The 57,671-nt window shown below is 58.8% G+C and carries 49 protein-coding genes and 1 pseudogene (1 of these 50 running past the window's edge); 20 read left to right on the top strand and 30 right to left on the bottom strand.

The annotated features are described in order from the left end of the window. Window positions 1-253: the final stretch of a heavy metal translocating P-type ATPase gene (locus JJB09_RS13895; protein ID WP_201659078.1), read on the top strand. The gene continues 2,108 nt to the left of window position 1, outside the view; 253 of the gene's 2,361 nt are visible here — the last part of the coding sequence; its start codon lies off the left edge, out of view; its stop codon occupies window positions 251-253. Between the two features lie 116 nt (window positions 254-369). Then, on the top strand, window positions 370-3,396 hold the full coding sequence (locus tag JJB09_RS13890) for an EAL domain-containing protein (RefSeq protein ID WP_201659075.1): 3,027 nt from the start codon (window positions 370-372) through the stop codon (window positions 3,394-3,396). 4 nt (window positions 3,397-3,400) lie between these two features. On the opposite strand, the gene JJB09_RS13885 is transcribed toward JJB09_RS13890, so the two are convergent. Further along, complete coding sequence (locus tag JJB09_RS13885; protein ID WP_201659071.1) at window positions 3,401-3,928, bottom strand: gamma carbonic anhydrase family protein; 528 nt, start codon at window positions 3,926-3,928, stop codon at window positions 3,401-3,403. Window positions 3,929-4,123: 195 nt separating this feature from the next. Between JJB09_RS13885 and JJB09_RS13880 the strand changes: the two genes are divergently transcribed. Together JJB09_RS13880 and dusA are read left to right on the top strand one after the other, a co-directional pair. Next, window positions 4,124-4,816 (top strand): YjbE family putative metal transport protein, encoded by a 693-nt coding sequence (locus tag JJB09_RS13880; RefSeq protein ID WP_201659068.1) that lies wholly within the window; start codon window positions 4,124-4,126, stop codon window positions 4,814-4,816. A 205-nt stretch (window positions 4,817-5,021) separates the two neighbouring features. Beyond that, window positions 5,022-6,062, top strand: a complete 1,041-nt coding sequence (gene dusA, locus JJB09_RS13875) for a tRNA dihydrouridine(20/20a) synthase DusA (RefSeq protein ID WP_201659065.1) — start codon at window positions 5,022-5,024, stop codon at window positions 6,060-6,062. A gap of 4 nt (window positions 6,063-6,066) precedes the next feature. Here dusA and JJB09_RS13870 read toward each other — a convergent pair whose 3' ends face one another. From JJB09_RS13870 to JJB09_RS13860, 3 genes are all read right to left on the bottom strand, one after another. After that, complete coding sequence (locus tag JJB09_RS13870) at window positions 6,067-7,503, bottom strand: FAD-binding oxidoreductase (protein ID WP_201659062.1); 1,437 nt, start codon at window positions 7,501-7,503, stop codon at window positions 6,067-6,069. Window positions 7,504-7,635: 132 nt separating this feature from the next. Next, a complete protein-coding gene (locus JJB09_RS13865; RefSeq protein WP_201659059.1) occupies window positions 7,636-8,517 on the bottom strand; it encodes an adenylate/guanylate cyclase domain-containing protein in 882 nt (293 codons plus the stop codon). Window positions 8,518-8,587: 70 nt separating this feature from the next. Next, window positions 8,588-8,998: a hypothetical protein gene (locus tag JJB09_RS13860; RefSeq protein WP_201659056.1), complete on the bottom strand. Its 411-nt coding sequence runs from the start codon at window positions 8,996-8,998 to the stop codon at window positions 8,588-8,590. A gap of 555 nt (window positions 8,999-9,553) precedes the next feature. On the opposite strand from JJB09_RS13860, the gene JJB09_RS13855 reads away from it, so the two are divergent. Next, window positions 9,554-11,170, top strand: a complete 1,617-nt coding sequence (locus tag JJB09_RS13855) for an arylsulfatase (protein ID WP_246748733.1) — start codon at window positions 9,554-9,556, stop codon at window positions 11,168-11,170. 118 nt (window positions 11,171-11,288) lie between these two features. Here JJB09_RS13855 and JJB09_RS13850 read toward each other — a convergent pair whose 3' ends face one another. Further along, the gene (locus JJB09_RS13850; RefSeq protein WP_425523729.1) at window positions 11,289-11,960 is read right to left on the bottom strand and encodes an LssY C-terminal domain-containing protein; all 672 of its coding nucleotides are present in this window, start codon (window positions 11,958-11,960) and stop codon (window positions 11,289-11,291) included. A gap of 469 nt (window positions 11,961-12,429) precedes the next feature. Here JJB09_RS13850 and JJB09_RS13845 point away from each other — a divergent pair, with 469 nt between their 5' ends. Continuing rightward, on the top strand, window positions 12,430-14,820 hold the full coding sequence (locus JJB09_RS13845; protein ID WP_201659050.1) for an arylsulfatase: 2,391 nt from the start codon (window positions 12,430-12,432) through the stop codon (window positions 14,818-14,820). A 198-nt stretch (window positions 14,821-15,018) separates the two neighbouring features. On the opposite strand, the gene uvrB is transcribed toward JJB09_RS13845, so the two are convergent. Beyond that, window positions 15,019-18,138, bottom strand: a complete 3,120-nt coding sequence (gene uvrB / locus JJB09_RS13840; RefSeq protein WP_201659047.1) for an excinuclease ABC subunit UvrB — start codon at window positions 18,136-18,138, stop codon at window positions 15,019-15,021. Between the two features lie 128 nt (window positions 18,139-18,266). Between uvrB and JJB09_RS13835 the strand changes: the two genes are divergently transcribed. Then, a complete protein-coding gene (locus tag JJB09_RS13835) occupies window positions 18,267-19,253 on the top strand; it encodes a DUF3137 domain-containing protein (RefSeq protein WP_201659044.1) in 987 nt (328 codons plus the stop codon). 29 nt (window positions 19,254-19,282) lie between these two features. Here JJB09_RS13835 and JJB09_RS13830 read toward each other — a convergent pair whose 3' ends face one another. The 4 genes from JJB09_RS13830 to JJB09_RS13815 all read right to left on the bottom strand — a co-directional run bounded on the left by JJB09_RS13830 (window position 19,283) and on the right by JJB09_RS13815 (window position 23,128). After that, window positions 19,283-20,467 (bottom strand): calcium-binding protein, encoded by a 1,185-nt coding sequence (locus JJB09_RS13830; protein ID WP_201659041.1) that lies wholly within the window; start codon window positions 20,465-20,467, stop codon window positions 19,283-19,285. A 190-nt stretch (window positions 20,468-20,657) separates the two neighbouring features. Beyond that, window positions 20,658-21,845 (bottom strand): M10 family metallopeptidase C-terminal domain-containing protein, encoded by a 1,188-nt coding sequence (locus JJB09_RS13825; RefSeq protein ID WP_201659038.1) that lies wholly within the window; start codon window positions 21,843-21,845, stop codon window positions 20,658-20,660. 263 nt (window positions 21,846-22,108) lie between these two features. Continuing rightward, window positions 22,109-22,432 carry a PAAR domain-containing protein gene (locus JJB09_RS13820; RefSeq protein WP_201659035.1) on the bottom strand — a complete coding sequence of 108 codons (324 nt, stop codon included), beginning with the start codon at window positions 22,430-22,432 and terminating at the stop codon, window positions 22,109-22,111. Between the two features lie 63 nt (window positions 22,433-22,495). After that, window positions 22,496-23,128 carry a sulfotransferase family 2 domain-containing protein gene (locus JJB09_RS13815; RefSeq protein WP_201659032.1) on the bottom strand — a complete coding sequence of 211 codons (633 nt, stop codon included), beginning with the start codon at window positions 23,126-23,128 and terminating at the stop codon, window positions 22,496-22,498. Between the two features lie 47 nt (window positions 23,129-23,175). Between JJB09_RS13815 and JJB09_RS13810 the strand changes: the two genes are divergently transcribed. Together JJB09_RS13810 and JJB09_RS13805 are read left to right on the top strand one after the other, a co-directional pair. Further along, window positions 23,176-24,048, top strand: a complete 873-nt coding sequence (locus tag JJB09_RS13810) for a hypothetical protein (RefSeq protein ID WP_210341738.1) — start codon at window positions 23,176-23,178, stop codon at window positions 24,046-24,048. A gap of 61 nt (window positions 24,049-24,109) precedes the next feature. Next, a complete protein-coding gene (locus JJB09_RS13805) occupies window positions 24,110-24,955 on the top strand; it encodes a polysaccharide pyruvyl transferase family protein (RefSeq protein ID WP_201659027.1) in 846 nt (281 codons plus the stop codon). 9 nt (window positions 24,956-24,964) lie between these two features. Here JJB09_RS13805 and JJB09_RS13800 read toward each other — a convergent pair whose 3' ends face one another. The 9 genes and pseudogenes from JJB09_RS13800 to moaA all read right to left on the bottom strand — a co-directional run bounded on the left by JJB09_RS13800 (window position 24,965) and on the right by moaA (window position 33,303). After that, complete coding sequence (locus JJB09_RS13800) at window positions 24,965-26,140, bottom strand: DUF1501 domain-containing protein (RefSeq protein WP_201659025.1); 1,176 nt, start codon at window positions 26,138-26,140, stop codon at window positions 24,965-24,967. 22 nt (window positions 26,141-26,162) lie between these two features. Continuing rightward, window positions 26,163-27,704 (bottom strand): DUF1800 domain-containing protein, encoded by a 1,542-nt coding sequence (locus JJB09_RS13795; protein ID WP_201659023.1) that lies wholly within the window; start codon window positions 27,702-27,704, stop codon window positions 26,163-26,165. A gap of 72 nt (window positions 27,705-27,776) precedes the next feature. After that, window positions 27,777-27,962: pseudogene (locus JJB09_RS13790) on the bottom strand (DMT family protein); the annotation flags it as partial. 34 nt (window positions 27,963-27,996) lie between these two features. Further along, on the bottom strand, window positions 27,997-28,383 hold the full coding sequence (locus JJB09_RS13785) for an acyl-CoA thioesterase (RefSeq protein WP_201659021.1): 387 nt from the start codon (window positions 28,381-28,383) through the stop codon (window positions 27,997-27,999). Window positions 28,384-28,528: 145 nt separating this feature from the next. Then, window positions 28,529-29,050 (bottom strand): molybdopterin-guanine dinucleotide biosynthesis protein B, encoded by a 522-nt coding sequence (gene mobB / locus JJB09_RS13780; protein ID WP_201659019.1) that lies wholly within the window; start codon window positions 29,048-29,050, stop codon window positions 28,529-28,531. A 51-nt stretch (window positions 29,051-29,101) separates the two neighbouring features. Next, on the bottom strand, window positions 29,102-29,728 hold the full coding sequence (gene mobA / locus JJB09_RS13775) for a molybdenum cofactor guanylyltransferase MobA (protein ID WP_201659017.1): 627 nt from the start codon (window positions 29,726-29,728) through the stop codon (window positions 29,102-29,104). Between the two features lie 19 nt (window positions 29,729-29,747). After that, the gene (locus JJB09_RS13770) at window positions 29,748-30,653 is read right to left on the bottom strand and encodes a DMT family transporter (RefSeq protein ID WP_201659015.1); all 906 of its coding nucleotides are present in this window, start codon (window positions 30,651-30,653) and stop codon (window positions 29,748-29,750) included. Window positions 30,654-30,752: 99 nt separating this feature from the next. Further along, on the bottom strand, window positions 30,753-32,162 hold the full coding sequence (locus JJB09_RS13765) for a sensor domain-containing diguanylate cyclase (protein ID WP_201659013.1): 1,410 nt from the start codon (window positions 32,160-32,162) through the stop codon (window positions 30,753-30,755). Between the two features lie 103 nt (window positions 32,163-32,265). Further along, complete coding sequence (moaA, locus tag JJB09_RS13760; RefSeq protein WP_201659010.1) at window positions 32,266-33,303, bottom strand: GTP 3',8-cyclase MoaA; 1,038 nt, start codon at window positions 33,301-33,303, stop codon at window positions 32,266-32,268. 144 nt (window positions 33,304-33,447) lie between these two features. Between moaA and JJB09_RS13755 the strand changes: the two genes are divergently transcribed. Further along, on the top strand, window positions 33,448-33,822 hold the full coding sequence (locus tag JJB09_RS13755) for a gamma-butyrobetaine hydroxylase family protein (protein WP_201659007.1): 375 nt from the start codon (window positions 33,448-33,450) through the stop codon (window positions 33,820-33,822). A gap of 14 nt (window positions 33,823-33,836) precedes the next feature. On the opposite strand, the gene JJB09_RS13750 is transcribed toward JJB09_RS13755, so the two are convergent. After that, complete coding sequence (locus JJB09_RS13750; RefSeq protein ID WP_201659004.1) at window positions 33,837-34,304, bottom strand: MarR family winged helix-turn-helix transcriptional regulator; 468 nt, start codon at window positions 34,302-34,304, stop codon at window positions 33,837-33,839. A gap of 44 nt (window positions 34,305-34,348) precedes the next feature. Between JJB09_RS13750 and JJB09_RS13745 the strand changes: the two genes are divergently transcribed. Next, a complete protein-coding gene (locus tag JJB09_RS13745; RefSeq protein ID WP_201659001.1) occupies window positions 34,349-35,233 on the top strand; it encodes an alpha/beta hydrolase in 885 nt (294 codons plus the stop codon). A 17-nt stretch (window positions 35,234-35,250) separates the two neighbouring features. Here the strand turns inward: JJB09_RS13745 and JJB09_RS13740 are convergent, their stop codons facing one another. Then, on the bottom strand, window positions 35,251-35,730 hold the full coding sequence (locus JJB09_RS13740; RefSeq protein ID WP_201658998.1) for a carboxymuconolactone decarboxylase family protein: 480 nt from the start codon (window positions 35,728-35,730) through the stop codon (window positions 35,251-35,253). A 248-nt stretch (window positions 35,731-35,978) separates the two neighbouring features. Here JJB09_RS13740 and JJB09_RS13735 point away from each other — a divergent pair, with 248 nt between their 5' ends. From JJB09_RS13735 to JJB09_RS13725, 3 genes are all read left to right on the top strand, one after another. After that, window positions 35,979-36,371 (top strand): hypothetical protein, encoded by a 393-nt coding sequence (locus tag JJB09_RS13735; RefSeq protein WP_246748720.1) that lies wholly within the window; start codon window positions 35,979-35,981, stop codon window positions 36,369-36,371. Further along, window positions 36,340-37,140 (top strand): M15 family metallopeptidase, encoded by an 801-nt coding sequence (locus JJB09_RS13730; protein WP_201658995.1) that lies wholly within the window; start codon window positions 36,340-36,342, stop codon window positions 37,138-37,140. The genes JJB09_RS13735 and JJB09_RS13730 overlap by 32 nt, the downstream gene beginning before the upstream one ends. 178 nt (window positions 37,141-37,318) lie before the next feature. Continuing rightward, on the top strand, window positions 37,319-37,945 hold the full coding sequence (locus tag JJB09_RS13725; RefSeq protein ID WP_201658992.1) for a nucleoside 2-deoxyribosyltransferase: 627 nt from the start codon (window positions 37,319-37,321) through the stop codon (window positions 37,943-37,945). 110 nt (window positions 37,946-38,055) lie between these two features. On the opposite strand, the gene JJB09_RS13720 is transcribed toward JJB09_RS13725, so the two are convergent. The 4 genes from JJB09_RS13720 to JJB09_RS13705 form a co-directional block, all read right to left on the bottom strand. Then, window positions 38,056-40,821, bottom strand: a complete 2,766-nt coding sequence (locus tag JJB09_RS13720) for a beta strand repeat-containing protein (RefSeq protein ID WP_201658989.1) — start codon at window positions 40,819-40,821, stop codon at window positions 38,056-38,058. Between the two features lie 418 nt (window positions 40,822-41,239). Then, window positions 41,240-41,929 (bottom strand): L,D-transpeptidase, encoded by a 690-nt coding sequence (locus JJB09_RS13715; RefSeq protein ID WP_201658987.1) that lies wholly within the window; start codon window positions 41,927-41,929, stop codon window positions 41,240-41,242. A gap of 309 nt (window positions 41,930-42,238) precedes the next feature. Further along, the gene (locus tag JJB09_RS13710; RefSeq protein WP_201658984.1) at window positions 42,239-43,309 is read right to left on the bottom strand and encodes a GGDEF domain-containing protein; all 1,071 of its coding nucleotides are present in this window, start codon (window positions 43,307-43,309) and stop codon (window positions 42,239-42,241) included. 164 nt (window positions 43,310-43,473) lie between these two features. After that, window positions 43,474-45,081 carry a fumarate hydratase gene (locus JJB09_RS13705; protein ID WP_201658980.1) on the bottom strand — a complete coding sequence of 536 codons (1,608 nt, stop codon included), beginning with the start codon at window positions 45,079-45,081 and terminating at the stop codon, window positions 43,474-43,476. Between the two features lie 246 nt (window positions 45,082-45,327). Between JJB09_RS13705 and JJB09_RS13700 the strand changes: the two genes are divergently transcribed. Further along, the gene (locus JJB09_RS13700; RefSeq protein WP_201658977.1) at window positions 45,328-45,555 is read left to right on the top strand and encodes a DUF4189 domain-containing protein; all 228 of its coding nucleotides are present in this window, start codon (window positions 45,328-45,330) and stop codon (window positions 45,553-45,555) included. Between the two features lie 83 nt (window positions 45,556-45,638). Here JJB09_RS13700 and JJB09_RS13695 read toward each other — a convergent pair whose 3' ends face one another. The 3 genes from JJB09_RS13695 to JJB09_RS13685 all read right to left on the bottom strand — a co-directional run bounded on the left by JJB09_RS13695 (window position 45,639) and on the right by JJB09_RS13685 (window position 50,141). Then, window positions 45,639-47,405: a serine hydrolase domain-containing protein gene (locus JJB09_RS13695; RefSeq protein WP_246748719.1), complete on the bottom strand. Its 1,767-nt coding sequence runs from the start codon at window positions 47,403-47,405 to the stop codon at window positions 45,639-45,641. 158 nt (window positions 47,406-47,563) lie between these two features. Beyond that, window positions 47,564-48,952, bottom strand: a complete 1,389-nt coding sequence (gene fumC, locus JJB09_RS13690) for a class II fumarate hydratase (protein WP_201658974.1) — start codon at window positions 48,950-48,952, stop codon at window positions 47,564-47,566. 130 nt (window positions 48,953-49,082) lie between these two features. Then, window positions 49,083-50,141 (bottom strand): hypothetical protein, encoded by a 1,059-nt coding sequence (locus JJB09_RS13685; protein ID WP_201658971.1) that lies wholly within the window; start codon window positions 50,139-50,141, stop codon window positions 49,083-49,085. 350 nt (window positions 50,142-50,491) lie between these two features. Between JJB09_RS13685 and JJB09_RS13680 the strand changes: the two genes are divergently transcribed. Together JJB09_RS13680 and JJB09_RS13675 are read left to right on the top strand one after the other, a co-directional pair. Then, the gene (locus JJB09_RS13680) at window positions 50,492-50,845 is read left to right on the top strand and encodes an ArsR/SmtB family transcription factor (RefSeq protein WP_343229028.1); all 354 of its coding nucleotides are present in this window, start codon (window positions 50,492-50,494) and stop codon (window positions 50,843-50,845) included. A 340-nt stretch (window positions 50,846-51,185) separates the two neighbouring features. Continuing rightward, window positions 51,186-53,090, top strand: a complete 1,905-nt coding sequence (locus tag JJB09_RS13675) for a L,D-transpeptidase family protein (RefSeq protein ID WP_201658968.1) — start codon at window positions 51,186-51,188, stop codon at window positions 53,088-53,090. Window positions 53,091-53,140: 50 nt separating this feature from the next. On the opposite strand, the gene JJB09_RS13670 is transcribed toward JJB09_RS13675, so the two are convergent. Both JJB09_RS13670 and JJB09_RS13665 read right to left on the bottom strand, forming a co-directional pair. Beyond that, window positions 53,141-53,581: a DUF488 domain-containing protein gene (locus JJB09_RS13670; protein WP_201658965.1), complete on the bottom strand. Its 441-nt coding sequence runs from the start codon at window positions 53,579-53,581 to the stop codon at window positions 53,141-53,143. A gap of 253 nt (window positions 53,582-53,834) precedes the next feature. Beyond that, window positions 53,835-54,518, bottom strand: a complete 684-nt coding sequence (locus JJB09_RS13665) for an HAD family hydrolase (protein ID WP_246748732.1) — start codon at window positions 54,516-54,518, stop codon at window positions 53,835-53,837. Window positions 54,519-54,750: 232 nt separating this feature from the next. On the opposite strand from JJB09_RS13665, the gene rpiA reads away from it, so the two are divergent. The 3 genes from rpiA to gor all read left to right on the top strand — a co-directional run bounded on the left by rpiA (window position 54,751) and on the right by gor (window position 57,502). After that, a complete protein-coding gene (rpiA, locus tag JJB09_RS13660; protein ID WP_201658960.1) occupies window positions 54,751-55,443 on the top strand; it encodes a ribose-5-phosphate isomerase RpiA in 693 nt (230 codons plus the stop codon). 23 nt (window positions 55,444-55,466) lie between these two features. Further along, complete coding sequence (locus JJB09_RS13655) at window positions 55,467-55,982, top strand: DUF2059 domain-containing protein (RefSeq protein WP_201658957.1); 516 nt, start codon at window positions 55,467-55,469, stop codon at window positions 55,980-55,982. Between the two features lie 131 nt (window positions 55,983-56,113). Continuing rightward, the gene (gene gor, locus JJB09_RS13650; RefSeq protein ID WP_201658954.1) at window positions 56,114-57,502 is read left to right on the top strand and encodes a glutathione-disulfide reductase; all 1,389 of its coding nucleotides are present in this window, start codon (window positions 56,114-56,116) and stop codon (window positions 57,500-57,502) included. The last annotated feature ends 169 nt before the right edge of the window (window positions 57,503-57,671 follow it).

Raw genomic sequence — 57,671 nt, 5'->3', positions numbered from 1 at the left:
CATCACCCTCGTTCGTGGTGAATTGGCGGGCGTGATGCGCGCCCGCACCCTTGCGCAGGCCACCATTGCCAACATCAAGCAGAACCTCTTCTTTGCCTTCGGCTACAACGCCGTCGGCGTGCCCCTTGCAGCCGGAATTCTCTACCCATTCACCGGAACGCTGCTGTCGCCGATGATCGCAGCGGCAGCCATGAGCCTGTCATCCGTTTCAGTTGTATTCAATGCATTACGCCTGCGGCGGGCAAGTATCTGACAATATTATGCATCAACGTTTCGTTGGGCGCAGGTGATTGTTTTCCGGGTTAATTATATTTCAAGTAGTATTCGTTACTGATCAAAGGAGGGGAAAAATCGCACGGAGAGGCGATCTTGTGGCAATTGATGGACGGCCCGTTCGGGGCGAAGATCATCGACGCGGTGCGCGGATCGAATATTCGATTCCGCAATAAGGTCATGCTGGGGGTGGGCATATCAATGGTTGCCGCCCTGCTTTCGGGCCTGAATGCGATGGTCAACGTTCGCAGGGTCGAGGCATCGGTGAATTTTTCCGCGATGTCAGCGTCGCCATTGCTTATCGGTGTATTCTCGCTTTCCGAAAGCTATCAGAAGCTGCAGGGTATTTTCGATCCCGTCGTGAAAAATTGTGCAAGTCTCGAGGATGCCTCCCGCTATTTGGAACAATCGCAGAAAAGCCAGTACGTCAAGCTGGTCGAACTGCACAGGTTTGCCGGCAAGGCAAAGGCATCGACCGAACTGGCGCGCTACCAGTTTGCTGGCGACAAGATTTTTCAGACCCGCCGTGGCCTTCTCGATGTCTGCCGGGCAAGCAATCAGACAAAGAGCAGCATAGATTCCGCGGAAACCTCGCTCCACTCATCAGCCAATCTGATCGTTGTCGAGGCGACGATGAACATCGTCATGCTGGAAGCACGGCTTCGCAAACAGCATACGGGAATGACGATCGTGCAGGGCGAGGCGGATAGGGCGATTGCGCTCGATCGGCAGACGCGGGAAACGTGGGATTACCTCCGCGACTTCTATCGCCTCAAGATTCTGGTGACCGATTTGCTTACAGTCGGTTCTTTGCTGCACAACACCAGTTCGATGTTCGAGCTGGAACGTTTGCGCAAGGCCTACTGGACCAAGATTTTGGCGATCGAGAAGAATGTCGCTGGCCTAAAGCGCTACTTCGACGCCGGATCACGGCAGAAGGAGTTCGAGAAACTGACGTTCCTCACCGAAGAGACCAAGCGCATGTCGCAGACTGCGCCCGAGTCACTCTTCAATTCGCAGGAACAACTGTTCAACAACGAAATGCAGAAGCAGTCGCTGGTGACAAGGTTGCAGCGAGAGCAGGGACAGTTTTTCGTCGCGCTGACAAACATCATGGACGTCGCTCAGCGTGTCAATCGCAATGCCCAACTCAAGACTGAGAGCGATGCCAATATCGCCAACTGGCAAATTGCCATCGGCGTCATCATTGGCGCTGTGCTTGCATTGTTGATCGGTCTGTTTCTGAAGCGTGCGGTAACGACACCGCTGGAAATGCTCAGCGACAATATCAGCGATGTCGGCCTTGCCAAGCGAGGCGAGGCAAATGCCGTCGATGCCGACCTCCTCAAGCGGCGCGACGAGATCGGCGATCTTGCCAATCAGTTCGCGCGGACTTTTGCGGCACTTTCCAAGGCTCGGCAGGAGTTGCAGGAAGAGTCGCGAGCCGCAGTCGCTTTGCAGCGCGACCGATTGCATGGCGCGATCGAAAACATGCCGCAGGGACTCTACATGCTGGATCGCGACGGCAAAATCATCATTGCCAATCGCAGGCTCTATGAACTCTACAACATAGACCAGGGTTCGGAGCTGCTCGGCATGCAGGTTGCGGATTTCATCGTGCTGTGTCGGCTGCGAAGCGCAGGCATTCGCCGGACAGTATCGGAAGAGGCGCTTCCCGACCTGACCAAAAAGGGCGTTGGTTATCATACATCGCAGCGGGTGGTGGAGCTCGATGACGGCCGCATGATGACCATGACGGTGATGCAGCTCCCTGATGGCGGCCACGTCGTGACGCACGAGGACATCACGGAAAGGCAGACTGCCAGCGCTCAGATCGCACATATGGCGCTTCACGACAGCTTGACTGACCTGGCGAACCGCACCTTGTTCCGCTCCCAGATCGCACGCCACGCAGCATCGGAAGGATCATCGGAAACCGCGCTGCTGTTTCTTGATCTCGACCGTTTCAAGATCGTCAACGATACACTCGGCCATCCGGTGGGAGATGCGCTTCTGGTACAGGTCGCGCACCGACTTCGGACGGCGCTCGCGGACAATTGCTATGCTGCCCGGCTCGGCGGCGACGAGTTTGCGATCCTGCAGACCGGCGCAGACCAGCCGCAAGGTGCGGCGACCCTTGCTGCGGAACTGATCCAGCGGATTTCCCAGCCCTTCGACGTCGATGGCCACCACATCATTATCGGCACGTCGATAGGTATCGCCATTGCGCCGAGAGACGGCATGGACGGTGACGAACTGTGCAAGAACGCAGATCTTGCCCTCTATTGCGCCAAACAGGATGGCAAGGGGCAATTCAGCTTTTTCGAAGCTGATATGGACCGCAAAGTACGCGACTGGCATGAGATGGAGCACGATCTGCGCGAAGCGATTGCCGCCCATCAGTTCGAGCTTCACTACCAGCCGCTGGTCTCCTTGCGGGATGACTCTACGGTGGGCTTCGAAGCGCTGCTGCGATGGCATCATCCACGCCGCGGCCTGGTGCCGCCAGCAGAGTTCATTCCAGTCGCCGAGGAAGCCGGCCTCATTCATGAGATCGGTACGTGGATCCTCGAGACCGCATGTGCCTTTGCGACAAAGTGGCCCGAGCAGATCAGCGTCGCCGTCAACATTTCGCCGCTTCAACTCGGAAACGGCCAGTTGCCGTTCACAGTCGCAAGCGCGCTGTCGAAATCAGGCCTGGACGCTGCGCGGCTGGTCCTGGAGATAACCGAAGGCGTGTTCCTGAACGACAGCGACCAGACCGTCACCGCGCTCAATCAGATCCGTGCGCTCGGCGTGCACTTTGCCATGGATGACTTCGGCACCGGCTATTCGAGTCTCAGCTATATCAGGCAATTTCCCTTCAAGAAGATCAAGATCGACCAGAGTTTTGTGCGAGGCATGCTCGAAAACCCTGAATCGCTTGCCATCATCCGTGCCGTCACCAACCTTTGCCAGGACCTTGGCATGATCGCAACCGCCGAGGGCGTGGAGACGCCGGCGCAGGCACAGGCGCTTAAGCTACTGGGTTGCGGGCTTGCCCAGGGATATTACTTCGGCCGGCCGATGCCGGCGGCCGAGACATTCAGGCTGTTTCGACACGACAACAGGCTGGTCGGCTAGCAGATCAGATCGGTCGGAGATCTGCCTTGAAACGCTTCCAGTTTCGCACGTAGCTCTCGGCTGATTTCCTCAAGCCGTCGATGGCTTTTTCGTCAAGCGTGCGGATGGCGCGTGCCGGTGCGCCGACGATCAGAGAGTTATCGGGGAATTCTTTGCCTTCTGTGACCAATGCATTGGCGCCCACCAGGCAATTGTTGCCGATTTTGGCCCCATTGAGCACAGTCGCCCCCATGCCGATCAGGGAGTTGTCGCCGATCGTGCAACCATGCAAGATCGCATGATGGCCGATCGTGCAGCCGGTGCCGATGGATACAGGAAAGCCGGGGTCGGTGTGCACCATCGTTCCTTCCTGGATGTTGGTGCCGGCGCCGATGGCAATCGTTTCGTTGTCGCCCCGGAGCACCGAGCCGAACCAAATTCCGACATCGTCGCCGAGCGTTACCTTGCCGATGACATGCGCATCGGGCGCCAGCCAGTAATTGTCGCCTGCCGGCGTGGAGGGTCTGTCCTGTGCGAGCGCATATAGTGGCATTCTGGTCCTCTCCGACTGGTTGTCTGCATCTGGTCGGCGCGTGGCATTGCCATCGTCAGACATTGATTTATACAATGCTCTGAAATTTCATGCCATTGTCGCGAATGCAAGCCATGGTCGCGGTTGACAGCCGACGTTTTTCCGTCCTAGTGGCACGCTATTCCAAGATTGCGCAAACCGGAGTCCCTAAGCCCTATGTTTGGTATTGACTACGCGGCTCTCGCCGCATTCGGCCAGGTGATTATGATCGACCTGGTTCTTGCCGCCGACAATGCCATTGTCATCGGACTTGCCGCAGCTGGACTTGCGCCGGTTCTTCGCAGAAAAGCGATCCTGATCGGCATTCTGGCCGCAACCCTGCTGCGTATTGTCTTTGCCATCGGCACGACCTGGTTGATGCAGATCATCGGCCTGATCCTGATTGGCGGCCTGCTGCTGCTCTGGGTATCATGGAAGATGTACCGGGAATTGACGGTCAAGGAGCAGGACATCGTCAATGCCGAGGAAGCGCTCTCAGATACCGACGTCAATGCCGACGGCACCGTCGGAGGCAAGAATGGCACCAAGACGTTGCGGCAGGCGGTCATCCAGATCATCGTCGCCGATATTTCGATGTCGCTCGACAACGTCCTTGCAGTGGCCGGTGCTGCCAAGGATCACCTCGGCGCGCTGGTCTTCGGCCTCGGCCTCTCGGTGGTGCTGATGGGCGTCGCCTCTGCATGGATCGCCAAGCTGTTGCACCGTTACCGTTGGATCGCCTGGGTTGGTCTGGTCATCATCCTCTACGTCGCGATCAAGATGATCTACGAAGGGGCGGATCAGGTTCTCGGCCATACCCTTCCGGCCATTCCGCTGCTGAAGAGTGCGGCACCGGCGCTGTTGCCCTGATTGATCTATAATCGCCGTTTGAAAACGCCAGGCAATCCAGGTTGCCTGGCGTTTTCCGTCTCAGGACTGGACGTGCCGATGTCGTTCCATATTATTTCAGGCTGAGCGATCGTGGTTCCATTCCCTCCGTCATGAAAAAATCCATCTCGCTTCGTCTGCAATTGCGATGTATAGGGGCGCCAGGACGATCAGGTTGAATGTGGACATGCAGGCAGTTCAGGACAGCGCAGCAAGCGTGAAGGCGGACGGTTATTTCGGCCGGCCGGTATTTGCCGTGGCCCCCATGATCGACTGGACCGATCGCCATTGTCGCTATCTGCACCGGCTGCTGACGAAGAACGCAGTTCTCTATACCGAGATGATCGTTGCCGATGCCGCCATCCACGGCAAGCGCGAACGACTGCTCGGCTACGACGCTTCCGAGCATCCTGTGGCGCTGCAACTGGGCGGTTCCGACCCTGCAAAGCTCGCCGAAGCGACCCGGATCGGTCTCGATTTTGGCTATGACGAGATCAATCTTAATGTCGGCTGCCCCTCGGATCGGGTTCAGTCCGGCACCTTCGGGGCCTGCCTGATGCAGACGCCGGATGTGGTGGCGGCCTGCATTGCCGCGATGAAGGCGGCATCCTCCGTTCCCGTCACGGTGAAATGCAGGATCGGGGTGGACGAGCAGGATCCGGAAACGGCGCTCGACGCGCTGGCAGAGCGCGTCCTCGATGCCGGTGCCGACGCGCTGTGGGTGCATGCCCGAAAGGCGTGGCTGAAGGGGTTGAGCCCCAAGGAAAACCGCGAGATCCCGCCGCTGGATTACGATCGCGTCTATCGGCTCAAGCAGAAATATCCAAATGTTTTCATTGGTATAAACGGCGGGATTGCCGATCTGAATCAAGCCGCTGAGCATTTGATCCATGTCGACGGCGTCATGCTCGGGCGCGCTGCCTACCACACGACCGCAATTCTCGCTGATGTCGACCATCGCTTCTTCGGGGCACCCGCAGCCGAGCCTGATTGGCACTTTGTGCGCGATGCGATGATGGAGTATGCCGACCGGCATATCGCTGCAGGCGGGCGGCTCGGCAACATCACCCGCCATATGATTGGTCTGTTCGTCGGCATCGACGGCGCCCGCCGCTATCGCCAGATCCTGTCCACAGATGCCAATCGACCTGGCGCCGGACCCGAGGTGATCGCCAGTGCCTTTGCCGCTGTGGGGATCGGCGGCGCCATGGAAGACGCCGCCGAATAGCAGCTCAATGGGCCATGCCCATGTCTGGCCGGATGTTCTGGTTCATCCGGAACATGTTCTGCGGGTCGTAGATCTTCTTGATCCGCGACAGGCGCGCATAGTTGCCGGCATAAGCCGATTCCACCCGATCGGTTTCATCAGCCGGCATGAAGTTGATATAGGCCGTGCCGGCAGAATACGGCTTGGCCGCCTCGAACAGATCGCGCGCCCAGCCGATGCAGATCTTGTCCATCGCCGGATCGCGCCAGCGCCCATGCACATTCATGACGAAATGCGAACTGCGTTGCGGGAACGCCGTGGCATCAATGGCCATCCGGCCGGCAGCGCCGCCGACATGACCGACGAAGATCTCGCATTCCGGTCCAGGCAGCTTGCGGACGGCATCGAGCAGGACATCGATGGCTTCATCCGGTAACGACATGAAGTCGTGACTCTTCCAGTAGTTGCGCGCACCGGGCTGCAGCAGTGGATCGAAGGCTTGCTGCCATGCGGGGAACGGGCAGGGGGCGACGACGTCGGCGATCGGCTTGCCGATGCCGCGCAGCCGGGCGCAGGCCTGCTCGGCCTTTGCCATGTCGCCGCAATAGCACATGGCGAGCGCCAGGATTTCCTTGCCGTGCCACGCTTCGGGCAGGAAGGGCAGCGGCGGTGCCTTGCGCATGACGGCCCAGCAGGTCAGTTCGTCAGGGGCCATTTCCAGCGCCCGACGATATTCGTCCAGCACATGGCGCGCGTCGTCGAAGGGATGCACCACCAGTCCGGCCATCACCTGCGGACCGAGTTCGTTGAGTTTGAACTCGAAGGAGGTGACAATGCCGAAATTGCCGCCGCCGCCGCGCAACGCCCAGAACAGATCCGTGTTCTGGGTGGCGCTTGCCTTGAGCATCCGCCCGTCAGCGGTGACGACGTCGCAGGACATCAGGCAATCGAGTGTCAGGCCGAACTTGCGGGTCGTCCAGCCGAAGCCGCCGCCGAGCGTCAGGCCGGCGATGCCGGTGGTGGAGTTGATGCCGGTGGGGATCACCATGCCGAAGGCTGCGGTTTCCTTATCGACATCGGCAAGCGTCGCGCCCGGTCCGACCCAGGCCCGCCGCGCCGCGACATCGACGCGTACCGAGTTCATCGGTGAAAGATCGATCATCAGCCCGCCGTCGCAGACGGCGTTGCCGGCAATGTTGTGGCCGCCGCCGCGAACGGCAACGAGCAGGTTGTTGTCGCGAGCAAGTTCCACGGCGTGGATGACATCCGCGGCACCGAAGCACTGGACGATCAGCGCCGGTTTGCGGTCGATCATGGCGTTCCAGATCGTGCGTGCCTCGTCATAGCCGGCATCACCCGGCATCAGGACGCGGCCGCGCTCCTGCATGGCGAGCGCTTCGATGACCGCGCCGCTGACCGTGGTCATGCCAGTCTGCAATGTTGTGAGCTTTGCGTCGTTCATGAGGGGGTCCTCCAATTGGGGTCAATGTCCGACGCGGCCCATCTTGCGCCTTTGGCCCTCGTGGCGCAAGCCAGTGTTTGGTGCGGAACTGGCACAGTCGGGCAGGCGTGCGAAATGTCAGCCGCGCATCAGTCAACGAAAGCCTGCCGCTGCGCCGACTGCGAGGAGTGGCCATATCGCCCAAAACTCTCCGTGCCACGAAAGCAGGTTGATGCCGACAATGCCCAGTCCCACGATGGCAAGGCTGGCGATGCCAGCATCGACGCGGTTCTGTCGTCTGGTCCAGGTCAGCGTCGACAGGACGGCAAAGACAAGTAGCGGCCATGCCGCCCAGAACTCGCCGTGCCAGGACAGCACGTTGATGCCCACCAACACGGCAGCGACGACCGCGAGAAAACCGATGCTCTTGTATGCCCTTGGGGTCGGTCGCTCAGATGGCTTGCCTGCTGTCCGAGGCTGCTCCCTGGTTGCTACCTGCGGTATACCAGTGACGTCACCAATGCGAACCGCGTAGCTCGGCACGGCTTCCGCGACATTCTTGACTTCAAGCGTGCCGAGAAAATCGAAGCCAATGGCCAGCTTGTTGCGGACCTGGTCATAGACGGTGTTGGATATGACGATCCCGCCGGCAGGCGCCATTGACTGAAGCCGGGCCGCAATGTTGACGCCGTCGCCGTAGATGTCGTCACCTTCGACAATGATGTCGCCGAGGTTGATGCCGATCCGGAACATCATGCGCCCGTCTGCCGGGCGGGCAGCGTTCAGGCCTGCCAGTTCGTTCTGGATGTCCACGGCTGTTCGCACCGCCTCGACCACGCTTGGAAACTCGCCGATCAACCCATCGCCCCAGGTGTTGATCATCCGTCCGCCACGCGCCCCGATCAGTCGCGACATTGTATCGCGATACCGCTTCAGCGTCGCGAGCGTGCCTTCTTCGTCCGCGCCCATCAAGCGCGTGTAGTCCTGAACGTCGGCAGAAAAAATAGTCGTCAGTTTTCGCTGCATTTCGCTCATGGCGTCTCGCCCCATCTCTTTTCCTAGCGCGAATGCCGGCCAACTTTTTCTGCGACAAAATCCTAGATCGTTACCGCACAATGTGCAGCTTCAGGGTGAGTATGAACTCCCTGCGCCATGCGAAGCGATCGCTGGCAGGGTCGGGGCGGCGCCACGCTTCAGGCGGTGCGATGATGCACCTGAGTCTTCCGCCATTGGTGCAGATGTGCCAGTTGCCGTCATCCGACGGCCGTTTGACTACCTTGCTCCGGTCGAAGGCATATTTGTTGCGGGCGCGGTCGGCGATCTTTTCGCCATCCGGTTCCATGAAAGGGGCGAGGGCGGGGCGGCAATCGAGCCAGTTGCAACACGAACCCCTGCCATCATTGCGATCGAAGCCCTGGTAGTCCTGCCCGGTCGACGCGTCGATGTGGGCATGCGCAAGCACGGGTAGGATGGCTAAAATCCATGTGAGATAGCAGAGGCGGGCAGTGTTCGACATGGGCGCACTCCAGCGAAGTTTTGAGATGCCGTCACAGAGCCTGCCCCGGTTCTTCGCCGTTGCCAAGGGGGCAAGTTGCGAAGGTCAGATTTTGAGCCGGGACGTACCGGCGGCCAGGAAATCTTGTCTGGGTTTCTCAAGCGGAAATCACTTCCGGATCAAGGCAGTCGGACGATTGCCGCCTAAGTGACTTCAGGAATGTCAGATGTGGTTGGGCTCTGTCTCACAGCCGTTAATGTTACCGTAACGTACTTGCGAGAGTTCTAAAATGTTGGTCTACGCGTAACGTATGACCGGTCGGATGGTTCGCTACGCGTGTGTCTGTAGCCGTCATACCTGGCGTTGGGCCGAGGTCGTTGCTTGAATTCAAACTGCATATTCGCGGGTCGGTATTCAATCCACAAGCCTCGCTATTTCACGCTTTCATGAGCAGTCGCATCAACCTTTTGAGGAGGACTGACAATGATTCATGACGCAGAACTTCAAAAGCCATGGCCCGGAGGCGCGCTGAAAAGCACGGCGCGGATGACGCTTATGGCCACCGGCCTTGCGATGATGGCAACCGTTTCGCTGACGAGCAGCGTTGCATACGCGCAGTCCAGCCAGCCAAATATTCTTCTGATCGTGTCTGATGATACCGGTTACGGCGATCTCGGACCATATGGCGGTGGCGAGGGGCGGGGAATGCCCACGCCCAACATTGACAGGCTTGCTGACGAGGGGATGACGTTTTACTCCTTCTATGCCCAGCCAAGCTGCACGCCGGGCCGTGCGGCGATGCTGACGGGCCGTATTCCGAACCGCAGTGGCATGACGACAGTCGCCTTTCAGGGGCAGGGTGGCGGCTTGCCGGCCGCCGAGTGGACACTCGGTTCGGTCCTGAAGCTTGGCGGCTACCAGACATACTTCACCGGCAAATGGCATCTGGGCGAGGCGGACTATGCCCTTCCGAACGCGCAGGGCTTCGACGAAATGAAATATGTCGGGCTCTATCACCTTAACGCCTACACCTATGCGGACCCGACGTGGTTTCCTGACATGGATCCCAAACTGCGGGCCATGTTCCAGAAGGTGACCAAGGGTGCGCTTTCGGGTAAGGCAGGCGAAAAGGCCGTAGAGGAGTTCAAGATTAACGGTCAATACGTCGATACGCCAGAAGTCAACGGCGCGTCGGGCGTCGTCGGCATCCCCTATTTCGACAGCTATGTCGAAAAGGCGGCCATCGGCTTTCTCGACGAGGCAGCCAAATCCGACAAGCCATTCTTCATCGACGTCAACTTCATGAAGGTGCACCAGCCCAACATGCCGGCGCCGGAGTTCGAGCACAAGTCGATGTCTAAATCCAAGTATGCCGACAGCATCGTCGAGCTCGACACGCGCATCGGCCGGATCATGGACAAGCTGCGTGAAACCGGTAAAGATAAGAATACCCTGGTTTTCTACACGACGGACAATGGCGCCTGGCAGGATGTCTATCCGGATGCGGGCTACACGCCGTTCAGAGGCACCAAGGGAACTGTGCGCGAAGGCGGCAATCGCGTTCCGGCGCTTGCGGTCTGGCCTGGCAAGATCAAGCCGGCTTCCAAGAACCACGATATCGTCGGCGGGCTTGACCTGATGGCGACATTTGCTTCGGTCGCCGGTGTCGCCTTGCCAGACAAGGACCGCGAAGGCAAGCCGATGATGTTCGACAGCTATGACATGTCACCGATCCTGCGCGGAACGGGCAAGTCGGAACGGACGTCCTGGTTCTATTTTACCGAGAACGAGCTCTCGCCGGGCGCTGCCCGCGTGGGAAACTACAAAGCCGTCTTCAATTTGCGCGGCGACAATGGGCAGGAAACGGGAGGCCTGGCAGTCGATAGCAACCTCGGATGGAAGGGTGCGACGAAATATGTCGCGACCGTACCGCAGGTGTTCGATCTTTGGCAGGATCCGCAAGAGCGCTATGACATCTTCATGAACAACTACACCGAGCGGACCTGGACGATGGTCACCATCAGCGCTGCCATCAAGGATCTGATGAAGACCTATATCGAGTATCCGCCGCGCAAGTTGCAGAGCGAGACTTACACGGGCCCGATCGAAATCTCCAAGTATCAACAGTTCGAATGGGTCAGGGACCAACTTGGCAAGGGTGGCATTGACCTCCCGATGCCAACCGGAAACTGACAAGCAAGACCGGGAACGAAGGTGCCGCGGAGGCGGCACCTTCAATGGCTGAATAGAAGAAAACGTGTCGCCTGGGGTTGCTGATGCCGTCGGACCATGACTGCGCGCAACGCGCGCCCTAGGGAGAGGGCGGAATGCGGAGCACGCCGATCAGTGCTTTTCCATCGGTGAAGTAGGGATCACCGCCCCCATTGCGCCCCGTCTTGGTGGCTCCGATACCGGCGATCTCATATGTCGTTGAAAGCTGCCCGGCTTCCAGAAGGTTGCCGATCATCAGATTGCGCTCGGCATCGACATCGGGACCGATGTGGTGGGTGACCTGACCGGTATCATGGCTGAAGCCGACGCCACGGTCGAAACTCGCAGAACCAAGCCAGAGAGGACGTCCATCCGGACCCGTCTTGTCGGTCATCCAGAACCGCACATGGTTGCGTTGGTCCGCACTTTTACCAACGGCCTTCTCGAATGCCAGATCCTGCTTGCGGCCCTCATAGAACAGGGGGCTGACCGGAGCATCGAGGTCCGGTCGGTCCAGCACGACGCTCAATCCGATGTCGGCCGAGCTGCGTAAGGTGATCTTGTCGGCGGGATCCCATCCGGCCGCAGCAAATCCCCGGATCAGCTGTTCCTTCGAACCGACAAGACCGACATTGATGGGGTCGCCGGCAATGTCCTGCTCGGTGGTGGTGACCATGCTGCCATAGTCGGAAACGCGGCCAGCATCGCGAAGGATCCATATTTCGGGAATGAAGAAATAGGCCACCAACAGATATGCAATCAGCAGCGCCATCACACCGCTGATTACAATGCGTGCTTTCGACCGAGGTCGTGTGCCGGATCGCCACGCCATCAGGAGTGATCCGCGAGCGACGTACTAAAAGCTTCGATGCGGGCGTGCATGCTTCGGCTCCTTTGAGACCTCCGCGATTGTATAACATACTGACCGCGCCAAACGCTGTGTTTTTCACGAAAGCGGTCGCCATTGAGGTCGCCATTGCTCGCATGGCAAAATGGTTTGCGCCCTTGCCGCAAGCGAAGGCACCGGCTTCGTCTTGCCACAACGCCACGAGGCGTATCCTGGGGCGGAAACGGGAGTGGTTGTAGGGGCGAAGGGAAATCGGGCAGCTAAATGTCCCCACATGGCCTTACTGGCCATCGGAATTAGCAAACTCAGCGCAACCTCGCGCAATGTTACCGTAACGTACTTGCGGTATTTTAGCATTGTGTAAATTTAGCGCGGAGATTGAAGGGAGGCGACCATGCTAGGTATTGGGAAACTGTTAATCGCAACCTTGAGTATAACGACAGTCACGTGCTATCACACCAGCGCACAGGAAGTTACGGGCGAATTGGGTTCGCCAAGTGCGACAACGACGATAGACAGTAACTATTTACCAAACCAACCCACTAGATTTGGTGGCGAAATCGGCCTTGATGCGAAAAGCTCGAAGCCCTACTGGCCTCCGCAAATTGTTCCCAAGAAGGGAGCCCCTAACATACTCCTCATAATGACCGATGACGCTGGCTACGGAGTGTCCGGTACGTTTGGGGGCGTAATCCCGACGCCGGCACTCGACCGCGTGGCAAAGGCTGGCCTGCGGTATACGCAGTTTCATTCAACAGCGCTGTGCTCGCCAACAAGGGCGTCATTGATAACCGGCCGCAACCACCATTCCGTGGGGTTCGGGGTGATCTCAGAGCAAGCAACTGGCTATCCCGGTTATGATTCTGTTATCGGCGTGAACAACGCTACAATCGGCGAAATCCTGAAGCAAAACGGCTACGCCACCTCGTGGTTCGGCAAGAACCACAACACGCCCGCTTTTCAATACAGTACCGCAGGGCCCTTCGATCAATGGCCCACGGGAATGGGCTTTGAATATTTCTATGGCTTTATGGGCGGCGACACCAACCAGTGGCAACCATACTTGTTCCAGAATACAAAGCAGGTTTTTCCTTGGGTTGGCAAACCCGGTTATAACCTGATCACGGACGAAGCTGACAATGCCATCGATTACATCAAACAACTCAATGCCGTTGCTTCGGAAAAGCCTTTCTTCGTCTATTACGTCCCCGGCGCCACGCATGCACCGCATCACCCGACCCAAGAGTGGATCGACAAGTTCAAAGGCAAGTTCGACATGGGTTGGAACGAGCTTCGCGAACAGATTTTCGCCAACCAGAAAAGGCTCGGAGTGATTCCTGCGAACACCCAACTGACGGATTGGCCGGATAGCCTTCCGAAATGGGAGACGCTGGACGCGGAGAGCAAGAAGTTGTTCGCGCACCAGGCGGAGGTATTTGCAGCCTATGTGGCGTATTCGGATCACGAAATCGGGCGCGTGATCCAAGCGGTTGATGATCTTGGAAAACTGGACAACACGCTTATCATCTACATTGAAGGCGATAATGGCACGAGTGCCGAAGGGAGCGTTCTTGGTACCCCCAATGAACTGATCACCATCGAGGGCATGCAAATGCCGGTCGCCGAACAGATGAAATATTACGATCAATGGGGTTCAGACCAGACATATCCGCATATGTCGGTGGCATGGTCATGGGCCTTCGATACGCCATTCAAGTGGACGAAGCAGGTCGCTTCTCATTTTGGTGGTACCCGGCAGGGCATGGCCATGTCCTGGCCAGCAAGGATCAAGGATGCTGGCGGAATTCGCACTCAGTTCCACCACGTCATTGACATCGTTCCCACCGTCCTTGAAGCGACGGGGATTGCAGCCCCGGTGATGGTCAATGGCGTGGCGCAAAAGCCGATCGAAGGTGTCAGCATGGCCTACAGCTGGGACAGCGCCCAGGCCCCATCTGCCCGCAAAACGCAATATTTCGAAATGTTCGGCAATCGCGGGATCTATAGCGACGGCTGGTACGCGTGCACCACACCTCCGGCAGCTCCTTGGCTGATGGGCACGACCTCGATGCCCGACGTTGTTGATGGATACAAATGGGAACTGTACAACCTCAACGAGGACTACTCCCAGAACTTCGATCTTGCGCAGAAAATGCCTGACAAGCTGCATGAGATGCAGGAATTGTTCCTTATGGAGGCGGCGAAATATGACGTTTTTCCATTGGACAACTCCATCCTGGAACGGCTTCTAGTCGCGCGACCCAGTGCCACGGCGGGACGGAATGAGTTTTCCTATTCAGGTGTAGTGTCCGGCATTCCCACAAGCAATGCGCCGAGCATTGTCAACAGGTCCTACACCATCACCGCAGAGATAAATATTCCGGAGGGTATTGGCGAAGGCATGCTCGTGACCACGGGGGGGCGCTTTGGCGGCTACGGGTTCTATCTGCTAAAGGGCAAGCCGGTATTTCTCTACAATTTCGTCGATATGGTGCGCTTTCGCTGGGAAGATGCTGACGTACTGACACCCGGCAAGCACACCCTCGTATTCGATTTTAAATCAGATGGTCGTGGGTTCGGCAAGGGCGGCACCGGTATTTTGTATGTTGACGGCAAAGAGGTTGATAACCAGAAAATTCCAAACACGATTCCAGCGCTAATGCCGTGGGACGAAACCTTCGACGTTGGCGTCGATACGCGTACGGGCGTGGAAGAAAGGGACTATCAGGTGCCGTTTGCATTCAACGGAGAAATCGAGAAACTGACCGTGAACCTACAACCTTAAAAGCGCTGTCGGATCATAAGGAAGGAGATGTTGAGTGGCAATGTCTCCTTCTCGCGCAAAGCGGTCGAAGCCGAACATTGGGGCTTGCGCCAACCGCTCGAGTTACCCCTCACCACGCAGTCATGCGATCCGCTGCACCTCTCGCGTCCTTGCTGCCCTCTCCCACAAGGGTAGGTAGATTCGCGTCGATGCGGCATGTCACGCCCCCGGCTTGCCGCTCTTTCCCTTGCCGCGCTTGCGGGTTTCGTTCGGGTCCTCATAGCTGCCAACGCCTGTTTTTGCCCGGATGATCGGGCGGTAGCCGTCGTCCTTGGGTAAAGACCCGTCCTTGAACTTACCCGCCAGATGAAGGGGACTGGCGCTTGGATCGACGGGTTTGTCCGGTAGCGGACCCGACGAGGCCGGCTTCTCGGTGCGGCGGACGGTCATTTCATCAAGACTATTTTTCTTGAACAATGTGCCGCCTTCGCGCGTCTCGCCCCGGTCGGCCGGGGAGGTCTTGCGCATAGGGCGCTCCATGTCGGTGCCGGGACCCATATTGTCGAGGTCGGGTTTGGCGAAATAGGACGCGTCCGATCTTCCCTGAGCAGTCGAGGGGGGTGAGGTTTCGACGCGGACGGAGGAAACGCCCACCTCTGTGGAGGAGATCGTTCCGCGGCTTGCCCCCACTTCATTCCCGCCGGTTGCGCGCTTGGCGCCCTTGCCCTTGGTGGGGGCAGATTCCAACGCGATGGCTTCCTGTCGTGCCATCGGATCGTCCATGCTGGCGAGTTCGACGGCCTTGAGGCGCTTGATCTCGTCGCGCAGGCGTGCGGCGGCCTCGAAGTCGAGGTCGGCTGCGGCGTCGCGCATCTGTTTTTCCAGCGCGTTGAGATGGGTCTGCATGTTGCCGCCGACCAGGTCGGTGGCGCCACCCTTGACGCCCTTGACACCGATATCGGCGCGGACATGATCCTTCTCGTAGACGCTGTCGAGAATATCGGAGATGTGCGCCTTGACGCTTTCCGGCGTGATGCCGTTGGCCAGGTTCCACGCCTCCTGCTTCTCGCGGCGCCGCGCGGTCTCGCCCATGGCGCGCTCCATCGAGCCGGTGATATTGTCGGCGTAGAGGATGACCTTGCCGTCGACATTACGCGCCGCGCGGCCGATGGTCTGGATGAGCGACGTCTCCGAGCGCAGAAAACCTTCCTTGTCGGCGTCGAGGATGGCAACGAAACCGCATTCGGGAATGTCGAGGCCTTCGCGCAGCAGGTTGATGCCGACCAGCACGTCGAAGGCGCCGAGGCGAAGATCGCGCAGGATCTCGATGCGCTCCAGCGTGTCGATGTCGGAATGCATGTAGCGGACCCGCACACCCTGCTCATGCAGATACTCGGTCAGGTCCTCGGCCATGCGCTTGGTCAGCACGGTGACCAGCGTGCGATAGCCCTTGAGCGAGGTCTCGCGGATTTCTCCCAGCACGTCATCGACCTGGGTCTTGGCGGAGCGCACTTCCACAGGCGGATCGATCAGGCCAGTGGGGCGGATGACCTGTTCGGCAAAAACGCCGCCGGCCTGTTCCATTTCCCAATTGGCGGGCGTCGCCGAAACGGCGACCGTGTCGGGACGCATCGCATCCCATTCCTCGAAGCGTAGTGGCCGGTTGTCCATGCACGACGGCAGGCGGAAACCGAATTCGGCCAGCGTCGCCTTGCGGCGGAAGTCGCCGCGATACATGCCGCCGATCTGCGGGATGGTCACATGGCTTTCGTCGATGAACAGGATGGCGTTGTCGGGCACGTACTCGAACAGGGTCGGCGGCGGTTCGCCCGGCTTGCGGCCGGTGAGGTAGCGCGAATAGTTCTCGATCGACTGGCACGAGCCGGTCGCCTCGAGCATTTCGAGATCGTAGCGGGTGCGTTGTTCCAGCCTCTGGGCTTCGAGCAGGCGACCGGCCTTTTCCAGTTCGGCGAGGCGGCCCTTCAGCTCTTCCTTGATCGACTTGATCGCCGAATTCAGCGCCGGGCGTGGCGTCACATAGTGCGAGTTGGCGTAGATCTTGACCGATTTCAGGTCGCCGGTCTTCTGGCCGGTCAGCGGGTCGAATTCGGTGATCTGTTCCACCTCGTCGCCGAACATGGTGATGCGCCAGGCGGCATCTTCCAAGTGGGCGGGGAAGAGTTCGATGGTGTCGCCGCGCACCCGGAAGCTGCCGCGCTGGAAGTCCATCTCGCGGCGCTTGTATTGCTGGGCCACCAGGTCGGCCAGCAGTTGGCGCTGATCGAGCCGGTCGCCCACCTCGATCTGGAAGGTCATGGCGGTGTAGGTTTCGACCGATCCGATACCGTAAATGCAGGAGACGGAAGCGACGATGATGCAGTCGTCACGTTCGAGGATCGCGCGGGTGGCGGCATGCCGCATCCGGTCGATCTGCTCATTGATGGTCGATTCCTTCTCGATATAGGTGTCGGTGCGCGGTACATAGGCTTCCGGCTGGTAGTAATCGTAGTAGGAAACGAAATATTCCACCGCATTGTCGGGGAAGAAGTTCTTGAATTCGGAATAGAGCTGGGCGGCCAGCGTCTTGTTGGGTGCGAGGATCACAGCAGGGCGCTGCGTTTCGTTGATCACCTGCGCCATGGTGAAGGTCTTGCCGGAGCCGGTGACGCCGAGCAGCACCTGGCTGCGCTCGCCGGTATCGAGGCCACCGGTGAGATCCTTGATGGCGGTCGGCTGGTCGCCCGCCGGCTTGTAGTCGGTCACCAGTTTGAACGGAATGCCGCCTTCGGACTTTTCCGGGCGGGCAGGGCGGTGCGGTGTCCAGATCTTGCCGTCCTTGAACAGCGGGTTGCCTGACTCGATCAGCTGCGACAGGGCTGCGACGGTGGCGGTCACCGCACCGGCAGCGGCATTGTCGTCCTCGGCAAACCCGGCAGGCGCCTTGGCGGCCTTCTTCGCCATGGCCTTGCCTTCGGCATTCAGCCGCTCGGCCTCTTCCAGCGAGATGTCGAGACCGGCGACAGGGTTGAGGCCGGCGGCGGCGCGCGTGCGCGGGTCGTTAGAGCCGCCGATGGAGCCACCCCGCGCGGAACGCTTGTCGCCGACCATGCTTTCGGCGTGCTGGCGGGCGGCATTCTCCACCGTCTTGCGATGCTTGCCGGCCTTGGAGCGGATCTCGCGCATACTTTCGGCGCGGCCTGCCTGTTCGGCCTCCTGCTCAAGCTGCTTGACCCAGTCGGAGACGCTGCCGGAGATCGGCGCTCCCTCAAACGGAGCCTGCGGCGCTTCTTCAAAACCGGAGGGGGAATTCTTCGGAGAGGTTTTTGGTTTCTGGGCCATCGCCAATATATGGCAAGAGAATCGAATAAAATAAAGACCGGATGCGTACAAAAGGGAAACATACCCTGTCAGTTGTTGACAGCAGCATCGATGCAGATTGCAGTATTTTTGGCAAAAGGGGAAATGCCATGGCCAGCCTCGACGATCCGCAGAATCTGATGCCCGATGCCGCGCGTCAGGCCAAGATCAAGGCGGCAATCGACGAGTACAATCTCGAGCGCCCCGGCATTCTGAAATCCTGCTACACGGTGGCCGGCCTCTGCATGGCTGGCTATGTCGCTGTAGCGGGCCTGCTGGTGATTGGTGCCTTCAATCTCGATGAGAAGCACAAGCTTCTCGGGATTGTCGGCGGGCTACTGATATTCGGCGGCATCAAGCTCTGGGAATTTCTGATGCGGCCGATCAAGGATCATCAGTTGACCTTGCGATATCGGCTGTTCCCGGAGATTTTTGGTTTCATCGATGGGGTGAGCTACAGCCATGGCCACGCACCGGGTTTCATCGACGAGATCAACGCGATGAAGATGGTGCGTTTTTCATCCACGGAAAACGACGATGTCATCACCGGCACCCATGACGAGCTTTACTTCGAACTGGTGGAAGCCAAGCTTGTGCTCGGCAGCGGCAAGCACAAGGAAACCGTGTTTCAGGGGCTGATCTTTCATTTCCGGCTCGATACGCCATTTCCGGGACTGCTGTTTGCAGCCAAACGCGGCAACTGGTTGCAGGAATGGGTGCGCGAGACGTTTGGCAGCAGCGGCGACATGATCGCGTCCGGCAACTGGGAGGTCGATGAAACCCACGAGTTCCATACGGACAACTATTCCGTCGCGCGACCACTGGTGGAGGGGCCGCTCGCCTCGGCGCTCGTCTACCTCAAACGGGAGTGGTCGGACGGAGAGGCGCGCATCGCGTTGCGCAATGACGAATGCTACCTGCTGCTACCGTCGAAGCAGGATTATTTCGCCCTGCCGGACATTCATACCGACGTCGCCTACGCCGATGTCACGCCGATGATCCGCGAGATGGCGGTGCTGCTGGCCGTGGCGCATCTGATGAAGAAGGTGAGCCTGGCGGAGGAGGAGAGGGCGGAGATGGCTCCGCCGTCCCGATAGTCGTCGCCTGCCAACGTGATCCGCGTTCCTCAGAAAATGAAGTCGGCGGCATGCAAATCGGCCTTGTCGAAATTTTTCAGGATCAGCGTATCGCCCGTGGCAGAGATCAACAGATCATTGCCGACGGTTGTGAGATGATGCGCCTTGAGGTCTGCGAAACTGCTGACGTCGTCCCAACCACGCAAATCGATGCGGTCATGACCCTTTTCAAAATCCATGATGGTGTCCTGGCCCGAGCCCTTGGCGAAGACGAAGGTATCCGCCCCGGCGCCACCGGCCAGGATGTCGTTTCCCTTGTGCCCATCGAGGTGATCCTTGCCACCGGCACCTGAGAGCGCGTTGTTGCCCGCATTGCCGTCCAGCCGGTTGTTGCTGTCGTTGCCGGTAGCGTCGATTTCGGCCTTGCCGATCAGGAGGAGGTTTTCGATATTGTTGCCGAGTGTATAGGACACCGACGATCTGACCGTGTCGGTACCGCCTTTTGCCATCTCGGATAGCATGACAGCATTGTCGTCAGTGATGAGCACATCGTTGCCCTTGCCGCCGATAATGGCATGATCGACCGAACCGCCGCGATTGTCGAAGCGGTCGTTGCCGGCCGACAGGTTGATCTGCCCTTTAATGATGCCGTCATTGATGACCGTGTCGTTGCCGTCTCCACCGGCGAAGGCGGTGTAGCTGGCCTCAACCAGCCCGTGATTGGTAAAGTGCACGCTGCCTTGACCATAGTATAGCGACACGGCATCGTAGGTTGAGGAGATCGTGCCTCCTACCCCATTGACGATCCTGTTTCCGTCTTCGGCCAGGTTGAGGGCAGTGCTGCCCTGGATGTGGCCATGGTTTTCTATCTGCATGGCATGGACTGCGGTGACGGCATAGCCGTCAGAGCTTATGGCGCCGTGATTGACAATCGATTGGTCTTTACCGCCCGCGTAAAGCGCGATCATTCCCTCCAGTTCGCCGGTTGACTGGATGACGACGCTGGTTCTCAAGCCCAGGATCTTTATGCCGTTGTCTTCGCCCTCCGGGCCGCCCTTCAGGTGACCTCCGAGGACGATCTTGTTGTCATGATAATTTTCGGCTTCGTAGAGCGCGCTTTCGTGCGCAGGCAGCACGGTCCCTATGACCTTGCCCGCGCCGAGAACCCATCTGTCGCCGGAGCGGTTGATGTTGAAGGGAACAGACGTGTCGCCTTCGATTGTGTGTGTCGTCATCGTCTCGGTCCTGTCGATGTTGCTGCCTGTCTGAGCGGCCTGACGCGATGACAAAAGGCAGATGCTTGGGGGTGGCTAACTGGGAAATCTAGAAACGAGCGATCCGGTTGGCTTTGACATGTGAGCGAAGATGTCCATCGGGCCCATGTCAGGAGCAAATCCGAAAGGGTAACTCGTTGTATGAGGTGGATCAGAAGCTGAAATCGCTGGCGTGAAGGTCGGCGAGGTTGGTGAGCTTTATTGTCAGGCGATCGTCAGCTGACTGGATGACAAGGTCAGGGCCTATGTCAGTAAGGTGATGCGCCTTGAGGTCGGCGAAACTGCTGACGTCGTCCCATCCGCGCAAATCGATGCGGTCGTGACCCTTTTCGAAATCCATGATGGTGTCCTGGCCCGAGCCCTTGGCGAAGACGAAAGTATCGGCGCCGGCGCCACCGGCCAGGATGTCGTTGCCTCTGTGTCCATCGAGGTGATCCTTGCCCGCATCGCCAGACAGGAAATTGTTGCCGGAATTGCCATCGAGCCGGTTCCTGGCAGCGTTTCCGGTTGCATCGGTGTTGCCCTTGCCGATCAGTACAAGGTTCTCGACGTGGTCGTTTAGCTGGTAGGAGACGGTGGATCTGACGGTGTCGGTGCCCTCGCCACTGTCTTCTGAAAGCTTCACGGCGCTGTCATCGGTGATCAGCGTGTCGTTGCCCAGATATGAGCTGATGTCGTGGTCGATGCTGCCGCCGCGATTGTCAAAGGTATCGTTTCCGGCACCCAAAGACAGGTTGCCTTTCATAATACCGCGGTTGATGACTGTCTCGTCTCCATATCCGCCGCGGATGACATAGTAGTAGGCATCGACATAGCCGTGGTTGACGAACGTGGATACGTCTCCCTTGAGAGTGGCAAGATCGACGGCGGTATCCTGTACGATGATTTTGCCTCCCGCCGCGTTGGTGATATCGGCCCCGCCTTCTTCTGAGTAAATGCCGCTGCCGGCAGTGATGTATCCGCTGTTGTTGATGGTGATATGGTGCTTGGCATAGACGGCTCTGCCGTCGGTGAAAATCTCGCCGTGGTTTGTCAGGCTTTCGTTCCTGCCGCCGGCGTAGAATGCGACGTCGCCACTCAATTCGCCGGTTATGCCGATCTCGACATGTGTATTGCGACCACGGATCAGAACGCCATGGTCCTTGCCTTCCGGACTGCCGTTGACCGTGCCGTTGATGACGATCGTGTTGTCGTGGGATTTCGGCGTATCGGACAGCGCGATTTCATGAAGAGGTTGAGTGGTGACAATCGACGCCCCCTTGTCGATGATCCATGTGTTGCCCGAACCAGCAATCTGGAGCGGCTGGCTGGCATTGCCGGTAATGTGGTTCTTGGCCATGTCGTTGTCCTGTCGGTGGCAATGTTGATCGGGCTCCCGCCCATGCGGTCCGTCCACAGTGACAAAAGGCAATCACACGCTGTTAGGTGTGTGTGTATTACGGAAGCTGGACGTTCCGTCCCGCCGGCTTATTCGCCTGGGCACTTGTCGCGCCGCGATGTTTCAACCGGGTGTCCGCCGACGGCGCCAATTGTTGCAGTTGTTTCTGCGGCGGGCCATGGGCAGCATCAAGGGGGCGGTCGCCCATTCTCGACCGACTGTCGTTATCGTTCCCTCGAACAGCCGACATCGCCCAGTCCCTGGGCCGGCTTGCCTTCGACGGTGATGCTGGAATCGGCCTTTGCGACGCAGGTCGTGCCGCCTGATTTGCCGGACTTGAAAAACACCATCGGCTGGCCGTCGATGTGGACTGAGTCGATCGTTTCGTAGAGTGCCGGCGGGCAGTTGGCGACGTCGGCAAGGCGTAGTGCCGGTCTCCCGCCGATCATGACGGTGGCGCTGCCGGAAAGTGCGCAAGGGGGGATGTCCTGCGCGAGGGTGAAAGTGGGGAGCACTAATCCAATCAGCACGGAAAGTCGGAATTTCATGGCAAATCAGGTCTATCGGTAAATGGCATTCAACCAGCTAGGCGCAGATTTGGGCAGCCGTTTTCATGCCTCTTCGAATTTGTAGTCAAAGGCTTCTACGTCAGATTTGAAAAAATCGGCGATGATATCCACCGAGTTTGATGTCAGCAGCGTGCGATAATCTTCCTGATACGAGCCCGACTCGTTTCTATGGGGCAGCACAGGCTCAATGCCGATCCGCAGAGAAATTGTCTGAAAATCTTCCTTCAGTGTCTCGTATCGTCCGACGAAGCTGACCGGCTCGCAGGCATAGCTCGTTTGCGGTTTGATCGAATGCAAGTTCATTACCCAAGGTTCTCGTGCTCCAAGCTGGCCGGCGAACTCGTTAACATCGGCTGGAACAGGATGAGCTTTAGCGATCTCTGCCATTCGCAGATATTTGTGCAGCGAGCAAAAGCGCGCCCATGGATTTCTGACGAAGCAGAAAAATAGATACTCGTTTATTGAGCCTGCTGCTTTCGACCGGGATGGCATTCTATCGCTCATCTGCAGGTTGAGGCGAGCCAGCATCTCGGTCGGTGTCTCGTGTTTTGTTCCTGTGGCCTTGACCGGCATCCTATTCAGACCGTCTATGTCACGAAGGGCAGCACGGATACTCGTACCCGCCGCTTTGGGGACGTGCACGAAGACGAATTTATGGATGTCATTCACTATCATTTTGTCGCGTTGCCGCCATTCATGTATCTGAGGGCTGTCGTTGAGCCGTGAATCTTTTCGCTGCGATTGTATTCGACGGAAAAAGACTGGTAAAGGAAAACTCGGTTCCGCGCATGAGCGTTGGCAATAGCCAGATTCATATCATTCTTTTCATCGCGAAAGGTCAAAGCAGCTATGTGCAAGATCGGGCACCCCAGATGTGGTTGATTGTCCGCCTCGCTTTGTTTCCCAACCTGTTGAAGGCGATTACACGAATTCTGTGGGGAAAGACCTATCGCCGCCTAGGTCGACAGAAGGTCGAGGGGCAGTACAGGCACGCCGCCAATTTCAGCCATAAAGCGTCCGTCGAAGAAAAGCTCGTCGACCTTCGGAGCGAGTTCGCCGGTAGTAACGAATTGTGCTTGGAAGTGCTGAAAAGAATCATCCAGATCAGGCGTAACGAAGAGGCTGAAAAGAACTGGTTATTCGTATTTGGCGCTGTACTGAACCAACCAAACGAACTGTTCGGAAATCTGACGCTACGCTGGATCGTTTCGGTGTTGGATACCTTCAGTGATATGCCCTGCTCAAGCGAATATCGACTCGCTGCCGGACAACTCCGCAGCTTTTCACTCGGCGTTCGCCTTGGTCTGACAATGGGACTTCAGTCCGTTCCGGACCCCAAGACACATGAGGAACCTCTGCACTTTATGAATAAGGAAGAGATCTGGGACGGAATCATTCATTTTAACTACAAATGGGGGGACACTTACAGGACCCTTCTTCTGCGTGTTGCTCGCGATGTCGAGAGCATTCCCGCCATGCGTGTAGCCTGGAGTGCGATTTTGAAACGCCTTGTCGTATATCCGCCTTTTGACATTGCCTTGCGGAAGAACAAGGAAAGCCGTCGCATTTTCGAAGAAGTTACCGGTTGGAAATAACATGACAAACGTTTGCGTTCTTAACGACACAAGTCGCTTTCACCATGGTTCGGCGGCCGTAATGGAGCATATATTCCGGACGATCAGGTCTCTTGAGTGGAACGTGCTGGCGAGCTTCTTTGGCAACACGTTCATGTTCGAAAAATCTGCGCCAGAACTTGATGAAAACATCCTCCGGCAAGCCGATGTGATCGTCATAAACGGTGAGGGAACGATCCATCACGACTCCCCGATGGCCGTGTTTCTGTTGGATACGATTGAAAGATTCAAGGACAAGAAGATCTGCCTGGTCAATACCGTTTGGCAGGATATTAGTCCGGCCTACGCTGAAAAACTCAAGCACATCGATCTCGTCGTAGCGCGCGATCATCGTTCCTATCGTTCGATTGCCTCCATATATAGTGGACGGCTACATATCGTGCCGGACTTTTCCTATCTTAACGTTCCTTTTCACGCACCGATGGCCGATCAAGGCGTACTCTTTGGGGGATTCTATTGGGGCCAGCACGCCAGCAGCAGCGGGTTACAGCCGGCTCAGCTTGCGCTCAAGCAGATGGACCGAACGAACAATATCGACATAACAAAGGAAAACTGGCATGTGGCCGTTAATCGGCTCCGCAGCGCCAGATTGCTGGTGACGGGCAAGCACCACGATGTGATGGCGGCCTGTGTTGCTCGGTGCCCGTTCCTGTTCTGCCCAATTCCCACGCACAAGATCAGCGCGCTGGGCGAATTCGCCGGTGTCGAACTCGCTCCCATCGACATGAGCCTGTCAGAGCAACAATATCTCGAAATGTTCGAGGAAACCGCTCGGAACAGAGATCAATTCGATGCCTTGTTCGACGGAATGTCCAGCGCTGCCCGCCAGTTCAGTCTCGAAAAAGCGCTACTCTCGGTGCTTGACTGATATTCGAACTTATCCCCGCAGGAACGCCTGGCCCCGCAGGTCCAGCGACAGTCCTGGGAAGACCTTTGACGTGAGGTCTCCTGCCGAGATGTCAAACTGTGCGTTGAGCAGGGCGGCAGCGACTTCGCGGACATCTCCGGTTGCCATGAGGTCCCGGCTCTCGAACAACTGGGCGTCCTTCAGGCCCGGCCATTTGCCGTAGACCTTGCCGCCACGTATTGCGCCTCCCGCAACGATAGCCAGGCCGCCGGTGCCGTGATCCGTGCCTTTCGAGCCATTCTGGCGGACCGTCCGGCCGAATTCGGTAATTGCCAGAATTGCCGTTTTCGACCAGAGATCCGGGCCGAGATCGGCCTTCAGCGCGGTGATTGCTCTCACCAGGCCCTTCAGCGGCCGGTTGAAGATGTTGCGCTGGCCGATATGGGTATCCCATCCGCCAATCGAAAAATTTGCGATACGGTAGTCACCTTTGAGCATGCCTGCGGTAAGCTTGGCTATGCCGGCTGGGTCATCTTTGCGCTGTTCCCCGTTGAAGACGTTGTCCGCGTCGGTGTCCGCACCCACGGCTTCACCGAAGGCCTTGGCGAAGGCTGGGTCGTTCTTGTAAAGGCGGCTGAAGAACGTGAGTTCATCAGGCTCGATGTTCAGGTCGGACTGTGTCGACCACACATCTACCGGATTGGGCCCGGTCAGGATCAACTCGGCCGATGCGTTGACGTCGATCGCCTTGCTGCTTCTGGAGCGGGGAATGCTGGAAAGCGCGCGATTAAGCCAGCCGGTGTCTTCGGCGGCGACGTGCTCACCTCCCGTTTCAAGAATGTCCTGCCCATCGAAATGGCTGCGTGCATCACGGTAGGGTGTTGAAACTGCGTGGATAAAACCAAGCTCGCCGCTTTTCCACAGCGGCAGCAGATCGGCAGCAGTCGGATGCAGTCCGAAATAACCGTCGAGGTCGATCAAGCCGCTGGCAGGGTCCAGCGCCAGGTCCGGTCGATATTGTTTCAGTAACGGATCCGCATAGGGCTGCACCAGATGCAGGCCGTCCAAGGCTCCGCGCAGGACGATGGTCACCATGCGGTTTTCCCCGGGCGCGGCGGCGAAGGACATCGGGGTGATCAGTGGCGAGGCTGCCGCGCAACACGCTGAAGCTAGGAACATGCGGCGGCTGAGGAGGAATTTTTCCATGTGTTGGTGTCCTTCGCGCCTGTCAGCGGCGATTGAATTCAGGAGAAGCGAGAACCAGTGCAGTACCCGCGACCCTGCTTGGTGCCTGACCGACCACCTTGATCGTATCGTCGCGAGCGGCGTCGCGAAGCACTTCTTTCAGGAGAGCGTTGGGATCAAGCCTGCCGGCATGCTGGCTGGCAACGCGCTGGGCCCATTCGATGCGTCCGGTGATCTGGCTCGAGGAAATCCACGTTGCGAATGATTCATCACTGCCGGCGGGGCTTGCTGGCAGCCAGACAGGCTGGCCCAGCCTACCGATAGCGCGTACGCTGATCGGATTGACGGGCGGGCGCAACCGATCGCGCTTTTTCGGCGCCTTGCTTTCGGCCTGCTCCTCGCGCTCTTCTTCGCTCAGGTCAGCGGTTGCGGCCATTTCCGGCTTCATGTCATTTTGGGCAGTGGCTGCGACTGCTGCTGCGGCCGGCGCTTCTGCATCATCGATGGCGGCTGGGTCGTGTTTCTTCGGCACGGCCAGTGCGCTTTCCGGGATCTCGAGCGCGCGTAGGCCTGCGACAATGTAATCATACGGCTGGCGGGCCTTTTCACCTGCATTGTCCCACGCGGCTGGGTTGGCGAGCATGGCCGCATAGACATCACGAAGATTGCCATTCGATGCCCGCCATGCATCGACCATCGCTGCTACTAGAGCCTCCGGGGGCTTGTCGGAAACGAAATGAATGACGAGTTTTCGGCAGATATGGTGTGCGGTCTGTGGCCTTGCTGCGATATCGATCAGCATCGCCTCGACATCGGCGATCGAGCGTTTGGCACTACCATAGGATTTGCCCATGAACGTCAATGGCCCGGGCTCGGCCATCTGCCGTTTGAATTCTGTTCTGCCGGTCTTGCGGTCCACCGTCAGGCCGGTGAGTACAAGCGCCGCAGCACGGACGTCGTCCTGCTTGTATCCGCCATCGACGCCCAGCGTGTGAAGTTCCAAAAGTTCGCGGCCCAGATTTTCGTTCAGGCCCTTGCCCGTGTTCTTGCCGCGCCTCGAATTCGGGCCGTTGGATCTCACCTGGTCGAGATAGATGAGCATCGCCGGATGCAGGATTGCTGCATGAAGAAGCTCGTCGAAAGGGCCTGCCAGGTTGGGGCGCAGAGCTTCGGCCTCATAAAGTGGGGTTAGCAGATACATGGTTCTCTGCTTCTTGGCGCTGACGGAAAAATGATCGCTCCAGAATGTGGCCAGCCGCTCTTGGAAGCCGTATGGAGAGAGAACCGACTGCGCCACACGGGCATGCTGATCGGCGCCGAACAGGCGGATTATCTCCCTGCGGATCGGCTTCATATTGGCGCGCGTCTTTTCCTTGTCCGGGGAACGGGCGTTCGCGGCCCTGCGAGCGAACTCCGCATAGGTCGCGTAACGACCGTCTATGCCCTCAGCGGGAAAGCGTAGTTTTGCCTGCGCCCCGTCGTCGAGTTGCGCCAACAGGGCGTCCGCACCATCAGGTGCCTGCTCGCCTGGCCGGATTCCGTAGCCGAAGCGAATGGCGCTCATGGTCGATCTGGTTAGCGACATTGTCTTTCCTCTTCCATCCGGACCTGCGAACTATGACGCCGGAATCCGGCAACAATTCGAATAGCAATCGGTTCATGAACGGAAGATGAAAGCAGCCCCGGCTGCGATCAACGCAAAGCCGATGACATGGTTGATTGTAATGCTTTCCTTCAGCCAGAACACCGAGAACCCGACAAAGACCAGAAGGGCGATGACTTCCTGCATCGTCTTCAGCTGGGCCGTCGAATAATAGGAACTGCCCATGCGGTTTGCCGGTACTCTCGGCGGGCGGAGACCGAAAGACTGATATTCGTCAGAGATCCGGAACAGGTGTGGGTTTCCCGTCGAAATCCAGCGCGACCATCACGAATGTTGCCGCTGTGACCTTGTCCATCTGGTGGGAAAGATAGCGTTGTGCCCAGGTCTCAACATTCAGAGTGATGGATGTGCGTCCGACTTTGACGATCTCGGTGTAGACGCAGAGTGTGTCGCCGATCTTGACGGGGAGTTCGAAGACCATTTCCTTGACGGCCATCGTCACCACGCGGCCCCGGGCGCGCTCTGCGGCGCGGATACCAGATGCAAGGTCCATCTGCGCCATCACCCAACCGCCGAAAATATCGCCGGACGCATTGGCGTCGGCGGGCATGGCCAAAGTCCTCAGTGTAAGTTCGCCAGCGACTTGGGGAGGATTGTTCATACGTTACTCCAACTTCTTTTCAGTTGACGCGGCGCTTTCGCCAAGACGAGGGAAAGGCTGGCCTAGCTATCGAACAATCGTTTCAATGGCGAATCCCGATGCCGGTCTGAGTGAGACAACAACGAATGGAACGTGGATGCAAATCCTAATTGCGGGAGCGTTCGAGAGCCAGCGTATCGAGAATGAAATCGGCAATCGTGTTTGTCGCGTCGAGATCGAAGACCGGCAGGGAGGTGCCCTCGACCGGGTGATCGGCGGCGATGGCGGAGATATGCGGATCGGTCGGGGCCAGGGGCTCGCGGTTGGCGGCTTGCAGCCGGCGTGCTTCGATCTTCGGCACTGGTTCGCGTTTGTATCCCTCGATTAGTACGATGTCGCAGGGGGCCAAACGCGCTAACACTTCGGCGAGCGTGGGTTCGGGCGCGCCGCGCAACTCGTGCATGATCGCGTAACGCGTAGCCGAGACGATCGTTACCTCATGGGCGCCTGCCTCGCGGTGGCGAAAGGAATCAGCGCCTACCTTGTCGATGTCGAAATCGTGGTGAGCGTGCTTGATGGTCGAAATCTTGTACCCGCGTGCCGTCAGTTCGGTGACGAGGCGGACGGCGAGACCAGTCTTTCCGGAATTCTTCCAGCCGGCGATGCCGAAGATCTTGGGTGATGTCATGAGTGTGGCTTTCGCTTGGCAATTGTCTCGGACTGACAATACAGCTGTCGGTCAGGAAGGTTGCATGATTTCGCGTATTTCTCGTGCCTGGGCAAGATCCGCCGGCGTGTTGATGTTGAAAAACGGATCGATTTCGCCGAGTGACGTCTGAAGTGAAGAAAACGCGACAGTTTTGACAGTCAGTCCGTCCAGGAAGGCGCGTACCTTCAGTGTCGGCGGGTTTTCCAGCCAATGTGCGAGCCGGTCTATGATGGCAACAGGCCAAAGGCCCGTCACAGGGTGCAATTGTCCAAGGGACGAGGCCAGGACGACATCATCTCGACCGTTCAGCGCCTCAGCAAAACGATCGACAAGATCCATCGGAAAAAAAGGCGCATCGACAGGCGCCATCGCGACATGGCTGGCGTCGGGCCAGGCCAGCAAGCTATGCCTGAGCGCGGCATGAATGCCGCCCAGCGGCCCTGGAAACTCTGAAAACGCGTCTGGAAACGATGAAATACCCGCCAGCGAGATTCGGGGGTCATTGGTGTTCAGGGCAAGTGCCGTCACCTGGGGGCGCAAGCGAGCCGCGACATGGTCGATGAGGCGGGCAGGGCCAAAGCCTAGCAGAGCTTTCGGCTCGCCCATGCGCGAGGATTTTCCACCACTTAGTATGACGCCTGGAAATGTGGCCGACATCGGTATTCTCCTTACCCAATCAGGGTGCCAACTGATTGTCGCTGGCCATGGCCGGCGCGCGGTGTCGTTGTCGCTCCCGATTGAAGGCGTAGAGGCCGGCCGCGATGACAATGGCGGATCCCACCAGCATCCAGGTATCCGGGAACTCGCCGAGCATGAATGCACCAAGGGCGATCGACCAGATAAGGCTGGTATAGCGGAACGGCGCCACGAACGACATGTCGCCGGTTCGCATTGCCATGATTACCGCCTGATAACCGCCAAACAACGCCAAAGCTCCGATGGTTAGAGCGCCGAGATCAAAGGCTGCGACCGGTTTCCAGCCTCCAAACGGCACGATCAGCACTGCGCCGACCATGGTGACGACCAGTGCGGTCACCGCTGAAATCAATAGCGAAGGAATGTTGGGGTTGATCCTTCGTGTTGCGAGGTCGCGCGTCGCTGCCGCCAGCACGGAGACCACGACCAGCAAGGCGCTGACCGTAAAGCCTTCCGCCCCCGGTCGGATGATGATCAGCACGCCAATCAGGCCTACCAGTATGGCGCCCCACCGTCTCCAGCCGACGGATTCGCCGAAAAACACTGCAGCTCCCATGGTCACCGCCAGCGGCAGCATTTGGAGGATGGCCGAGGCATTGGGCAGCGGCAGCGAGCCAAGCGCCGTGATGTAGGTGATCGATGCAACGATTTCGCCAAGCGTGCGAAGCAGGAGATACCGATCCGCCAAAACGCGGGGCGGGCGCAACGCGCCGAGTTTCCAGGCGACGGCAAAAATCAGCACGCTCGTGATCGCGCCGCGCACGAACATAATCTGGCCGGTGTACATGTGCGGCGTCACCAGCTTGATCATCGCATCGCTTAAGGTAAATCCGGCCATTGCCAGGGATATCAGCAAGGCGCCCTTGAAATTGTCATTCTTCGTCATGGGGAGGGCATCCGCGCTGAAAATGTGTCTGGTATGTCTATAGACCGCGGTTCATCCGGGTTACAACAATCATACGACGTGCGGGTGGACAAACCGCCCTCAGGCGGCCATATCTCCTTCGACTTCCAGTCGGTAGTCGGGAGCGAAACGCATCGTGTTCCTGCCTGATGCCTTGGCTTCGTAGAGCGCCCGGTCGGCGCGATTGAGAAGGTCGGCGCTGCTTGTCTGGCGGTCCTGCGTGCATGCGATGCCGATCGAACAGCCAATTTGGGCGGAGCCGGCGGCCAGTTCGAAAGGTTGGGCCATGGAGAGCAGGATGCGGGCGCCTATCAGTTGTACAAGCGAATGGTCGGCCTTTCCGGACAGGACGATGGCAAATTCGTCGCCGCCGATGCGCGCCACCAGATCGGAAGCGCGCAGGCAGGCCCTGAAACGTGCTGCAGCTTCAATCAGCAAGGCATCGCCACTTGCATGCCCCAAGGTGTCGTTGGTTTTCTTGAAGCCGTCGAGGTCGATATACATCACCACGACTCTGGGTTGGTCTGGCGACAGCCGGCCAATTGCCCTTTCGAGTTCCGAAAAGAACCGGGAGCGGTTCGGTAAGGCAGTCAGCGGGTCACAGGCTGCCTTGTTTTCTCGGTCGGAGATGATCTGCGCCGATGCGATCACATGACGCAACATGACTGCCGCGAGCAGCCCGAAGACAGTGAGAAGGACGAGAAGATAGGGCAGCGCGATCCGCAGGAGACCGTTACCCGGCGTTTGCGGATCCCAGGCAAAACGGGTTGATGCGCCTTCCGCCGAAACGGTTATGACAGCCAGAGCATTGCTAATGTCAGCGGGCGAGCCGACGTTGCGCAGGCCTCGGAGTTCGAAATCGCGCGCCAGCGTCTCAAGCATCGTCGCGCCGAACACACTCACATAGACAATCGCATATCCAGTGGCGGGCCTGTTGGCGTCGCTCCAGGAACGAACAGGCGCGATCGCCACGGCTGCGGCGGTGTCCGCATAGGGGATGACATTCTCATAGGCATGAGCGGCAGGGCCTGTCTTCCATGTCCGGTAGAGGGACGTAAATCCTGGCGCCAGCAGTTTAGCCGGATCCTCGACGCCGACTTTTGCTTCCGCTCCATCGATCTGGGTCAAATAGGAAAACACCGGCTGCCCGGATGGATCGAGAATAAAGGCCATATCGATGCCGAGGCTCTTATGCGCACCGGCGCCAATGTTCTCGATCATCCAGGCGCGATCCGGCTTATCGATGATGGCTTCGACGGCGTCGTCCCAGTAGCCGTAGTCGGAGGCGCTGACCGCCAATCGCTCGCTCTGGATGCGCAATGCGCGACTTGCCAGCCGCGCCTGTTGGGTGATGGCGACATTGGTCTGGTAATTCGCCACCCAAAATATGCCTGCGACGGCGCAAACGAGCAACCCGGCGACCAGTGCCGCCAACGGCAGGATCACTTTTCGCGTCAACGCCTGGCTAGTCTCGATTGACACACTTTCCATCGCGGTCCCCCACAAGATCCGAAGACCATAGCAGAGGAGTGTTCAGGAACTGCTTATTAAAGCAGTTAATGAAATGCTGGATTGTGCAGTCAATGCCGGCGCTTCAGCCGCCGGTCACACTCATATGACGCGCTACTGCCGGGCGGTTATGGGTGCGATCGATTATGAAGTCATGGCCCTTCGGCTTGCGGCGAATGGCTTCGTCGATAGCGGCGCTCAGGACCGTGTCATCATCGGTCTCACGCAGCACTGCGCGCAGATCGGCGGCATCTTCCTGGCCCAGGCACATGTAGAGCGTGCCCGTGCAGGTCAGCCGCACGCGATTGCAGCTCTCGCAAAAGTTATGCGTCATGGGTGTAATGAAGCCGAGCCTGCCGCCGGTTTCCGCCACCTCGACATAGCGGGCGGGGCCGCCGGTGCGATAGGGGATGTTCTCCAACGTGAACTGCTGTTCGAGCGACTGGCGCAGCTCGGACAGGGGGAGGTAACGGTCGGTCCGGTCTTCCTCGATCTCGCCCATTGGCATCGTCTCGATGACAGTCATATCCATGCCGCGGCCGTGAGCCCAGCGCATGATTTCGGGAATTTCCCGTTCGTTGAAATCCTTTAGGGCGACCGCATTGAGCTTGACATGAATGCCGGCCGCTTGGGCGGCATCGATGCCGGCGAGGACCTTGGACAGATCGCCCGTGCGGGTGATCTGCTTGAATTTCACCGGGTCGAGCGTATCAACCGAAACGTTGATGCGACGAACGCCGCACTCTGCAAGTTCGGCCGCGTAGCGCGAAAGCTGCGAGCCGTTGGTCGTCAGCGTCAACTCTTCCAGTCCGCCGGCACCCAGCTTGCCGCCGAGCGCGCGCACCAGATACATGATATTGTGACGCACAAGGGGTTCGCCGCCCGTCAGCCGGATCTTCTTCACGCCCTTGTCGATGAAGGCGGAACAGAGCCGTTCCATTTCCTCCAGCGACAGCAAGTCCTTCTTCGGCAGAAACACCATGTGTTCGGCCATGCAGTAGGTGCAGCGGAAATCGCACCGGTCGGTGACCGAGACGCGCAGATAACTCACCATGCGGCCGAACGGGTCGATCATGGGATCTGCATTTGCTTGCGGGCCCAGAGGGCCGGGATGGGCATTCATGTCGCGATTTCCTCCACGCGGCTCATCTTGTCGCCGCATGTGCCTCCGTCAATCCTATATAAGTATTCAATACAGTTTTTGAAGGCGAATCTGTCTTGCAGATGCGACACTGTGGGCCTATTCGAACGAAAAAAGGGATGGATCATGAGCGATTTCTGGCCGACGCAGATCAAGGTGACCAAGGACCGGCAACATCTGGACGTGACGTTCAACGATGGTGTTGCCTGTGAACTGTCGGCGGAGATGCTGCGGGTGCTGTCTCCGTCTGCGGAAGTGCAGGGGCACGGGCCGGGCCAGAAGCTGACCGTGCCGGGCAAACGAAACGTTGCCATCATTTCGGTGACGCCGACCGGCAATTATGCCATCCGCATCGGCTTTGACGATTCCCATGATACCGGCATCTTCACCTGGACCTATCTTCGTGAGCTCGGCGAGACGGGCGAGGCGCAGTTTGCCGACTACGAGCAGGCGCTTGCCGAAAAGGGCATGAGCCGCGACGTCAGCGAAAAGCCGCGCTGACACGGGCTTCCACATCACCCAGACGGGCTATCCTGCGCCAGCAGTATCCCGACGATCTTTTCCATATGCCCGGCCATTTCCAGGCAGCTGGACTCGTCGGTGCCGGCCATGACCGTGTCGATCAGCGCCGTCTGGATTGCCATCGCCTTTTCCGTGACGACCTTGCCGTCAGCCGTCAGGAACAGCCTGAGCACGCGCTTGTCCTTGCCATCGCCGCGACGTTCGACCAGGCCGCGCTTTTCCAGTTGCGGCAGCAGCATCGACATGTTGGAGCGCCCGACAAGCAGTTTATGCGCCAGTTCCTGCTGTGAGATTCCTTCGCGCCGGTAGAGATTGATCAGGATGTCGAGATGCGGCGGCTTGATTTCGAGATGCGCCATGTTGCGCGTCAACGTCAGTTGCATGAGCTGGCAGGCCCGTCCCACAGCGATCCACGTGCGAAAGCGGGGATGATCCCACGGCAGGACTTGATTTTTGTTCATTGTTGTACTTTATTGTTCATAATTGAACTAAACGGATTGTTGTCATGTCATCATATCTGGCCAAGCTCGCAGGGCAAGCGATCAATCTGACCGGTGTCGTCGCGCCGCGGGTTGCGGGGCGGATGGCGTTCGGGCTGTTTTCGGTCGCCCGCCCGCCGGTGCCGGCAAGCGCCAAGGCGCGCAAACTGCTCAGATCGTCCGAAACCCGGATGGGCCAGGCGCAAAAACTGATGCTCGGCGTGCCGCATGGCCATGTGGCCAGCCATCATTTCCCCCCGATCGGAACGCCAAGGGGCAAGCGCTACCTGATCGTGCACGGATGGGGTTCGCGGATCGACTACATGCAGGCGCTGGTGACCGGCCTGCGCGAGACCGGGGCTGAAATCGTCGGCCTCGATCTGCCCGGCCATGGCGGCTCGAGCGGGCGGACGATGACCGTGCCGATGGCGATCGACGCCATCGATGCGGCCTGGCGGCAATATGGCGGTTTCGATGCGATCATCGGCCATTCGTTCGGCGGCTTCGTCGCGGCGATGGTGGCGGGCGGCCCGGCAGACTGGGTGCGGCGGCATACGCCGGCCAAGCTGGTGCTGATTGCCGCGCCGGTCGCGGCACGGCATGTCTTCGACGGTTATGCCGGCATGATGGGGTTTTCCGGGCGGGTGCGGCGGGCGCTGGACGACCAGGCGCGAGCGACGATTGGCAAACCGGTCGAGTTCTTCGCCGCCGATACGATGCTGGCTGATATACCCGAGACGCCGGTGCTGGTGCTGCACGCCGAAGACGACAAGGAAGTGGGGGCGGGTGCCGCGCGGCGTTACGGCCGGGCCGGCGGGCATGTCAGGGTTCACTGGGCAAACGGCCTCGGACATCGGCGGATCGTCAATTCGCCGGAGGTGATCGACGCGATCAAGACGTTTCTCGGCTAGCAACCAAATGCGCAGGCCTACTTGCTGGTGCCCATCTCCCTGCTCATTTCCTTCTTGAAGGTTTCGAAGTCGACCTGCATGCCGTTCAGCACCGTGCTCCAGTGGCGGGTGATGGCTGCCATGGCCACGGCTTCCTGGATTTCCTGCTCTGTCGCGCCGGCCTTTTTGGCGCTCATCGTGTCGGCATAGATGCAATAGGTACAGGGAATCTGGGCGGAGACGGCAAGGCTGATCAGAGCCTTGGTCTTGGCATCCAGCGCGGTCTTGTCGCTGAATTGAAGGTCACGAAGTTCGGCCCAGGCCCCGGCGATGCCCGCGCGGGGAAAGGCTTTGGTGAAGGACGGCACGCCGCCGAACATCTGCTGCATCTCGCCATAGGCGGCATCAGCTGGGTCGTCGGGCGTGGGCGCATCGGCGGCAAGGGCTATAGTCGGAACGAGCGCTGAAGCCAGCAGTGCGGATGCGAAGGCGAATCGTCTGGAAAAGCGGGTTTTCATCTCGGATCCTCCCGGATTGTCGCCCTTACAATGTAAGGACTGAGGTAGTGAAATACCGGCGTGGCGGGAAATCAAGCACAAATTTTTAGGGAGATTGCCGGGCAAATCACGTTGTCGTGTTTTCGATGCGGGTCGTCGCCCACTTCAGGATTTGCGACGAATAATGCGGCTATCGCCCCCGTCATTGTTCTGGCAGTCTCGGTCAGCGCCGGGATGCCGAATCTGGCTGATATTGCAGGGAGAAATTTATGAAAATGAAAAACAATCTGGCGCTTGCGGCGATCGTGTCCATCCTTTTGGGATCGACCTCCGCCGCTTATGCCGATCAGCTGGTCGACCAGTACAACGCCTATATCGGCCAGGACGATCTCTACAATTCCAATGGCGAGCGGCTGACCCAGCCCTGGCAGATCATCCGGCAGGACAGGGCCAATTTCCACAAGTTCGGCATCAACCAGCGGGGCGACGAAGACGACGGGTTTTTCGATTCCGTCGACAACCGCGCTGCAGCCGAGCGGATGATCCGCGACGGCGCGATGACGCGGGCTGCCCGCGCGCTGCTGCTGGATGGAGACGTGATGATCAACGTGAAAATTTTCGAAGGGCCGGATGGTGACTATCTCACGATCACCGTGGATTAAGATCGCGGCAGCCGCATGGCTGCTGGCCGGCTGGCCGGCGGCGGCGCTGACGCTGGACGAGAAAATCGACATCCTGGTCAAAGCCTATCCCGAGACGATTGCGGCGGTTCGCGACGGCCATATCGTGCTGCGCACGGGGGCGGCGCCTGTCGTGATCGATGACGGCAAGGCGCGCGATCACTTCCAGCAACTGGAAAACGGCGATGTCGCCGACAGTGTCGACCAGCTCTATGAGGCCGGGCCTTGCCCGATCCGGCCGCAGCATAATGTCGATGCGGGGCGGATCCGTTCGGAAGCGCTGATGGCCGGCATGTATGGCGATAGCGCCGGCGCGGTGCGAAAGCAGCTGGTGCCGGTCACATGGTTCGGCGAGACGCTGAGGGTGACCGAGGTCAATGGCGTCAACCGGGCACTGGAAAAGGTGCGCGATGAGCTCGCCGCACAGCCGGAACTGACAAAATACCTGACGCCGTCGGCCGGGGTGTTCAACTGGCGCAGGGTGTCGGGCCAGACCAACCTGTCGGTGCACAGTTTTGGCGCGGCCATCGACCTCAACACGAAATTTGCCGACTACTGGGTGTGGTCCGGCGGCAAGCCGGGCAGGGTGCCTGATTACCGCAACAAATATCCGATGGACATTATTGAAATCTTCGAGCGGCACGGTTTTATCTGGGGTGGCCGCTGGTATCACTATGATACGATGCATTTCGAGTATCGACCGGAACTGATTGAAATTGGCAGGCAATCCGGCGTTGCGGCCTGCCGCTAAAGCATATGGCGATCTCCGGGATTGCCTTGCCATGCTTTAGCTGTTTGTTTTTACGCATGTCTTTATCCCGAAACCGGTGGCCACTTTCGGGAGACATGCTTGGCTTTTTGTTTCTACGCATGTCTTTATCCCGAAACCGGTACCCCCTTTCGGGAGACATGCTTTGGAGGGTGATGAGATGACTTTGAAGATTTATACCGCCGGCCCGGAAGTGTTCCTGGCCAATGCCCGCGAGGTCATGGCCGCCAAGACCGCGCTCTGCCGTAAATACGGCTTTGACGCCATCTGCCCCGGCGATCTCGATATCCCGCCGGCCGAGACGATGAAGGCATTCGGGCTGGCGATCAGCCGGGTCGACGAGGATATGATGGATTCTGCCGATGCCGTCATCGCCAACCTGACGCCGTTTCGCGGGCTGGCGGCCGATGTCGGCACCGCGTTCGAGCTCGGCTACATGTGCGCGCAGGGCAAGCTGGTGGCTGCCTATACCAATGTCACCGAGGATCATTACCAGAGAACGCTGGCCTATTACGGCGGCCAGATCAGCACCGATGCGGGAGGATACAAGCGCGGCCCGGACGGGCTGTCGCTCGAGGATTTCGACATGATCGACAACCTGATGCTGCATGGCGGCGTCGAGCGCCGGGGCGGGGCGGTGGTCGTCCACAAGGCGGCTGACGATGCTCTCTACACCGACCTGACCGGGTTCGAAGCCTGCCTGAAGGCGCTGGCCGAGCAGATCAGGCACCAGTCGCGCGACGAGGGCCGCCGCCCGGAAGATCTCGACGCTAGCAACGACGACTGAGGATCTTGAGGGGCTGCGTGGGATTGGGGCGGCCTTTTTCTTTTGTCGAATGCCCGAAACAAAAAAACCCGGCTGTGAGGCCGGGTTTCTGTTCTTGTATGTCGAATTCCTTAGATGGCGAACAGGAAGTCGTCAGCGAACGGGCCAGCTGCGTCGAATGACAGGCTGGTGACACCGTTGAGCTTGATCACCAAGTCACCTGCACCGATGGTGCCGCTGGAGTCGCTATCGACATACAGAGTGTTGTTTGCCGAGTTGAACACCGCGCGGATCATGTCGTCGCCGACATTAGCACCATCTGCGACTGCTGCCTGCACAGACAGGTCTCCAGAGACGTTACCCGCGAAGATGAAGTCCGCCAGGTCAACACCTGCAAGCTGGAGCTTGTCGGTGCCAGAAGCGAAGTCTGTGATGGTATCGAAGGCATTGAACGCACTGTCCGCTGCATTGAAGACAAACGTGTCTTTGCCTGCACCGCCGGTCAGAGCGTCCTGACCGAGCCCACCTTCGATGATGTCGTCACCTGCACCGCCATCGATGGAGTCGTTGCCAGCGCCGCCCTTGAGGACGTCATTGCCACCCAAACCAGAGATGGTGTCGTTGCCTGCACCGCCGTCAACGGTATCGATACCAGCGCCACCGGTGATGTTGTCGTTGCCGGCACCGGAATTAACAGTGTTAGCGCCGTCACCAGCCTTGATGGTGTCGTTGCCGGCGCCGCCGATGATGAGGTCATCACCCTTGCCGGTTGTGACGTTCAGCGAGACCTGCGGGTCGACGATTGCCGTGCCGACGACTGTTGTTGCAGTGTCACCGCCGTTGATGGTGATTGTAGACGTCGCCGGAGCAGTAAGCGGCGCAACAGCACCCAGGGTAACCGACACGGCCCCCTTAGTAATGCCCGAGGTGTCCACGCTTGTGACAGCGCCAGCTCCGAGGAGATTGAGATCGAGGCCAGCATCGCCCGAAGCGACGACTGTCTTGAGGTCGGCATCGATCACGTTAACGACGTTCTGGTACATACCAGATGCGACCGTTGCTGTGTCGTCGGATTTGAGGTTGAGCGTCTCGATGCCAGTGAGCGTCAAGGTGCTTGTAGAACCGGTGATGCCTTCGACAGACACGTTGATGGCATCAGACACACCAGCGGAATTGGCAAGACCAAAGGTAGCTGTTGCACCTGCAAGCAGATGAACCGTGCTGTTGGCACCGAGGCCGTTCAGCGCGCCGCTACCGCCTGCCGCGAGTGTAATGTCGCCGAACGTACCGAGCTTCGATACGTCGAGAGCACCATTCAGTGCATTAGACAGCTTCAGGTTCTCGAAGCCCGTGACCTGGGTGGTGAAGGTTGCTGAACCCGCAGCGCCATCAGCAACGGTATCCGTCAGAACCAGCGTATCCGTGCCAGCACCGCCCTTGACCGAACCGCCAATACCGAGCGCAGCCGTCAGAGTGACGGTATCGTCACCAGCGCCCATATCGTTGGCCTTGTTGGTCGCGCCGAGTACAATGCTGTCCTTGCCGGCGCCGCCGGTGAAGACTACGTCGTCGCCGAGTGCGCCAGTGGTCACACCGCCTGTGTTGGCAGAAGCGTCAATTGCAGTAACGGTTGTAGCGATGGTTCCGGCAACAGCGATGCTGCCCGCACCAGCGAACGTCAGCGTGGTAGCAGCAGTTGCGTCCGTCACAACGATCGTCGATTCATCACCAGCGGTGAAGGATACGCTGGTTGCAGCCGCAGCGTCCACATTGAGCGTGAGTTTACCTGCGCCGGTCACGGAAACCGAGGTTGCCAGATCAGCTTCGATGCCGAGATACTGACCGCTCTTGTCGACCGATGCCGTAACAGATGTCGCAGTATTAGCATCGATGTCAACGACCTTGCTGCCAGTGATCGTCGCTGTAAGAGCCTGCTTTGTATCGGTCCAGACAGAAACGTTGTTGTCGCCCGAGGCAGCAATGTTCAACGTCTTCAGCGCTTCGCTTTCGATGTCGGCGTAGTCTTCGAGTTTGTTGAGGGTAACCGAGGCTAGTGCCTGCGTTGCGCCATTATCCGAAATTTCTACTTCGTCGCCGCCAGTAACCGTGATCGACGTCACATTGCCACCGGTCGTCAGGTTGACATCGTTGCCCCAGCCAGCATCGCGTGTGTTGACGCTTACTGTGTCCAGTCCAACCCAGCCGCTAACATCGGCGCTGACATCGCCGCCACCAACGGTTACGGAAAGGTCTTCGACATTAGACACATTTGCGAGATCCGAATTCAGTGTGATGCCGTTCGTTGTCTGATCCGTCACCACAATGCTGTCACGACCATTGCCGCCATCGATGGTGTCGAGTGCAGAAATACCGAACCCATCAGACTTGATGGTGTCATTACCAACGGAGCCATTCACGGTGTCAATGCTAGAAGTAAGCACAAATTGCGTTACCGGAATCAGGTCGTCTGCGTCCACGATTCCGTCGGAGAATTTGACCATTTCGACATTCTTGATGACCGTGGTCTGGCCGCCGAGAACGATCTTGTAGCCGCCGGAAACTGCGGTGATGACGGCGTCGGCAAAGTTGCCCTTGACCTTGACGATGTCGTCGCCAGCGCCGCCGTCAACCGTGTCGTTGCCGGAGGTGGCGTCGATCGTGTCGTCGCCAGCGCCGCCGAGCAGACGGTCGTTCCCGGTGCCGCCGATCAGGTTATCGTCGCCATCGCCGCCGCGCAGGACGTCATTGCCGGCACCGCCATTGAGCGTGTCGTTACCCGCACCGCCGGTGATGACATCATCGCCACCCTTGCCGTTGATGACGTCATTCTTGTTGCTACCGTTCAGGATATCATCACCTGCGGTCGGCTTGTTGCCTTTAAGCGCCTTCTTGGCCATGCCAATAAATCTCCATTGTAGCCGTCACGGAGTGCTTCCGTGCGGGTTACTTCCCGTTCAACCGAAAGGAATCCCCTTTTCGAGTCCCGATATGTGTACGCAACTAATGATCGCACGGTCAACTAACTACAATTTCAATAAAGAAATACGAGTTTAAAACGTTCCGGCATTTGTGTTGTACTTTAGTAAATTGGAAATTACTGGGTAAATGCCTGACATAAATGGATATTATTGCATCTAGACTTGTGGAATACATCGGGGCCGACGGCGTCTTTGGTCCCGCCGGGCGGGGTGGCGCGGCGGTGTCCGGGGCGCCCGGACGCGCCTGGGCCGCCGGTTGCATCGCTGCTGAACCCGGCGGCCTGTGGTGGCAATGACGACTATGAGATGGGTGAATCCGGGCGGCGGGAAAGCCGGACTAGCGCCGGACGATCACCCGCGTTCCGATGCTGACATGGGCATAGAGATATTCGACATCCTCGTTGGCCATGCGGATGCAGCCCGAGGACATTGCCCGGCCGATGGAGGCGGGCTGGTTGGTGCCGTGGATTCTGTACTGGGTGTTGCCGAGATACATCGCTCGTGCGCCCAGCGGGTTGTCGATGCCGCCTTCCATGCGCTCGGGCAGGATGTGGCCCTTCTTCGCCTCGCGGATGCGCATTTCCTCCGGCGGGTTCCAGGCGGGCCATTCGGCCTTGGCGGTGACGACTTCGCTGCCGGTCCAGCCAAAACCTTCGCGGCCGACCGAGACGCCATAGACCATCGCCATGCCTTTCTGGATGACATGATAGAGCCGGCGGTCGGAATGATCGATGACGATGGTGCCGACGGCGATCGTCTCGTCATAGGGGATCAGCTTGCGGGAGATCGGCGAGGCATTGACGTCGGTCTTTACCTTCTTGCGCTTCTTCGGCGCCGGCGCGCCGTCATCGGAGAGGATCTGCATCCAGCCGAGCTTGTTGTTTTGCGTCTGAAGCGAGACGAGTTCGACGCTGGCCGATGTCGGCTGCTTCTTGCCGAGGAAGCCGGCGCTGGCTGGGGTCGAGGCGACGATGGCGGAAAATGTTGCGGCTAGCGTTGCGGCAAGAATGGCGATGCTGCTGGTCATGCTCATGCCCTCCCTTGGGTGGGAGAGGGGCCGTTGGTGCCCCGGCCTCGCCTCGTCCCGATGTCGATGGGAGGGTTTTAGAGGAGGGTGGCGCATTCGGCTGTTCCTTGTGGAACGGGGCGGGCGGGGGCGCTTGTCACTGGTGAGCGACAGGGTGGGGGTGTTGCGGGCGGATGTGCGTCGGCGTTGCCCCTCATCCGCCCTATCGTCCCATCCCGCTGGCGGAGAAAGGGAACTGGCGAGCAGCCTCCGGATTCCCTCTCCCGGCTTGCCGGCAGAGGGTCAGGGTGAGGGGCAAGCGGGAAACGACTACTTCTTGTAGAGCAGCCAGCTCTTGGAGAGTTCCTTCTTCATCCCGTCCTCATAGGTGACGGAACGATTGCGGCCGTTGCTCTTGGCGCAATAGAGGGCGACGTCGGATTTCTGGTAGAGATCCTGCGGGCTGTCGCCCTCGGATGCCAGACACAGGCCGAGCGACAGCGTCACGGGGCCGTAGTTGACGCCGGTCTTGGAATTGCGGAAGGGCGTGGCTTCCAGCGAGCGGCGGACGCGTTCGGCGACGATCATCGCGTCTTCGGAAGAGGATCCTTCGAGGATGACGGCGAATTCCTCGCCGCCGGTGCGGGCGACGAACACGTCCTTGCGCAGGTTCGACTTGATGACATTGGCGACAGTCGCCAGGATCTTGTCGCCGACCGGATGGCCGAACGTGTCATTGATCTTCTTGAAATTGTCGATGTCGGCAATGATCAGCGTCGTGGTCGTGCGGCCGAGCGGGCTGTCGTAGATCGCCGCCAGCCGGTCGTCGAAGGCGCGGCGGTTGTGCAGCCGGGTCAGCGAATCGGTGTTGGCGATCTTCTTGTATTCGTCGAGCTCCTTGCGGATGTCTTCCATCTCGCGCGACTTGGCCTCGACGCCATCCATGGTGACCTTGCCGCGCTCCATCTTCGAGCCGGTGGCATCAGACAGCAGCGAGATCGCATTGTGCAAGAGGTCGGCGCTGGAGGCGCTCTTCGACGTGATGCGGGAATAGGTTTCGCCGAGCAGCTTGTTGTAGCTTTCGAGCGAGGAGTGCTCCTGGCGCAGCAGGGTGACGAGGCTTTCGAGTTCGCCGACGATCCGCGAGTGAGCGCCGTCGACCATGTTGACCTGATGCTGGCTGAAATATTGCGCGCCAATGGCGTCCAGCTCGTCCTGGGTGGCGCGCGAGCCGAGCGCGGCCAGTTCCCGGGTCAGCTTGGGGTTGGAGCCGATATAGGCTTCATAGAAAAGCTCGTAATTGCGCGGGATCGGCGAAATGCCCATCTGCCGCATCGCATAAGTCACCTGCGCTGCAATATCCGGCACCTGCACCTTAGGTTGCGGCTGCGCCACACTCATACGAAAACTCCTGAACCGCTTTGTCCCGATTTCGTTTCTAGACCCGAAGTGTTGGGAAACGGTTAAGATCAGGTTTCGGAGATTGCTGTAGTTTTAGCATTTTTAAAGAAAATTCCCGGCGAATTGCTTCGCCGGGGTGGTTTCGTCTTCGCAAAAGCCGGTATTTATTCGAGGTTGAGTTCTTTGAAGAAATCATTGCCCTTGTCGTCGATGACGATGAAGGCCGGAAAATCCTCGACCTCGATCTTCCAGATCGCCTCCATGCCGAGCTCCGGATATTCCACCACTTCGACATGCCGGATACAGTCCTTGGCAAGGCGCGCCGCCGGGCCGCCGATCGAGCCGAGATAGAAGCCGTGATGGGTGCCGCAGGCCTCGCGCACCTGGCGCGAGCGATTGCCCTTGGCCAGCATCACCATCGAGCCGCCGAACGACTGGAACTGGTCGACGTAGGAATCCATCCGGCCGGCGGTGGTCGGGCCGAAGGAGCCCGAGGCATAGCCTTCCGGGGTCTTGGCCGGGCCGGCATAGTAGATCGGGTGGTTCTTGAAATAGTCCGGCATGCCTTCGCCGGCTTCGAGCCGCGCGCGGATCTTGGCATGCGCCAGATCGCGGGCGACAATGATCGGGCCTGAGAGCGACAGCCGCGTCTTGATCGGGTACTTGCTGAGCTCGGCGAGGATCTCGGCCATCGGCCGGTTGAGGTCGATCCTGACCACGTCGTCGTTGAGGTGCTTGTCCTCGATTTCAGGCAGATACTTTGACGGATCGGTTTCGAGCGCCTCGAGGAAGATGCCGTCGCGGGTGATCTTGCCCTTGGCCTGGCGGTCGGCGGAACAGGAGACGCCGAGCCCGATCGGCAGCGAAGCGCCATGCCGGGGCAGGCGGATGACGCGCACGTCGTGACAGAAGTACTTGCCGCCGAACTGAGCACCGACGCCAAGGTTCTGGGTGAGTTTGTGGATTTCCTGCTCCATCTCCAGATCGCGGAACGCGTGGCCGGTTTCCGAGCCCTCGGTCGGCAATTCGTCGAGATAGTGGGTGGAGGCGAGCTTGACCGTCTTCAGGTTCATCTCGGCCGAGGTGCCGCCGATGACGATGGCCAGGTGATAGGGCGGACAGGCCGCGGTGCCGAGCGACAGGATCTTGTCTTTGAGGAAGTCCATCATTCGCTCGCGCGTCAGCAGCGACGGCGTGCCCTGGTAGAGATAGGTCTTGTTGGCCGAGCCGCCGCCCTTGGCGACGAACAGGAAGTCGTAGTCGTCGGTGCCTTCCTCGTAGATGTCGATCTGGGCGGGCAGGTTGTTCTTGGTGTTCTTTTCCTCGAACATCGAGATCGGCGCGAGCTGTGAATAGCGCAGGTTCTTCTTGAGGTAGGCGTCCATGACGCCCTTGGCGAGCGCATCGTAGTCGCCGCCCTCGGTCCAGACCCGGCGGCCCTTCTTGCCCATGACAATGGCCGTGCCGGTATCCTGGCACATCGGCAGCACGCCGCCGGCGGCGATGTTGGCGTTCTTCAGCAGATCATATGCGACGAAACGGTCATTGGCCGTGGCTTCGGGATCGTCGAGGATGGATGCGAGCTGCTTGAGGTGGTCGGCGCGCAAGAGGTGGTTGATGTCGGCAAAGGCGGTCTCGGCGAGCAGGCGCATGCCTTCCGGCTCGACGGTCAGGATTTCCTGGCCCTTGAATGTGTCGACGGAAACGTGCTCCGAGGTGAGTTTGCGATAGGACGTCTTGTCCTCGCCAAGCGGAAAGAGATCACCGGCCATAAGCCAACCTTTCGAAAGGGTATTGCACTGGCGGTGGTTTAAGAGGCCGGGCGGGCAATTGCAATGATTCCAAAGTGGGCTGGCCGGCGATTGAAACGATATAGTTTGCCGGCGGATCGATTCAATCGATTTGAAGTTCGGGCATATCTATTGGGCTGCGGCACCATCCTGAAAATGACCCGAAGCGGTACTTTTGCATCAGGCTTGGACAGAGTAGAAAGGCCCGATATTCAAGGGGAACATCGAATGCGTATGCGATTCTTTCTGGGCTGCGTGGCCGCATTGGTGATCGGTTCTGCGCCTTCCGGCCCGGCATTCGCTTGGGGCTGCACCGCTGTCGCCAGCGACGGCGCCTATGGCTACAGTAACGACTGGCCAAGCGAACAGGATGCCGAACTGACGGCGTTGAAACAATGCGACAAGTACACGACCTCCGACGATTGCCAGACCGAGTCGTGCGATCCGAACGGGTAGACCTAAGGGACTGACGACGCTGGATGAGCAGCGGGCGGATTGCTCTCCCCGCTGGCGGGGAGAGCGTGCACGAGGAGCAATCGTTAGTCGCAGAGGTCCTTCAGCCTGCCCGCCACCGCGGTCATGTTGCCGAGCTCGCCCGCGCCGGCATCGCCGTCCCAGTTCTTGGCGAGGCGGAAGACTGTCACGTCCTTCGGCAGCAGCAGCACATAGTTTTCCCCCCAGCCGTCCATAATCGGGAAACTGAACGTGCAGCCGCTTGCGGCCTTGTAGGACGAACGCCAGAAAGCCTTATAATATTCGGGTTTTTCCGGATTGCCGGTCGCCAATCCCACGGCCTGTTTGGCGGGCATGAGGTCAGCAAGCCTCTGCGCATTGAAGATCTGCCTGCCTTGGAACTTGCCGCCGTTCTGGTAGAGCCGGGCGATCTTGATCAGGTCGCCGATGGTTGGATAGAAGCCGTAGGCCATCAGCGGCTGGTCCTGCTTCGGATCGGCCTCGATCGTCTTGTTGATCGGCGCATAGGAGATGCCGATCGGCTGGTAGACTTCCCGCTTGAGGAAATCCCAGACATTGGCTGCGGGACCTTCCTTCGACTGCAGATAGCGTGTCATGGCGACCCCGAGCAGGAACATGTCCTCGTCGCGATAGCGCGCCACCTTGCCCGGACCCCACGGGTAGGGTTTGGCCCCCTTCAGCAAGGCGTCGATCTTGTCCTTGGTGGTGCGTGCTTCGTACCAGGCGTAGTAGGCCTTGCCCAATGGGTCGGAGATTGCTGCGGGTGTTGCCTTGTCCGAGCCATTGCCCATGCCGGTGGCCATGTTGAGCGCATCGCCGAAGGTCACGTCTTTCCAGCCGGGCGCATCCCTGGCTTCGGTGATGTAATCGACGAGCCTGGTGTCGAAGATTTCAGGGCCATATTTTTCGGCGATCGCCAGCATGGCGGCGGTATTGCCGGCAGATTTGGTCACCGACCAGACACCGAATCGCTGGCGGTCGCAAAAGGGCAGTTCGCCTACTGGCGTCGGACAGGACTTGAGGTAGAAACTGTCGTCGATGGAAAGTCCATCAAGCACGATTTCGGCCGGGCGGATCTTGCTGTCGAAACCGGCGAGCTTGTCCTTGCCGAATTTCTTCTCCAGCTCAGACCACGGCAGGATTTTCTCGGCTACGGCTTGCGACGTCTCGTAGGTGGCTTTGATCGAAGCTTCCTCGAGCAGTTTGCCGGGCTTGTATGCGGCCTCCAACGCACCCGAGGCGGTAAAATAATCCTCGACATAAAACGGCGATGTCTGGGTGAGGATCTGGTAGCGGATCCTCGAGACCTGCGTGCCCTTGTAAAGGAAAGTTGCGACGCCATTGTGCGTCTCGCCTTCGATCGAGTTCATCAGCGAGAAAGGAAAGGAGGCGCGCGACCAGCCATCGTCGGTGGCTTCAGACCAGACCTTGCCGGGCTGGACGATGATGTCCCAGAAGCTGCGGCCGCCGCCCAAGCTGCCGTTGCGGATGATGTCCTGGGTTTGCGGTACCAGGTTGTCGCCAATGCTGACGAATGAAAGGGCGACACCCGGAAACAGCTGCGGGTCCTTGCCCAGCACCTGGTCGCTCTTGAACTCCACCGGAATGGTGAACATCGGTGCTTCGCCGATCCCCAGCGTGCCCGAGAACGCCTCATGTGCGACCTGCGCGTCAGCCGGCGGCAAGAACGCACTGTTGTCGATCAGCGCGTGCGCCCGCACCGGCTCGGCGATATCGGCCATGCGCAGCAGCGTTCGCCCGGCTGCATCGGCGCCTTGAGCGGCGAGAATAGAGCAGCAGATCGAAAGGGCGAGGGTGGTTCGTCGCAGCATGCAGTCCTCCATCGTATTTGTTCCCGACCCCTGCTTGAGAGGCTGACGGATCATTGGTTGCGACGGAGGCGCATGCTGCACATAATCGGAGGCGCGCTATACGTAATCGGAAACAGTTGCCGATTGCTGGGCCTGCACAGCGATGGCCGTTGTCCTTTCTATCGCGGCCCGATCATCAGTTCGGGACGCACAACCTCGTCATACTGGGCCTCGGTCACCAGCCCGCTGGCGAGCGCCTCGTGCTTTAGCGTCGTGCCGTTCTTGTGGGCGGTCTTGGCGATCTTGGCGGCGTTGTCATAACCGATGATCGGCGCTAGCGCGGTCACCAGCATCAGGGAGCGGTCGAGCCCGGCCTTAATATTGTCGGTGCGGGCTTCGATGCCGACGACGCAATTGTCGGTAAACGAGCGGGCGGCATCGCCGAGCAACTGCACCGACTGGAGGAAATTGTAGGCCATCATCGGATTGTAGACGTTCAGTTCGAAATGGCCCTGGCTGCCGGCGAAGGTGATGGCGGCGTTGTTGCCGAAAATGTGCGCGCAAACCTGGGTCAGCGCCTCGGATTGGGTGGGGTTGACCTTGCCCGGCATGATCGATGAGCCGGGCTCGTTTTCCGGCAGTGCCAGCTCGCCGAGGCCCGCGCGCGGCCCGGAGCCCAAAAAGCGGATGTCGTTGGCAATCTTGAACAGGGCGGCTGCGGCGGCATTGATCGCGCCATGGGCGAACACCATCGCGTCATGCGCTGCCAGCGCCTCGAACTTGTTGGGGGCGGTGACGAAGGGCAGGTGGGTGATGTCGGCAATTTCGTGGGCGACCTTCTTGGCAAAGCCGACAGGCGCATTCAAACCCGTGCCGACGGCGGTGCCGCCTTGTGCGAGTTCGTAGAGGCCTGGCAGCGTCAGTTCGATCCGCTTGATGGCGGATGCGACCTGCGCCGAATAGCCCGAAAATTCCTGGCCGAGCGTCAGCGGCGTGGCATCCTGCGTGTGCGTCCGGCCGATCTTGATGATGGCGGCAAAGGCGTGAACCTTTTCCTCAAGTGCCGTATGCAGGTGCCTGAGGGCCGGAATCAGATGGTGCACGATCTGTTCGGCGCAGGCGATATGCATGGCCGTCGGATAGGTATCATTGGACGATTGGCTCATATTGACGTGATCGTTCGGATGAACCGGCTTCTTCGAGCCCTTGACGCCGCCCAGCATCTCGATCGCCCGGTTGGAGATCACCTCGTTGGCATTCATGTTGGACTGCGTGCCGGAACCCGTCTGCCAGACCACCAGCGGAAAATGCTCGTTGAGCTTGCCGTCGATGACCTCCTGCGCCGACTGAATGATTGCATGGCCGACCGTATCATCCAACTGGCCAAGTGCGATGTTGGCGCGTGCTGCCGCCTGTTTGACGATGCCGAGCGCCCGGACGACGGACAGCGGTTGCCGTTCCCAGCCGATCTTGAAGTTTGCCAGCGACCGTTCGGCCTGCGCGCCCCAGTATCTGGTGTCATCGACCTCGATGGGGCCAAAGGTGTCGGTTTCGGTGCGCGTGGTCATGTCGGTCGTCTCCGCTAGAGGACACAAGATTTTTCCTGAGAACTCTAGGCGTCATTTGCACCATTGAAAACCTCCCGCGGAAACAAACGTGACTATAATAGTCATATTTGTTTTGCGGTGACTATTCGCGTCAGCGACAGGCTGGCAGGATAGCCGGCTCACGGTTGGAGTAGACGCCTCCGTTGAAGATGGAATTCATGTAGAGCGTGTCATTCTTCAGCTCCATGGCAAGCAGCGTGGAATAGTTTTCCCCTTCGCTCGTGCAAAGTCCTAGCCCGACAGCGGCATTGCCGAGGGTGTTCACGCGCTCGACACGGCAGGTATATTCCTGTCCCTCGACGTGAACAAAGGTTTCGTCCTTGTTCATGCTGAACTTGACCGGGGCATAGGCGCATGGAGATTCCTGGTCCTTGCTGGGGGAGCCAAAGCCCTTCCTGTATGACGCGAGCGTACGAAAGTAATCGCGGACACGGTCGTTCATCGAGGATGTTGTGTTGTAGTTCCAGCTCTTGAGGCGAGACTCGACGGCCTCGCGGAAATTGCCGAACATTTTCTGCTGACCGCAATCCTCCGCACTGCATTCCAGGTAGGTTTTCTCCATCGCCGCGTCGATCGCCTTGAACGGAACGCGCGATGCAATGCTGCTATACAGACCCACCTTTGCCGCTGTCCCCAGCAAACCTGCGCAGAGACCCGCTGAGGTGCCGTTGTAGCATTCGTTCTCGTATTTGGTGATCTGGCTGATCAGATAGGTCTCGTATGGGGGGTCGGCGGTTACATCGTCGATGCTGACGCCCCGTATTTTCATGATCTTCCGCGCAGCCAGTGACATTGCATAGGAGTCGAACGCGTAGAGGAAACGTTGGTCGACAGAATCGATCTCGACTGTGCCATCATTATCCAGGTCGCGAATGGACAGGGCCGAGCCGTCGAAATCGCCGACATCCACCGGTACCAGCTTTACGTCGTCGAATGTAAGCGCCCTGGCCATCGTGCAGCAATGCGCACCCATGGAGTAATTGGTGACTATGAAGGTCGGCGTGCCAGGGTCGAATTCATATCCGGCAAGCGTGCCGTCGGGAGCACCGAACTCCACGTCCATTGTGAGAGAGACCGGCTCGATCTGTTCGGACGATGCCGTCAGCGTCAGGGCTTTGAGATTGCCTTCGGGCGTCTTCGTGGCTTCCAACGCCACTTCCCAGCCGCGCCCCGTACTATCATATATGCTATAGGATGCCGGCAGTTCGTTCATCTTCCAGGTGATCGGTGTTCCAAGCCCTAAAAAGGAGGGCTCGGCCTGCGCGTTCTCAGCATTTGCGTTGGCAGCAAGGGCAAGCAATATGAATGATGTGAATAAAAGGCGCCCGAACATCGTTTTCCTCCGGAATGTCGTTGGACTGGAGACGATTCAACGTATGAAATCAAATCTGCTACGAAGCCAAATTTTATTTTCGAACAGGGTGCAATGTGGCATTTTAGCCACTATATGAATTCTTAGGCGTGATTCAATGAAGCTTCATTTGAATTTCCGGCGAGATCATGAACACAGGAACTATGGAAAAGGCACCCGCACTCAGCAAATTGACCGCGCTCTCTCACGAGGGCCGGCTAGATGTGTTTCGGTTGCTGGTAGGCGCTGGCGGGGCTGGGCTGAATGCAGGCGAGATCGCCTGTGCTCTCGAACTCAAGCCCAACACGTTGTCGGCCCATCTGACCGTGCTTTCATGCGCCAATCTGATCACCTCGCAGCGCGAAGGTCGCAACATCCGCTACTTCGTCGAGATGAGTGCCATGCGTGGTTTGCTTGGCTATCTTATGCAGGATTGCTGCGGCGGCAGCCCGGACATTTGCAAGCCGGCGATCGATGCATTGAGGGATCATCGCTGTCCGTGAGGGCGAATCTGGCCGGTTGAAGAACAGAACGCAGGTCGCCCTACAAGGCGCGCGCACGTGCCATTTTGGTCACATGGGGCGGGAATTGGCTTGGCTCGTGATGGAAATCACTTTCCGACAATATTGCTGCCGCAAAGTAAGATTTAAATAAAAATTAACGTTATCAGTGTGTTGTTTTTACGGAGCAGGCACATGATGCCAGATTCTGGTCACAAGTTTGTGACCCTCTGAATGAACCGGCCGCCTTATCCGTTTTCTTTTCAAGCGACAGGCAATCAGCTAGTGTTGCTGCAACTAATGATCTGGGTGAGGGCGGTCAGCCGCTGGGAATGATAGACAAATGAAAATTTTCAGGAATGCGGCTCTTGCCGCGCTGACGATGTCCTGTGCGATTACTTTCGGAGCGCCTGCTGCCCACTCGGCCACGCTGCTGGATTTCTTGCGTGGAAACAAGGTCAGCAAGCAGAAAGACACCTTCGCGGGATCGCTTGACGACGATGTCGGCGCGTTTCCGGACCCCGCCAGGCCATCCAAGCCGCTGCCGCGCGTCTCCAGCCCGAAATACTTCACCTACAAGGCAGATGGGCTGAAGTGGATCGACGTTTCGAGATTCTCGCCGCGGCTTCAGACGGCTGCTGCCGATCCCCAGCAAACCGGCTCCATCGAGACGGTCAGCACCACGCCGCATGTGGATATCACCGGCAATCCGCGCGCCTATATGATGGATGTGCGAGCCAAGGCGCCGACGGAAGTCGCCGCAGCGATCGAGAAGTTTTACGCATCGCGGGAAGGCCTGCTTTGGGTCGATGCCGATGGTGTGTCCGAAAAAGCCCGCCAGGCGCTGGACGCTCTGCGCACTGCCGACGCTGTTGGCCTGGACCCTGCCGATTATGCCGTAGAGGATCCGACAGACACTTTTGCTGCTGTCGATGCAGTCACTCGTCAGCGCCAACTGATGCAGTTCGAGGTCGAGTTGACGGCGGCATTGTTGACTTATGTGCAGGATGCACAACGCGGCCGGATCGACCCGAACCGGATATCCGAGTATCACGATTTCAAGCGAAAGGCCGTCAATCTCCCCGGCGCCCTGCTCAATATCGCTGCGACGACGGACATCAAGTCGTATCTGGAGAGCCGCAGCCCTTCCAACAAGGAATTCGAGACGCTCAGGCGCGAATTGGCGGCGCTTAAGGCTTCTGAGGGTACTGCCGATACGCGCATTGAGATCGCGCCGGGCACGCTTCTCAAGCCAGGCGAGTCAAATGCTGAATTGGCTAACATCATTGCTGCCGTGAGGCAGCGCGGCTCGGACACGTTGAAGCTCGACCATTCGGTGACGCTGGCTTCCTATCAGGGTGAGCCGGACTACACGCCCGAGTTGGTGGATGTGGTCAAAGCGTTCCAGGCGGAAAATGGTCTGAAGGGCGACGGTATCGTCGGCAAGGGCACGATCCGCATCCTGACGGGTGGGGACACGGGTGCCTCGCGCATCAACAAGATCGTCATCGCGATGGAGCAGATGCGTTGGCTACCGAACAATCTCGGCCCACGCTATATCTTCATCAACCAGCCTGCATTTACGGCCTACTACCACAACAACGACCACGAAGAATTCAACATGAAGGTCGTGGTCGGCTCCAAGGCCAACCAGACTTATTTCTTCCAGGATGATATCGAACTGGTGGAATACAACCCCTACTGGGGCGTGCCGCGTTCGATCATCGTCAATGAAATGCTGCCGAAGCTCCGCGCAGACCCGAGCTATCTCGACCGCCTCGGCTATGAGACATCGATCAGTGGGCAGCAAGTTTCGTCTACTTCGATCGACTGGGACCAGACGGATTCGGTCGATGTGCGCCAGCCGCCGGGCAATGGCAATGCGCTTGGTCAGCTGAAGATCATGTTCCCCAATACGCATGCGATCTACATGCACGACACGCCTCAGAAAAAATTCTTCCAGCGCGACATGCGCGCGCTCAGCCATGGTTGCGTGCGTCTTGTCGATCCGAAGAAGATGGCTGCGGCCGTGATGAATATGTCTGTTGAGGACATCGATGCGCAGATTGCCACCGGCCAGAACCGGCAGGTCAAGGTGCCGCAGAGGTTTCCAGTCTACGTGGCCTATTTCACCGCCTATCCGAACAAGGACGGCGTGGTCGAATATTTCGATGATGTCTACGACCGCGACATGTACATGAACCGGGCGCTGGATGCGACCAAGAAGGCGCGCCACGGTACCAGCTAAGGCGCTATTGAAGTTCAGATGAGGAAGGGGCGGCCACAGGGCCACCTTTTTCATAGGTGCGTGACGTCGAGCACTTTGCCCCAGCGGTCGTTGAGGTAGTCGAGGATCATGCGCCGGTGGCAATGATGCGGCTTGTCCTCGGAGCAGAGCAGGCAGGAATCAGCGAAATAGTCCGGCTTCAGCTTTTCCTCGATCTTGCGCTCGGCCATCAGCCGTTGGAACTGGGATTCATTGTCTTGCCAGTTCGCTTTCGGCGCCCGGAATGCCTTGAGCATATCCTCCTCGGGTGCGAGCAGCGATTGGTGGGCGTAACCGATCCCCGCAATGCGATCGAGGAAATAGGCAAGATCGGTTGCCTTGGCAAAGCCGGCCAATTGCGATGTGTTGTGCAGTCGCACGTCAATTACCAACCTGGAGCCCGACGCAAGCAGACGATCGAAGAAGTGCTCGGCGGTGGTGTTGGTGAAGCCTATCGTGTGGACCGTGTACATCGGACTATCCGGAGGTGTTGGTTTGGCGGGCTTGCAGGGCTTTTCTGATATCCGCGACGGCTTCCATGCCCGTCAGGCCAGCAATTCGCTGAAACGGCGCAGAGGCAGTGGAACGCCTATGGGTTGAGATGGTCTCGGCAGACGTCATGGCAGCTCGGTTACAGGGCTCTACGTATAGTAGCACCTGCCCAGGGCACTTCAAGGCCGGGCAGCGCCCGGCCGGCCTTTGGGGCTGGGCCCCATGTCGGCGCATTCAGCCGTTGCCGGCGGCGTGCGTAGCCAGCAGTGTTTGCAGCAGATCGGGGTTCAGTTCGTCGAAATGCTGGATGACGTGAGTCGGTTTCAGCGTTTCGACGGCCACATCGGAGTAGCCGAAGGGAACCGCGATGGAAGGAATGCCGGCATTGGCCGCGACCTTGATGTCGTTGAGGCTGTCGCCGATCATGACCGTGCGCGCGGGTGCGCCGCCGGCCAGCTTGACCGTGCCGAAAAGGTGTTCGGCGTCGGGCTTGCGGACGGCAAAAGTGTCACCGCCGGTAATTGCTGCAAATCGATCCGTCAGCCCGAGACCCGCGATGAGCGGGCGTGCGAGGCTCTCCATCTTGTTGGTGCAAACGGCAAGCATCACACCAGCCGCCTGCAGGCGGTCAAGCGCGTCGATGAGGCCCGGATAGGGTTGGCTTTTGCCGGGCATAGCGCCCTTGTAGTGGTCGATGAAGCGTTCGAGCATCGGCTCGAAATCGCCATTGGAAAGCGGCGCCTTGCGTAGCGCAAAGGCCCGCTCGATCATCGCCTTGGCGCCGTGGCCGACAAGGTGGGTAAGGTCCGCATAGGTAACCGGCTCCAGGTCGCGCGCCGCAATCGTGAAGTTAAGGCTGTCGACGAGATCGGGGGCCGTATCGATCAGTGTTCCATCGAGGTCGAATACGGCAAGCATGGGCGGCACGGCGGACTCCATTGGAAAGCTTCGTTGCGAATGCGGTTAAGTCAATGGTGCGGAAAATGCAAATATTCGTTGGTTGATCAGCCTCTTTTGCAGGCTCAATCAAGTCACGTTGGCCGATCCTCAAAATTTCGGCGTACCCGATTGCTAAAATAACCGATAGTTCTTTCACTCCCTGGCAAGCTCGTGTAAAAGCCCGTTCCACGATCAATGGAGACCCTGGCGGATGGACGCCCGGCAAATGAAAATCATAGCCGCCGCCGAGGCGCTCAAGCATGTCGAAAACGGCATGAGGTTGGGAATCGGCACGGGATCCACTGCAGAGGAGTTTGTCCGGCTGCTGGCCGAGAAGGTCGCTGAGGGCCTTGAGGTGAGAGGTGTTCCAACGTCCGAGCGGACCGCGCGTCTATGTGTGGAACTCGGAGTGCCGCTGAACTCGCTCGACGAGCTTCCGGAACTCGACCTGACAATCGATGGAGCCGATGAAGTCGATGGTTCGCTACGCCTGATCAAGGGTGGCGGCGGCGCATTGCTGCGCGAAAAAATCGTTGCCGCAGCCTCCCGAAAGATGATCGTGATTGCCGATGAATCGAAGGTGGTCGAGACGCTGGGCGCGTTCCCGCTGCCCATCGAGGTCAATGCTTTCGGTCTGAGCGCGACGCGTATCGCCATCGAAAAGCTGGCTGCAAGCCTCGGTCTGGCCGGGGCAATCGAACAGCGCAAGTCCGGCGAAGGCTACTTCAAGACAGACGGTGGACATTACATTCTCGATGCTTCTTTTGGCCGCATTTCTGATGCAGAGGCACTTGCAACGAGTTTGAACGCTATTCCGGGCGTTGTGGAACACGGGCTTTTTATCAACCTGGCTTCGCTTGCCATCATCGCCGGTCCTGCCGAAGCGCGGATACTGGCACCATAATTTGACGAGGAGATGAGTTTCCCATGATGAAGAACAAACGTTTCGGCGGGATTGCCTTCGGGGCACTTGTGGCTGCTGGCCTGTTCGCAGGCAATGCGCTTGCTGCCGACGAAGTTACGGATGCACAGATCAAGGCGGCGCGCGCAGCAATGGATGCAATCCGCGTGACCACGCCTTTCGACGGGATCCTGCCGACAATTGCCTCGCAGCTGAAGTCGACGCTGATCCAGGGCTCTCCGAACTATGAAGCGCTCATCGTCGAAACCGTCGACCAGAAAGCCATCGAGCTTGCACCGCGCCGCGCCGACCTCGAGCGCGAAGCCGCGATCATTTACGCCAAGGCATTCACCGCCGACGAGTTGAATGCTATTGCCGCCTTCTACAGCTCGCCTGCAGGCCAGAAGCTCCTCAAGGATGGTCCGCTGGCGATTCGGGAACTCAGCAAGGCCGGCGATGTCTGGGCCGCTGGCATCACGCGCGATCTGACGAAGGCGGCGGATGAAGAGCTCGAAAAGAAGATTGCTGCTCAGAAGAAGTGAGCATAGCGACGCATTTTGCGTCGGTTGCAATAAAGATGATAAGCCCGTTTGAGTTCAAACGGGCTTTTCTTTTTTGTCCGCAGTCGCCATATGAGGTCCGGGAGGACGCTCGCAGACAGCAGAGGTAAAGCATGCCGGGTTTTGATTATGATCTCTTCGTCATCGGTGGCGGTTCGGGCGGCGTTCGTGCCGCGCGCGTGGCCGCTTCCATGGGTAAGAAAGTGGCTATCGCCGAGGAATTCCGGTTTGGTGGCACTTGTGTCATCCGAGGCTGCGTTCCCAAGAAGCTTCTGGTTTATGCGTCCCAATATCGCGAGCATTTCGAGGACGCTGCCGGCTACGGCTGGCAGGTCGGCGAAAGCACCTTCAGCTGGGAAAAGCTGATTGCTGCCAAGGATGTCGAAATCGCCCGCCTTGAAGGTCTTTACCGCAAGGGATTGACCAATGCCGGCGCCGAACAGTTCGAAACGCGGGCCGAGCTCGTTGATGCCCATACCGTGCTGCTCAAATCAACTGGCAGGACTGTGACCGCCGAGCGGATCGTCGTCGCGGTCGGCGGCGCTCCATCCGTGCATGGGGCCCTGCCGGGGTATGAACACACGATCAGTTCCAACGAGGCCTTGCACCTCAAGCAATTGCCGAAATCGATCGTCATCGAAGGCGGCGGCTATATCGCCGTGGAATTCGCCAATATCTTCCATGGCATGGGCGTGGCGACGACGCTGGTCTACCGCGGCAAGGAAATCCTCTCCCGTTTCGACGGCGATATCCGCCGCGGCTTGCACAAGGCGATGGTCGAGAAGGGCATCACGATCCTGTGCGAGGACGTGCTGCAGAAGGTTGAGAAGCGGCCGGACGGCTCGCTCGCCGTATCGACGAAAGCGGGCAAGGTGCTCGAAGCCTCCGAGGTCATGCTGGCGCTCGGCCGTTCGCCCAATACCAAGGGCCTGGGGCTGGATGCCGCAGGCGTTGCCGTCGATCCGCGCGGCGCGATCCTGGTCGACAACTATTCGCGCACCAACGTGCCGTCCATCTTCGCACTTGGCGATGTCACCGATCGGGTACAGCTGACGCCGGTGGCGATCCACGAGGCCATGTGCTTCATCGAGACGGAATACAAGAACAACCCGACCTCGCCGGATCTCGATCTGATCGCGACGGCGGTTTTCTCGCAGCCGGAAATAGGCACCGTCGGCATGAGCGAGGAACAGGCGGCGAAGGCGTTTGCCGAACTCGAGGTCTATCGCGCCGAGTTCCGGCCGATGAAGGCCACGCTCTCCGGACGAGCGGAGAAAATGATCATGAAGCTGATCGTCAATGCCGCCGACCGCAAGGTTGTCGGGGCGCATATCCTCGGCCACGATGCCGGCGAGATGGCCCAACTTCTCGGCATCACGCTGAAGGCCGGTTGTACCAAGGACGATTTTGATCGCACGATGGCGGTCCATCCAACCGCGGCGGAAGAACTGGTGACGATGTACTCTCCCAGCTATCGCGTGAAGAACGGCGAGCGGATCTGAATACCGTCGTGCAATTCGATGAATGCCGGGCACCCGCCCGGCATTTGTTATGAAGTAAGTAAACCTCCACCTACGGTGGAGGACTGGACGTGTTCTACATCGTAGTTGAGAGACCTCCGTGCTTGGACCGCTATTTTATGCGCGACACAGAACGGAGGTTCTATGGACG

It is taken from the genome of Phytoamicus setariae (genome assembly GCF_016722925.1).
Lineage (GTDB): Bacteria > Pseudomonadota > Alphaproteobacteria > Rhizobiales > Rhizobiaceae > Rhizobium_E > Rhizobium_E setariae.
Note: the sequence above shows the minus strand (reverse complement) of the source record. Positions and strands in the feature narration are given on the sequence as shown.

Coding starts and splice junctions, on each gene's coding strand:
- JJB09_RS13885 (WP_201659071.1), bottom strand. CDS start 3,928: ATGCCACTATATGCGCTCGCACAGGACAGACCCTCCACGCCGGCAGGC.
- JJB09_RS13880 (WP_201659068.1), top strand. CDS start 4,124: ATGTTTGGTATTGACTACGCGGCTCTCGCCGCATTCGGCCAGGTGATT.
- dusA (WP_201659065.1), top strand. CDS start 5,022: ATGCAGGCAGTTCAGGACAGCGCAGCAAGCGTGAAGGCGGACGGTTAT.
- JJB09_RS13870 (WP_201659062.1), bottom strand. CDS start 7,503: ATGAACGACGCAAAGCTCACAACATTGCAGACTGGCATGACCACGGTC.
- JJB09_RS13865 (WP_201659059.1), bottom strand. CDS start 8,517: ATGAGCGAAATGCAGCGAAAACTGACGACTATTTTTTCTGCCGACGTT.
- JJB09_RS13860 (WP_201659056.1), bottom strand. CDS start 8,998: ATGTCGAACACTGCCCGCCTCTGCTATCTCACATGGATTTTAGCCATC.
- JJB09_RS13855 (WP_246748733.1), top strand. CDS start 9,554: ATGGCAACCGTTTCGCTGACGAGCAGCGTTGCATACGCGCAGTCCAGC.
- JJB09_RS13850 (WP_425523729.1), bottom strand. CDS start 11,960: ATGGCGCTGCTGATTGCATATCTGTTGGTGGCCTATTTCTTCATTCCC.
- JJB09_RS13845 (WP_201659050.1), top strand. CDS start 12,430: ATGCTAGGTATTGGGAAACTGTTAATCGCAACCTTGAGTATAACGACA.
- uvrB (WP_201659047.1), bottom strand. CDS start 18,138: ATGGCCCAGAAACCAAAAACCTCTCCGAAGAATTCCCCCTCCGGTTTT.
- JJB09_RS13835 (WP_201659044.1), top strand. CDS start 18,267: ATGGCCAGCCTCGACGATCCGCAGAATCTGATGCCCGATGCCGCGCGT.
- JJB09_RS13830 (WP_201659041.1), bottom strand. CDS start 20,467: ATGACGACACACACAATCGAAGGCGACACGTCTGTTCCCTTCAACATC.
- JJB09_RS13825 (WP_201659038.1), bottom strand. CDS start 21,845: ATGGCCAAGAACCACATTACCGGCAATGCCAGCCAGCCGCTCCAGATT.
- JJB09_RS13820 (WP_201659035.1), bottom strand. CDS start 22,432: ATGAAATTCCGACTTTCCGTGCTGATTGGATTAGTGCTCCCCACTTTC.
- JJB09_RS13815 (WP_201659032.1), bottom strand. CDS start 23,128: ATGATAGTGAATGACATCCATAAATTCGTCTTCGTGCACGTCCCCAAA.
- JJB09_RS13805 (WP_201659027.1), top strand. CDS start 24,110: ATGGAGCATATATTCCGGACGATCAGGTCTCTTGAGTGGAACGTGCTG.
- JJB09_RS13800 (WP_201659025.1), bottom strand. CDS start 26,140: ATGGAAAAATTCCTCCTCAGCCGCCGCATGTTCCTAGCTTCAGCGTGT.
- JJB09_RS13795 (WP_201659023.1), bottom strand. CDS start 27,704: ATGTCGCTAACCAGATCGACCATGAGCGCCATTCGCTTCGGCTACGGA.
- JJB09_RS13785 (WP_201659021.1), bottom strand. CDS start 28,383: ATGAACAATCCTCCCCAAGTCGCTGGCGAACTTACACTGAGGACTTTG.
- mobB (WP_201659019.1), bottom strand. CDS start 29,050: ATGACATCACCCAAGATCTTCGGCATCGCCGGCTGGAAGAATTCCGGA.
- mobA (WP_201659017.1), bottom strand. CDS start 29,728: ATGTCGGCCACATTTCCAGGCGTCATACTAAGTGGTGGAAAATCCTCG.
- JJB09_RS13770 (WP_201659015.1), bottom strand. CDS start 30,653: ATGACGAAGAATGACAATTTCAAGGGCGCCTTGCTGATATCCCTGGCA.
- JJB09_RS13765 (WP_201659013.1), bottom strand. CDS start 32,162: ATGGAAAGTGTGTCAATCGAGACTAGCCAGGCGTTGACGCGAAAAGTG.
- moaA (WP_201659010.1), bottom strand. CDS start 33,303: ATGAATGCCCATCCCGGCCCTCTGGGCCCGCAAGCAAATGCAGATCCC.
- JJB09_RS13755 (WP_201659007.1), top strand. CDS start 33,448: ATGAGCGATTTCTGGCCGACGCAGATCAAGGTGACCAAGGACCGGCAA.
- JJB09_RS13750 (WP_201659004.1), bottom strand. CDS start 34,304: ATGAACAAAAATCAAGTCCTGCCGTGGGATCATCCCCGCTTTCGCACG.
- JJB09_RS13745 (WP_201659001.1), top strand. CDS start 34,349: ATGTCATCATATCTGGCCAAGCTCGCAGGGCAAGCGATCAATCTGACC.
- JJB09_RS13740 (WP_201658998.1), bottom strand. CDS start 35,730: ATGAAAACCCGCTTTTCCAGACGATTCGCCTTCGCATCCGCACTGCTG.
- JJB09_RS13735 (WP_246748720.1), top strand. CDS start 35,979: ATGAAAATGAAAAACAATCTGGCGCTTGCGGCGATCGTGTCCATCCTT.
- JJB09_RS13730 (WP_201658995.1), top strand. CDS start 36,340: ATGGTGACTATCTCACGATCACCGTGGATTAAGATCGCGGCAGCCGCA.
- JJB09_RS13725 (WP_201658992.1), top strand. CDS start 37,319: ATGACTTTGAAGATTTATACCGCCGGCCCGGAAGTGTTCCTGGCCAAT.
- JJB09_RS13720 (WP_201658989.1), bottom strand. CDS start 40,821: ATGGCCAAGAAGGCGCTTAAAGGCAACAAGCCGACCGCAGGTGATGAT.
- JJB09_RS13715 (WP_201658987.1), bottom strand. CDS start 41,929: ATGACCAGCAGCATCGCCATTCTTGCCGCAACGCTAGCCGCAACATTT.
- JJB09_RS13710 (WP_201658984.1), bottom strand. CDS start 43,309: ATGAGTGTGGCGCAGCCGCAACCTAAGGTGCAGGTGCCGGATATTGCA.
- JJB09_RS13705 (WP_201658980.1), bottom strand. CDS start 45,081: ATGGCCGGTGATCTCTTTCCGCTTGGCGAGGACAAGACGTCCTATCGC.
- JJB09_RS13700 (WP_201658977.1), top strand. CDS start 45,328: ATGCGTATGCGATTCTTTCTGGGCTGCGTGGCCGCATTGGTGATCGGT.
- JJB09_RS13695 (WP_246748719.1), bottom strand. CDS start 47,405: ATGCTGCGACGAACCACCCTCGCCCTTTCGATCTGCTGCTCTATTCTC.
- fumC (WP_201658974.1), bottom strand. CDS start 48,952: ATGACCACGCGCACCGAAACCGACACCTTTGGCCCCATCGAGGTCGAT.
- JJB09_RS13680 (WP_343229028.1), top strand. CDS start 50,492: ATGAACACAGGAACTATGGAAAAGGCACCCGCACTCAGCAAATTGACC.
- JJB09_RS13675 (WP_201658968.1), top strand. CDS start 51,186: ATGAAAATTTTCAGGAATGCGGCTCTTGCCGCGCTGACGATGTCCTGT.
- JJB09_RS13670 (WP_201658965.1), bottom strand. CDS start 53,581: ATGTACACGGTCCACACGATAGGCTTCACCAACACCACCGCCGAGCAC.
- JJB09_RS13665 (WP_246748732.1), bottom strand. CDS start 54,518: ATGCTTGCCGTATTCGACCTCGATGGAACACTGATCGATACGGCCCCC.
- rpiA (WP_201658960.1), top strand. CDS start 54,751: ATGGACGCCCGGCAAATGAAAATCATAGCCGCCGCCGAGGCGCTCAAG.
- JJB09_RS13655 (WP_201658957.1), top strand. CDS start 55,467: ATGATGAAGAACAAACGTTTCGGCGGGATTGCCTTCGGGGCACTTGTG.
- gor (WP_201658954.1), top strand. CDS start 56,114: ATGCCGGGTTTTGATTATGATCTCTTCGTCATCGGTGGCGGTTCGGGC.